Annotated in this window: 52 protein-coding genes and 1 other RNA gene (2 of these 53 running past the window's edge); 20 read left to right on the top strand and 33 right to left on the bottom strand. The window is 41.5% G+C overall.

All coding sequences use genetic code 11. The features are described 5' to 3' along the window. The 5 genes from ilvA to ilvC form a co-directional block, all read right to left on the bottom strand. Nucleotides 1-51: the beginning of a threonine ammonia-lyase, biosynthetic gene (gene ilvA, locus AAEY94_RS12880; protein WP_192116350.1), read on the bottom strand. 1,521 nt of this gene lie to the left of the window's left edge; the window shows 51 of its 1,572 coding nt (coding positions 1-51); its start codon is at nt 49-51; its stop codon lies beyond the left edge, outside the window. A 1-nt stretch (nt 52) separates the two neighbouring features. Then, the gene (ilvD, locus tag AAEY94_RS12875; protein WP_350979015.1) at nt 53-1,912 is read right to left on the bottom strand and encodes a dihydroxy-acid dehydratase; all 1,860 of its coding nucleotides are present in this window, start codon (nt 1,910-1,912) and stop codon (nt 53-55) included. 116 nt (nt 1,913-2,028) lie between these two features. Further along, complete coding sequence (gene ilvM / locus AAEY94_RS12870; protein WP_011635912.1) at nt 2,029-2,286, bottom strand: acetolactate synthase 2 small subunit; 258 nt, start codon at nt 2,284-2,286, stop codon at nt 2,029-2,031. Further along, nucleotides 2,283-3,968, bottom strand: coding sequence for an acetolactate synthase 2 catalytic subunit (gene ilvG, locus AAEY94_RS12865; protein WP_162022166.1), 1,686 nt, complete (start codon nt 3,966-3,968; stop codon nt 2,283-2,285). The genes ilvM and ilvG overlap by 4 nt, the downstream gene beginning before the upstream one ends. Before the next feature lie 567 nt (nt 3,969-4,535). Then, on the bottom strand, nt 4,536-6,017 hold the full coding sequence (ilvC, locus tag AAEY94_RS12860; RefSeq protein ID WP_192116352.1) for a ketol-acid reductoisomerase: 1,482 nt from the start codon (nt 6,015-6,017) through the stop codon (nt 4,536-4,538). A gap of 209 nt (nt 6,018-6,226) precedes the next feature. On the opposite strand from ilvC, the gene ilvY reads away from it, so the two are divergent. Then, on the top strand, nt 6,227-7,099 hold the full coding sequence (ilvY, locus tag AAEY94_RS12855) for an HTH-type transcriptional activator IlvY (RefSeq protein WP_101087268.1): 873 nt from the start codon (nt 6,227-6,229) through the stop codon (nt 7,097-7,099). Between the two features lie 32 nt (nt 7,100-7,131). On the opposite strand, the gene paeA is transcribed toward ilvY, so the two are convergent. Continuing rightward, nucleotides 7,132-8,439, bottom strand: a complete 1,308-nt coding sequence (gene paeA, locus AAEY94_RS12850; protein WP_101087269.1) for a polyamine export protein PaeA — start codon at nt 8,437-8,439, stop codon at nt 7,132-7,134. Nucleotides 8,440-8,805: 366 nt separating this feature from the next. Between paeA and AAEY94_RS12845 the strand changes: the two genes are divergently transcribed. From AAEY94_RS12845 to AAEY94_RS12830, 4 genes are all read left to right on the top strand, one after another. Further along, a complete protein-coding gene (locus AAEY94_RS12845; protein ID WP_350979014.1) occupies nt 8,806-10,329 on the top strand; it encodes a YifB family Mg chelatase-like AAA ATPase in 1,524 nt (507 codons plus the stop codon). A 79-nt stretch (nt 10,330-10,408) separates the two neighbouring features. After that, on the top strand, nt 10,409-11,305 hold the full coding sequence (gene yihG, locus AAEY94_RS12840) for a 1-acylglycerol-3-phosphate O-acyltransferase, YihG family (protein ID WP_335692665.1): 897 nt from the start codon (nt 10,409-10,411) through the stop codon (nt 11,303-11,305). 6 nt (nt 11,306-11,311) lie between these two features. Continuing rightward, nucleotides 11,312-12,217, top strand: coding sequence for a 1-acylglycerol-3-phosphate O-acyltransferase, YihG family (gene yihG, locus AAEY94_RS12835; protein WP_350979013.1), 906 nt, complete (start codon nt 11,312-11,314; stop codon nt 12,215-12,217). A gap of 286 nt (nt 12,218-12,503) precedes the next feature. Further along, nucleotides 12,504-16,964 carry an EAL domain-containing protein gene (locus tag AAEY94_RS12830; protein WP_350979012.1) on the top strand — a complete coding sequence of 1,487 codons (4,461 nt, stop codon included), beginning with the start codon at nt 12,504-12,506 and terminating at the stop codon, nt 16,962-16,964. 84 nt (nt 16,965-17,048) lie between these two features. Here AAEY94_RS12830 and AAEY94_RS12825 read toward each other — a convergent pair whose 3' ends face one another. Both AAEY94_RS12825 and AAEY94_RS12820 read right to left on the bottom strand, forming a co-directional pair. Further along, nucleotides 17,049-18,140, bottom strand: coding sequence for a branched-chain amino acid aminotransferase (locus AAEY94_RS12825; RefSeq protein ID WP_101087273.1), 1,092 nt, complete (start codon nt 18,138-18,140; stop codon nt 17,049-17,051). A gap of 237 nt (nt 18,141-18,377) precedes the next feature. Then, nucleotides 18,378-18,731 (bottom strand): RidA family protein, encoded by a 354-nt coding sequence (locus AAEY94_RS12820; RefSeq protein WP_162022163.1) that lies wholly within the window; start codon nt 18,729-18,731, stop codon nt 18,378-18,380. A gap of 172 nt (nt 18,732-18,903) precedes the next feature. Here AAEY94_RS12820 and AAEY94_RS12815 point away from each other — a divergent pair, with 172 nt between their 5' ends. Next, nucleotides 18,904-19,125, top strand: a complete 222-nt coding sequence (locus tag AAEY94_RS12815; RefSeq protein ID WP_011635901.1) for a cell division protein ZapB — start codon at nt 18,904-18,906, stop codon at nt 19,123-19,125. Here AAEY94_RS12815 and AAEY94_RS12810 read toward each other — a convergent pair. The 7 genes from AAEY94_RS12810 to AAEY94_RS12780 form a co-directional block, all read right to left on the bottom strand. After that, nucleotides 19,122-19,334, bottom strand: coding sequence for a DUF1107 domain-containing protein (locus AAEY94_RS12810; protein WP_101087275.1), 213 nt, complete (start codon nt 19,332-19,334; stop codon nt 19,122-19,124). The genes AAEY94_RS12815 and AAEY94_RS12810 overlap by 4 nt on opposite strands. A 502-nt stretch (nt 19,335-19,836) precedes the next feature. After that, nucleotides 19,837-20,454, bottom strand: coding sequence for a thiol:disulfide interchange protein DsbA/DsbL (locus AAEY94_RS12805; protein ID WP_101087276.1), 618 nt, complete (start codon nt 20,452-20,454; stop codon nt 19,837-19,839). 131 nt (nt 20,455-20,585) lie between these two features. After that, complete coding sequence (locus AAEY94_RS12800; RefSeq protein WP_350979011.1) at nt 20,586-21,587, bottom strand: serine/threonine protein kinase; 1,002 nt, start codon at nt 21,585-21,587, stop codon at nt 20,586-20,588. A 10-nt stretch (nt 21,588-21,597) separates the two neighbouring features. Continuing rightward, on the bottom strand, nt 21,598-21,900 hold the full coding sequence (locus AAEY94_RS12795) for a DUF3630 family protein (protein ID WP_101087278.1): 303 nt from the start codon (nt 21,898-21,900) through the stop codon (nt 21,598-21,600). 25 nt (nt 21,901-21,925) lie between these two features. Further along, complete coding sequence (locus AAEY94_RS12790; protein ID WP_192116357.1) at nt 21,926-23,407, bottom strand: protein adenylyltransferase SelO; 1,482 nt, start codon at nt 23,405-23,407, stop codon at nt 21,926-21,928. Further along, nucleotides 23,407-23,727, bottom strand: a complete 321-nt coding sequence (locus tag AAEY94_RS12785) for a hypothetical protein (protein ID WP_192116358.1) — start codon at nt 23,725-23,727, stop codon at nt 23,407-23,409. The genes AAEY94_RS12790 and AAEY94_RS12785 overlap by 1 nt, the downstream gene beginning before the upstream one ends. 107 nt (nt 23,728-23,834) lie before the next feature. Beyond that, nucleotides 23,835-24,812, bottom strand: coding sequence for a hypothetical protein (locus AAEY94_RS12780; RefSeq protein ID WP_350979010.1), 978 nt, complete (start codon nt 24,810-24,812; stop codon nt 23,835-23,837). Nucleotides 24,813-25,170: 358 nt separating this feature from the next. Here AAEY94_RS12780 and AAEY94_RS12775 point away from each other — a divergent pair, with 358 nt between their 5' ends. The 3 genes from AAEY94_RS12775 to AAEY94_RS12765 all read left to right on the top strand — a co-directional run bounded on the left by AAEY94_RS12775 (nt 25,171) and on the right by AAEY94_RS12765 (nt 27,312). Then, nucleotides 25,171-25,563: a nitrous oxide-stimulated promoter family protein gene (locus AAEY94_RS12775; RefSeq protein WP_101087282.1), complete on the top strand. Its 393-nt coding sequence runs from the start codon at nt 25,171-25,173 to the stop codon at nt 25,561-25,563. 64 nt (nt 25,564-25,627) lie between these two features. Continuing rightward, a complete protein-coding gene (locus AAEY94_RS12770) occupies nt 25,628-26,569 on the top strand; it encodes a hypothetical protein (protein WP_350979009.1) in 942 nt (313 codons plus the stop codon). A 161-nt stretch (nt 26,570-26,730) separates the two neighbouring features. Beyond that, complete coding sequence (locus AAEY94_RS12765) at nt 26,731-27,312, top strand: YSC84-related protein (RefSeq protein WP_101087284.1); 582 nt, start codon at nt 26,731-26,733, stop codon at nt 27,310-27,312. 280 nt (nt 27,313-27,592) lie between these two features. Here the strand turns inward: AAEY94_RS12765 and AAEY94_RS12760 are convergent, their stop codons facing one another. From AAEY94_RS12760 to AAEY94_RS12750, 3 genes are all read right to left on the bottom strand, one after another. Then, complete coding sequence (locus tag AAEY94_RS12760) at nt 27,593-28,195, bottom strand: hypothetical protein (RefSeq protein ID WP_350979008.1); 603 nt, start codon at nt 28,193-28,195, stop codon at nt 27,593-27,595. A gap of 200 nt (nt 28,196-28,395) precedes the next feature. Next, nucleotides 28,396-30,717 (bottom strand): YgiQ family radical SAM protein, encoded by a 2,322-nt coding sequence (locus AAEY94_RS12755; protein ID WP_350979007.1) that lies wholly within the window; start codon nt 30,715-30,717, stop codon nt 28,396-28,398. A gap of 202 nt (nt 30,718-30,919) precedes the next feature. Then, a complete protein-coding gene (locus AAEY94_RS12750) occupies nt 30,920-31,315 on the bottom strand; it encodes an MAPEG family protein (protein ID WP_101087288.1) in 396 nt (131 codons plus the stop codon). A gap of 163 nt (nt 31,316-31,478) precedes the next feature. On the opposite strand from AAEY94_RS12750, the gene AAEY94_RS12745 reads away from it, so the two are divergent. Both AAEY94_RS12745 and AAEY94_RS12740 read left to right on the top strand, forming a co-directional pair. After that, nucleotides 31,479-32,699, top strand: coding sequence for a threonine/serine exporter family protein (locus tag AAEY94_RS12745; RefSeq protein ID WP_011635884.1), 1,221 nt, complete (start codon nt 31,479-31,481; stop codon nt 32,697-32,699). A gap of 254 nt (nt 32,700-32,953) precedes the next feature. Then, a complete protein-coding gene (locus AAEY94_RS12740) occupies nt 32,954-34,633 on the top strand; it encodes a ShlB/FhaC/HecB family hemolysin secretion/activation protein (RefSeq protein WP_101087289.1) in 1,680 nt (559 codons plus the stop codon). A 306-nt stretch (nt 34,634-34,939) separates the two neighbouring features. Here the strand turns inward: AAEY94_RS12740 and AAEY94_RS12735 are convergent, their stop codons facing one another. Further along, on the bottom strand, nt 34,940-37,075 hold the full coding sequence (locus AAEY94_RS12735) for a TonB-dependent siderophore receptor (protein ID WP_101087290.1): 2,136 nt from the start codon (nt 37,073-37,075) through the stop codon (nt 34,940-34,942). Nucleotides 37,076-37,652: 577 nt separating this feature from the next. Here AAEY94_RS12735 and AAEY94_RS12730 point away from each other — a divergent pair. Then, a complete protein-coding gene (locus tag AAEY94_RS12730) occupies nt 37,653-38,420 on the top strand; it encodes a hypothetical protein (protein WP_342860965.1) in 768 nt (255 codons plus the stop codon). Nucleotides 38,421-38,654: 234 nt separating this feature from the next. Then, entirely contained in the window at nt 38,655-39,203 is a 549-nt protein-coding gene (locus AAEY94_RS12725; RefSeq protein ID WP_350979006.1) for a tyrosine-type recombinase/integrase, read from the top strand. Nucleotides 39,204-39,283: 80 nt separating this feature from the next. Here the strand turns inward: AAEY94_RS12725 and AAEY94_RS12720 are convergent, their stop codons facing one another. The 5 genes from AAEY94_RS12720 to rsmI all read right to left on the bottom strand — a co-directional run bounded on the left by AAEY94_RS12720 (nt 39,284) and on the right by rsmI (nt 43,550). Beyond that, nucleotides 39,284-39,736, bottom strand: a complete 453-nt coding sequence (locus AAEY94_RS12720) for a hypothetical protein (protein ID WP_342860963.1) — start codon at nt 39,734-39,736, stop codon at nt 39,284-39,286. 405 nt (nt 39,737-40,141) lie between these two features. Then, nucleotides 40,142-40,423 carry a hypothetical protein gene (locus AAEY94_RS12715; RefSeq protein ID WP_350979005.1) on the bottom strand — a complete coding sequence of 94 codons (282 nt, stop codon included), beginning with the start codon at nt 40,421-40,423 and terminating at the stop codon, nt 40,142-40,144. A gap of 79 nt (nt 40,424-40,502) precedes the next feature. Next, nucleotides 40,503-42,206, bottom strand: a complete 1,704-nt coding sequence (locus tag AAEY94_RS12710) for a tyrosine-type recombinase/integrase (RefSeq protein ID WP_350979004.1) — start codon at nt 42,204-42,206, stop codon at nt 40,503-40,505. Nucleotides 42,207-42,299: 93 nt separating this feature from the next. Then, an RNA gene (gene rnpB, locus AAEY94_RS12705) (RNase P RNA component class A) lies at nt 42,300-42,653 on the bottom strand. A 54-nt stretch (nt 42,654-42,707) separates the two neighbouring features. Then, nucleotides 42,708-43,550, bottom strand: a complete 843-nt coding sequence (gene rsmI / locus AAEY94_RS12700; protein ID WP_011635880.1) for a 16S rRNA (cytidine(1402)-2'-O)-methyltransferase — start codon at nt 43,548-43,550, stop codon at nt 42,708-42,710. 89 nt (nt 43,551-43,639) lie between these two features. Between rsmI and AAEY94_RS12695 the strand changes: the two genes are divergently transcribed. The 4 genes from AAEY94_RS12695 to AAEY94_RS12680 all read left to right on the top strand — a co-directional run bounded on the left by AAEY94_RS12695 (nt 43,640) and on the right by AAEY94_RS12680 (nt 47,075). Beyond that, nucleotides 43,640-45,463 carry a penicillin-binding protein activator gene (locus AAEY94_RS12695; RefSeq protein WP_101087296.1) on the top strand — a complete coding sequence of 608 codons (1,824 nt, stop codon included), beginning with the start codon at nt 43,640-43,642 and terminating at the stop codon, nt 45,461-45,463. Next, nucleotides 45,460-45,786, top strand: a complete 327-nt coding sequence (locus AAEY94_RS12690) for a YraN family protein (RefSeq protein ID WP_101087297.1) — start codon at nt 45,460-45,462, stop codon at nt 45,784-45,786. The genes AAEY94_RS12695 and AAEY94_RS12690 overlap by 4 nt, the downstream gene beginning before the upstream one ends. A gap of 129 nt (nt 45,787-45,915) precedes the next feature. Further along, entirely contained in the window at nt 45,916-46,509 is a 594-nt protein-coding gene (locus AAEY94_RS12685) for a phosphoheptose isomerase (protein ID WP_011635877.1), read from the top strand. Continuing rightward, on the top strand, nt 46,506-47,075 hold the full coding sequence (locus tag AAEY94_RS12680) for a BON domain-containing protein (RefSeq protein ID WP_101087298.1): 570 nt from the start codon (nt 46,506-46,508) through the stop codon (nt 47,073-47,075). Before AAEY94_RS12685 ends, AAEY94_RS12680 begins: the two co-directional genes overlap by 4 nt. Nucleotides 47,076-47,111: 36 nt before the next feature. On the opposite strand, the gene AAEY94_RS12675 is transcribed toward AAEY94_RS12680, so the two are convergent. Then, nucleotides 47,112-47,987: a DMT family transporter gene (locus AAEY94_RS12675; protein WP_101087316.1), complete on the bottom strand. Its 876-nt coding sequence runs from the start codon at nt 47,985-47,987 to the stop codon at nt 47,112-47,114. A 141-nt stretch (nt 47,988-48,128) separates the two neighbouring features. On the opposite strand from AAEY94_RS12675, the gene AAEY94_RS12670 reads away from it, so the two are divergent. Next, nucleotides 48,129-48,998, top strand: a complete 870-nt coding sequence (locus AAEY94_RS12670; RefSeq protein WP_101087299.1) for a LysR substrate-binding domain-containing protein — start codon at nt 48,129-48,131, stop codon at nt 48,996-48,998. A 45-nt stretch (nt 48,999-49,043) separates the two neighbouring features. On the opposite strand, the gene trpS is transcribed toward AAEY94_RS12670, so the two are convergent. The 3 genes from trpS to rpe are packed head-to-tail and all read right to left on the bottom strand — an operon-like array spanning nt 49,044 to nt 51,474. After that, complete coding sequence (gene trpS / locus AAEY94_RS12665; protein WP_101087300.1) at nt 49,044-50,042, bottom strand: tryptophan--tRNA ligase; 999 nt, start codon at nt 50,040-50,042, stop codon at nt 49,044-49,046. 40 nt (nt 50,043-50,082) lie between these two features. Beyond that, entirely contained in the window at nt 50,083-50,772 is a 690-nt protein-coding gene (locus tag AAEY94_RS12660; protein ID WP_350979003.1) for a phosphoglycolate phosphatase, read from the bottom strand. A 30-nt stretch (nt 50,773-50,802) separates the two neighbouring features. Beyond that, entirely contained in the window at nt 50,803-51,474 is a 672-nt protein-coding gene (gene rpe / locus AAEY94_RS12655; protein WP_101087302.1) for a ribulose-phosphate 3-epimerase, read from the bottom strand. A gap of 271 nt (nt 51,475-51,745) precedes the next feature. Between rpe and AAEY94_RS12650 the strand changes: the two genes are divergently transcribed. After that, nucleotides 51,746-52,123 (top strand): hypothetical protein, encoded by a 378-nt coding sequence (locus AAEY94_RS12650; protein ID WP_242445156.1) that lies wholly within the window; start codon nt 51,746-51,748, stop codon nt 52,121-52,123. After that, a complete protein-coding gene (locus AAEY94_RS12645) occupies nt 52,123-52,302 on the top strand; it encodes a DUF2970 domain-containing protein (RefSeq protein ID WP_101087304.1) in 180 nt (59 codons plus the stop codon). The genes AAEY94_RS12650 and AAEY94_RS12645 overlap by 1 nt, the downstream gene beginning before the upstream one ends. 32 nt (nt 52,303-52,334) lie before the next feature. Here the strand turns inward: AAEY94_RS12645 and AAEY94_RS12640 are convergent, their stop codons facing one another. From AAEY94_RS12640 to AAEY94_RS12620, 5 genes are all read right to left on the bottom strand, one after another. Next, nucleotides 52,335-53,171 (bottom strand): Dam family site-specific DNA-(adenine-N6)-methyltransferase, encoded by an 837-nt coding sequence (locus tag AAEY94_RS12640; RefSeq protein ID WP_101087305.1) that lies wholly within the window; start codon nt 53,169-53,171, stop codon nt 52,335-52,337. A gap of 132 nt (nt 53,172-53,303) precedes the next feature. After that, a complete protein-coding gene (locus AAEY94_RS12635; RefSeq protein ID WP_350979002.1) occupies nt 53,304-54,707 on the bottom strand; it encodes an ATP-binding protein in 1,404 nt (467 codons plus the stop codon). A 50-nt stretch (nt 54,708-54,757) separates the two neighbouring features. Further along, complete coding sequence (aroB, locus tag AAEY94_RS12630) at nt 54,758-55,834, bottom strand: 3-dehydroquinate synthase (RefSeq protein ID WP_350979001.1); 1,077 nt, start codon at nt 55,832-55,834, stop codon at nt 54,758-54,760. A gap of 8 nt (nt 55,835-55,842) precedes the next feature. Next, on the bottom strand, nt 55,843-56,358 hold the full coding sequence (gene aroK, locus AAEY94_RS12625; RefSeq protein WP_011635865.1) for a shikimate kinase AroK: 516 nt from the start codon (nt 56,356-56,358) through the stop codon (nt 55,843-55,845). 447 nt (nt 56,359-56,805) lie between these two features. Beyond that, nucleotides 56,806-57,671: the final stretch of a type IV pilus secretin PilQ gene (locus AAEY94_RS12620; protein ID WP_350979000.1), read on the bottom strand. The gene runs 1,183 nt beyond the window's last position; 866 of the gene's 2,049 nt are visible here — the last part of the coding sequence; the start codon falls outside the window, past its right edge — the gene reads right to left on this strand; the stop codon is at nt 56,806-56,808.

The raw sequence follows: 57,671 nt of genomic DNA, 5'->3' as shown, positions 1-57,671 counted from the left end.
TAAATAATAATGCGCTAAATCTAATTGAGTTTGAGACGCCAAAGCCAACATATTACCCCTCCAGCTTAGTGCGATCGCGTACAGCACCTTTATCAGCACTGGTTGCCAATAATGCATAAGCTTTAAGGGCTAATGACACATAACGCTCACGAGATACCGGCTTCCAACCTAACGGGCCTTTAGCATCCATCGCTGTGCGACGCTGAGTCAGCTCTGCTTCACTAACATTTAATTGAATGCTGCGCTTGGGAATATCGATCGCAATTTGATCGCCGTTTTCGATCAGTGCAATAGTGCCACCTGATGCTGCTTCTGGTGACACATGGCCAATAGACAAACCAGAAGTACCACCCGAAAAACGACCATCGGTAATTAACGCACATTTAGCGCCTAAACCACGCGATTTCAAATAGGTTGTTGGATACAGCATTTCTTGCATACCAGGGCCACCTTTTGGGCCTTCGTAGCGAATAACAACCACATCACCTTCAACCACTTCGCCGCCTAAAATACCGGCTACCGCATCATCTTGGCTTTCGTACACGCGAGCACTACCAACAAAAGTTAAATTAGACTCATCAACCCCTGCCGTTTTGACAATACAGCCATCAACGGCAACATTACCTGACAATACCGCTAAGCCACCTTCTTGACTAAAGGCAAACTCACGCGAACGAATACAACCATTTTCACGGTCGTCATCAACACTGTCCCAACGACAATTTTGGCTAAATGCTTTAGTGGTTGGAATACCCGCTGGGCCGGCGCTAAAAAAGCGGATCACAGCTGGGTCGTTAGTCTGTTTAATGTCGTATTTAGCTAATACTGATTTTAAATCGCCGCCATTATCTGCGGCCACATGCGGTACATCGTTATGGATTAAACCTGCTCTATCTAACTCGCCTAAAATACCCATCACCCCACCAGCCCGGTGAACATCTTCCATATGATATTTAGGCGTTGATGGTGCAACCTTACATAGATGAGGCACTAAGCGCGATATGCGATCAATATCGGCCATGGTAAAGTCAATTTCCGCCTCTTGCGCGGCAGCCACTAAATGCAACACTGTATTAGATGAACCGCCCATGGCAACATCAAGTACCATGGCATTTTCAAATGATTTAAATGACGCAATATTACGTGGCAATGCCGTTGCATCGTCATGCTTGTAATAACGTTCAGCCAACATCATCACGCGACGACCCGCTTCTAAAAATAATTCACGACGGTCTTCATGAGTTGCGAGCATGGAACCGTTACCCGGTAACGATAAGCCTAAGGCTTCGGTTAAACAGTTCATCGAATTAGCAGTAAACATGCCCGAGCATGAGCCACAAGTAGGGCAAGCACTGCGTTCGATTTGTTTACTGTCTTCATCACTGACATTAGAGTCTGCACCGGCGATCATGGCATCAACTAAATCAAGCTTAATAATTTGATCAGATAGCTTGGTTTTACCCGCTTCCATTGGTCCACCGGATACAAATACCACCGGAATATTTAACCGTAGCGCCGCCATTAACATGCCAGGAGTAATTTTGTCGCAGTTAGAAATACACACTAATGCATCTGCACAATGCGCATTGACCATGTATTCAACACTGTCTGCAATTAACTCGCGCGACGGTAAGCTATACAGCATGCCGCCATGGCCCATCGCAATACCGTCATCTACGGCAATGGTATTAAATTCTTTGGCAATGCCACCTGCTTCTTCAATGGCACCTGCAACCAATGATCCCATATTCTTTAAATGCACATGCCCAGGGACAAACTGAGTGAACGAATTGGCTATCGCGATGATAGGTTTACCAAAATCATTTTCTTTCACGCCAGTGGCACGCCATAGTGCGCGGGCGCCTGCCATGTTGCGGCCTTCGGTGCTGGTTGCTGAACGTAATTTTGGCATTGCTAATATCCTTGTTTAATGTGGATCGCGTTATCGGTTTATTCACCTTATAACGACTAAAATAATCTCTAAATAAATAGTCTCTAACTAAATCGTGCTGGATTTAATCGTAAACTTTAGCCGTTGGCGACTTGGTTTAATGGTGCCGCCGATAACACTTTACAGTGCGTGACATCAATTAATTTATCTAACTGGTTGCTGAGCAATTCAATGGCACGTTCGGCCTCAACCCATAAGTCGACCGCCATACTGGCGTCTTCATTAATGCGAACCTGCATTTGGGTGACTTTAAAACCACGATGGCGAGTAACACGTAGCACGCGTTCCAGTACTTCGGGACGTTGTTGAACGGTTATTTCTAATGCATGCATCATGTTTGCTTCTCCATTTGATCCATCATTTCACTATTACTCGCACCCGGTGGCACTAGAGGCCATACATTAAAAGCATCATCAATCGACACATGTAACATAAAAGGACCGCTACTGTTCAACATATCATCTAACCCTTGTTCGACTTGATCCGCTCGCGTTATCGTTCGACCTGGAATATCAAACGCCGATGCCATCAGGACAAAGTTAGGATTGTCAGATAAATCTGTTTCACTGTAACGCTCTTCAAAAAATAACTGTTGCCATTGCTTAACCATACCCAGTTTTTGATTATCAATCAGTAAGATTTTTACCGGTAATTTACGACGCTTAATGGTGGTCAATTCTTGAACATTCATCATAAACGAACCATCACCAGAGACCGTGACCACAGTAGCATCAGGTCGGGCAACTTGGGCACCAATAGCAGCAGGTAAGCCAAAACCCATAGTGCCTAAGCCAGCACTGGATAAATGATCCTCAGGACGGCGGAACCACATGTGCTGTGCAACCCACATTTGATGCTGGCCGACATCACAAGCAACAACACTGTCTTCTGGTAGTTTATTGGCTAAACGGCGTAACATCGCTGGCGCATAAATTAAATCACCTGGATGTTGGTAATTCCATTGGTGCTTACGGGATAACTCCTCAACATCGGCTTGCCATTGAGCAATATCCAGTTTGCCAGTAACGGCGGCCGTTAATGCAGGTAACACTATGCTAAGTTCAGCAGCTATCGCCACGTCAGCTTGACGTAACTTACCGATTTCGGCGGCATCGATGTCTAAATGCAATACTTTGGCATTACTGGCAAAACTCGCAAGCCGACCGGTAACGCGGTCATCAAAACGCGCGCCTACGACCATCAATAAATCACATTCTTGCACAGCAAGGTTTGCCCCTTTGCCACCATGCATACCCAACATGCCTAAATAACCTTTAGTGCCATGTGCAATACTGCCCAAACCCTTTAACGTTGCCACTGATGGAATGCCTGTGGTGTCGATAAACTGACGCAACTGCGCAACTGCGCCAGCCATACCCACACCACCACCAACATACAACATAGGCTTCTTAGCGTGCTTAATTAATTCCGCTGCCGCATCTAAGTCAGTCACCAGAGGCTGTAATTCATCATTAACACTTTGAAGGGGGGTTTTGTATTCTAATGCTGCAAGTTGAATGTCTTTGGGAATATCAACTAAAACCGGACCAGGACGTCCTTCTGCTGCAATTTCAAAAGCGCGATATAAGGTGGGAATAAGCTCATTGATGTCGGTGACCATAAAACTGTGTTTGGTGCATGACAACGACATACCTAATACATCTATCTCTTGGAATGCATCGGTACCGATAACACTAGTAGACACTTGGCCCGTTATGGCAACTAGTGGAACCGAGTCAAGTAAAGCGTCGGCAAGTGAGGTGATTAAATTAGTGGCCCCTGGGCCAGATGTTGCAAAGCACACCCCGGTTTTACCACTAGCACGGGCATATCCCACGGCAGCAAACGCGGCACCTTGTTCATGACGGCTAAGCAAGTGCTCTACAGGACCACCATAAAGGGCATCATAGATTGGCATAATCGCCCCACCAGGATAACCAAATACGGTTGTCACACCATGTGCTGCTAGCACTTTGATTACTGCATCCGCGCCGCGCATTTTCTGTCCTGCTTCCATATGTTGCTCTCTACTTCGTCAATGTATCTGCTGCTCTACTGTGTAATATTGGGTCTTTGGTTTTACTTAAGCCTAAAACTAAAAAACCCCCGGTCCTTTCGGAGCGGGGGTTTTTGCAATCTGTTTGACTCTTAGGTCAGTCTAGTTGCCAAAACGCCACCCCCGCTGTGACTTAATAATCACTACGGTAATAATGTCGAGAATGAGAATGGCTGTGTGGTTTAACATGTTTTAGACTGTATCCTAAGTTTCTAGTATTAATTCGTTTGGTTATGTTTAAATAACATTACGGTATAACTAACAAGTACCATAAAAGATTTATCCAGCACAACTAAAAAATTGCCATTATAAAAAAAATTCAGCTTCCCTGCCGAGACAATGCAAACAACAACAAAAACTTAACGCATGAGTTCAACGAATAAATAATTAGAACTCAATCTAACAATTTGTTTTTTCAGCGTCCTAATCAATAACATTAGGACGTTTCGATTGATGCCTGTCCGACAACGACAACATAAACATGTTGCAAAAAACACTGAACAGGTACTTCACCAGTGACCTTATACGTTAGCTCGCTTCAACAATACTTTTCATATCGGTCATGTAACCACGTAACTCAGCGCCGATATACTCAACCTCTGTATTACGAATTTGTTCATTGACGTCGATTAAGCGAAGGTTATCAACACCTGTTGCTTGATCTTTAAGTCCAGCACCTAAATACTCAGATGGCATAGCGTTAACATAATCACGTAACATAGGTACCGCTGCATGGTTGAATAAGTAACAACCGTATTCAGCCGTATCCGAAATAACCACGTTCATTTCATATAAACGCTTACGTGCAATTGTATTGGCAATCAACGGTGTTTCATGTAGCGATTCATAATAAGCCGACTCTTCAACAATGCCTGCTGCAACCATGGTATCAAATGCAAGTTCAACACCCGCTTTGATCATTGCCACTAAGAAAATACCTTTGTCGAAATAGGTTTGTTCATCGATATGTTCAGATGACACAGGCGCATTTTCAAATGCGGTTTCGTTGGTTTCAGCTCTCCAACGCAACAAGTTAGTGTCATCATTAGCCCAATCTTCCATCATAGTGCGAGAGAACTCACCGCTGATAATGTCGTCCATGTGCTTTTCAAATAATGGCTTAAGGATAACTTTCAACTCTTCAGCCATATCAAATGCTTTGATTTTAGCTGGGTTTGATAAGCGGTCCATCATGTTGGTAATGCCGCCGTGCTTAAGCGCTTCGGTAACAGTCTCCCAACCTTGCTGAATTAACTTGCCGGCATAACCAGGTTCAACACCATCAGCGACCATTTTCTCGTAACCTAAAATGGCACCCGTTTGTAACATGCCACACAAAATGGTCTGCTCGCCCATCAAATCTGACTTAACTTCAGCCACAAACGATGACATTAATACACCGGCACGGTCGCCACCAGTAGCACTTGCATAAGCTTTAGCAATCGCTAAGCCATCACCATTTGGATCATTTTCTGGATGCACTGCAATCAATGTTGGCACACCAAATCCACGCTTGTATTCTTCACGAACTTCCGTCGCTGGACATTTTGGTGCAACCATAACCACAGTAATATCAGGACGAACTTGCATGCCTTCTTCAACGATATTGAAACCGTGTGAGTAAGATAACGTAGCACCTTGCTTCATTAATGGCATAACCGCGTTTACAACATTAGTGTGTTGCTTGTCTGGTGTAAGGTTTAACACTAAATCAGCCGCAGGAATAAGCTCTTCAAAGGTGCCGACTTTAAAGCCGTTATCGGTGGCTTTTTGCCACGATGCACGCTTTTCAGCAATGGCTTGCGGACGTAAGGCAAAAGAAATATTTAGGCCTGAGTCACGCATGTTTAAACCTTGGTTAAGGCCTTGTGCGCCGCAACCTAAAATCACGATATTCCAATCTTTAATATATTGGCAACCGTCACTGAATTCAGTACGGTCCATAAAGCGGCATTGTGCTAGTTGAGCTAATTGTTGACGTAAATTCAGAGAGTTAAAATAGTTAGCCATCTGATACCACCTATAAAATTTAGTAATTTGGGACTCAACATCTTATAAGTCAGCGACCCTAAGCGTTGTGATTGAAGTCACTATAGCGCATGCATATGATTGCTTAAAATGATATATTCGGGACATGACGTTGCAATTACTGCAACATGGAATGCTTAACCTAATATTTAACTTAACTCTCAACTTAATACGTGCTTGAAGGTGCTGTGATGGATATCCGTTCACTTAAAATGTATTTACACTTATGCGATAGCCTGCATTTTGCCAAAACGGCAGAGCAATCGCATGTTAGTCCGTCAACCTTAAGCCGTGCGTTGCAGCGTTTAGAAGAGGAACTGGGCAGTAAATTATTTGACCGAGACAATCGAAGCGTCACGATTACCCACGCAGGCGTTGAATTTAAACGTTTTGCAGAGCAAACATTATCGGAATGGACCCAGCTGCGCAGTCGAATTGACCCAAGCCAACAGTTTTTACATGGCAATCTTAATTTGTACTGTTCAGTTACCGCAGCTTATAGCCATTTACCGGCACTGTTAGATCGGTTTAGACGTGAGCATCCCCATGTCGATATCAATCTCAACACGGGAGATCCAGCCAATGCGGTCAACCAAATTCAAAAAAATCGCGCCGATATCGCTATTATTGCATTACCGGAGGCGTTTCCTAGTAGCTTGCATTTTACTCCGATTGATAAAGTACCGATTTCCGTCATTGCGCCCACAATACAATGCCAAGTTCAGCAATGGGTAAACCAGCCAAAAATTGACTGGGCTAAACTGCCCTATATCGTACCGGACCATGGTCCCGGCAGAAAAAGGATTGATTTATGGTTTAAGCAAATGGGCATAAAACCTAATATTTATGCCCAAGTCTCTGGTCAGGAGGCAATAGTGTCTATGGTCGCACTCGGCTGTGGTGTTGGTATTAGTCCAGAAGCGGTGATCCACAATAGTCCGGTACGCGATCGCATCCAAACCTTAGCTTCGCCAATCCCGATCCCGCCATTTGAATTAGGCTGTTGCTGCAAAGAAAAACGCACCAATGATCCAATCATTAGTGCGTTCTTAGACATCATTTAATGGTGCCGTGTAGATTGTTTAAGCTAATTGACTTAAGGCAGTGGCGGCATCTCAATATCTAACCGAGTAACCAGTAGTTGGTCGACTTTGTATGAGTCAATATCGACTACCTCAAATTTGTAACCTGCATAATTGACAAAGTCAGTACGTTTGGGGATTTTGCGCAACATATACATCATAAAACCAGCAATGGTTTCGTAATTTTGATTATGCGGAAACACTTCAATATTAAATGCTCGCATGACATCAGTAATCGGTGTCACCCCATCGACTAACCAAGAGTTACCATCACGGGCAACAATTTGTTCTTCACTTTCATGTAATGACCACGCGCCCATAACGGCACTTTGTAAATCATTGGTGGTAACTATGCCAACAACCAAAGCATATTCGTTCATCACCACCGCAAAGTCGGAACGATTATTCTTAAAATATTCCATCGACTCAGACAAGGTTAACGTATCTGGAATGATGAGGCAGTTATGCACTAACGTACTGCCTTTTAAGGTGATGTTCTCGCCGTTAATTACCCTAATCAGTAACTCTTTTGCATCAACAAAACCTTTGATCATATCCAGTTGACCATCACAAACTAAAAATTTGTTATGCGGGTTTTTAGCAATTTTCTGTTTGATGTCTTCTTCGCTGTCTTGCAGTAAAAAATACACTAAACTTTCACGTGCTGTCATTGCAGAGGTCACCGACACCGACTGCATTTCAAACACGTTTTCCATCATTTGTTGTTCGCCTTTATCCATCACCCCAGCTTCAGTACCGGCTGTCATCATGGCGTAAATATCATCATGGGTGACTTGGTCGTTACGTGCTGTAGGCACTTGCAACAATTTAAAAATTGCATTGGCCAAACCATTAAAAATCCACACAAACGGCTTTAATACTTTAATGCACAAAATAATTGGCATTACAAAAGTGACCGCAACTTGCTCTGGGATCACCATAGCAATTCGTTTAGGCATCAAATCAGCAAATAAAATAAACAATGAAGTGACCGTCACAAATGAACAAACAAAACTCAGCTGTAAACCCCACTCATTGCCCAATAAAGGCAACAGTAATTGTTCAAAATGAGGTCTAAAGGCTGATTCACCCACAATACCGCCCATAATCGCGACCGCATTGAGTCCGATTTGTACCACGGTAAAAAAACTGCCTGGATGCGCCTGAAGTTTAAGCACTTTTGCGGCACGCAAATCGCCCTCATCAGCCATTAATTGCAAACGCATTTTTCGTGATGCCGCGAGGGCAATTTCAGACATAGAAAAAAAACAACTAATGCCGATCAGGCACAAGATGATCAATAAATTATCAGAGAGGCTCATAGTTTACCTTTACCTGAATACTAGCCAAAATATCAGGAATGTATGTACATATCTTTGTTGCAAAATGGGCAAATGCAAGACCTCAGCCATTTATTAACATTCAAATTAATAAGGCTAATGATTCAATACAGATAGAAATAACGAGTGATGGAATATCATTATAGTGTTTCACGACAACAGACCTATTTATAATCGGTCTCTGCGAACTATAAAGCGACGGTATTCTACTCAACATCAGTCATTTAAACTAGCTTACAAGCACAACTTTATCTCACTTATTTAGCCTTTATCACGCAAAAAAAAACATCACTGCTAAACTGTAACCACCTCTTCATTTGTATATTATTCAAACAAAAGGAATTGTTGATGGCGATAGCCTGTGTATTTACTCGAGCAAGTTGTGGTGTAGAAGCGCCAAGAGTCACTGTTGAAGTTCATTTAAGCAACGGTTTACCCGCATTTAATCTAGTCGGACTGCCAGAAACTTCTGTCAAAGAAGCCAAAGAGCGTGTCAGAAGTGCGTTGATTAATGCGGGATTTGAATTCCCTCAAAAAAGAATTACCGTCAACCTAGCCCCAGCAGATTTACCAAAACAAGGTGGCCGCTATGATTTGCCTATTGCAGTCGGTATTCTCGCCGCATCAAATCAAGTTCCAGCTAAAGCGTTACACCAATGCGAGTTTGTTGGTGAGCTGGCTCTTTCTGGGCAAATTCGACCTTGCAGTGGATTATTACCAGCCATTATTGCGGCACGTAATGATCAGCACCATTTTTTTATGCCCATCGAAAATAGACATGAAGCAGAGCTGGTTGGCTATAAGCACAGTTATTTTGTCGCTCACTTGCAAAACTTGGCGGCATTCCTACATGGCCAAGCACAATTGCCGTTACTCGATACCTTACCCGAGTGGATTGAAGAAGAACCTCTGGTGCAATCATCGCTATGCATGAGCGATGTTATTGGCCAATATCAGGCAAAACACGGGCTTGAAATCGCCGCAGCCGGAGGACATAACATGTTGTTTATTGGCCCCCCAGGGACGGGGAAAAGTATGTTAGCCAATCGTATTATTCCGTTATTGCCAAAACTCACTTACGATGAAGCCATTGAAGTGGCAGCGATTCATTCTGTCGCCGGATTACATGTACAACCGCAAAACTTCCTTAACCGCCCTTTTCGTTCGCCGCATCATACATCATCATCTATTGCACTTATTGGCGGCGGCAGCCATCCCAAACCAGGTGAGATATCATTGGCGCACCGTGGAATATTATTTCTTGATGAAATAGCAGAGTTTCCTCGAAAGGTACTAGATTGTCTTCGAGAACCTTTGGAAACGGGTCAAGTTGAGATTTCACGTGCGGCAGCAAAATTGACCTTCTTAAGTCGATTTCAACTCATTGCCGCAATGAACCCAAGCCCTTGTGGTGATACGGAGCGCGCACGTTCGACCCCGGATCAAATTCAGCGTTACTTATCACGTTTATCTGGGCCGTTTTTAGACCGCTTCGATTTAACCGTAGATGTTCCTAAACTTCCTGCTGGCACCTTAACCCAACAACACCAACCCAGTGAGTCCAGCGTTGAAATAGCTAAACGGGTCAAACAAGCACGCGATCTACAACTCAGCCGCTCTGGGGTATTAAACAGTGAATTAACCCCAAAACAACTCAAACAAGATGGCGCTATAACTCAACCAGATCTCGCTTTTTTGGAACAAAGTGTCGTGAGCTTAGGATTGTCTGTACGTAGTTTTCATCGGATTCAACGGGTATCTCGTACCATTGCCGACTTACAGCAATCCCCTACAACTGAGCGCAGTCACATAGCTCAAGCCCTTGGCTATAGGGCCATGGATCGATTACTGGCAAAATTGAATCAGCAATAAACGTAATTTAACCTATCGTATAGATTGAGCAAAACTGCGACTACGAGTAACATAGCCCTCCGTTTAATAGGAGAGAAAAATGTCGCTGCTTTCGAAAATCAAAGGTTCAATTGCATTCTTATGCTATTTATTTAATACCATTTTTTGGACCATCCCTATCTTGGCGTTCAGTATTGTAAAATTGATCCCGATTGGCATTTGTCAAAAAATATGTAGTTATATTCTCGACAATTGCGCTACTGCATGGATCGGTGTCAATACGATAGTAGAATCAATTTTTCATCCAATGCGTATCAATGTCACTGGCGACCAATCTTTTTCTGAACAAGAATGGTACATGGTTATTGCTAACCATCAATCGTGGGTCGACATCCTCATTTTACAGCGAGTATTTAACCGCAAAATTCCCTTTTTAAAGTTTTTCCTCAAACAAGAACTGATTTTTGTCCCGGTACTTGGCCTCGCTTGGTGGGCATTAGACTTTCCATTTATGCGCCGTTACAGCACATCACAGTTGCGAAAAAATCCTAAATTGAAAGGTAAAGATATCGAGATTACTCGTAAAGCCTGTGAAAAATTTAAAACGAAACCTGTGAGTATTATGAACTTTGTTGAAGGTACTCGTTTTACGGCAGCTAAACATGATAAACAAGGCTCACCTTTTCAGCACCTTCTAAAACCTAAGGCTGGAGGAATGGCATTCGCATTATCCGCTATGGGAGAGCACATTAATAAACTGGTTAATGTCACCATATATTATCCAGATACCGTACCGACTTATTGGCACTATATTTGTGGTGGATTATCAGAGGTAAGAGTGGACATTAAAATCACTGATATTCCTCAGCGTATGCGTGGTGATTACCTAAAAGATCGCGAATTTAAAATTGAATTTCAAGAGCAGCTCAATCAACTTTGGCTAGATAAAGACCTGCAGTTACAAAATTTTGCGTCACAAGCAAAACAAGAGGGTTAACAAAATATGCTGGCTTTTTTACCTGGTCCAATACTGTTTATTATCAGTCTGACGCTATTGATCATCAATACCATTGTATGGAGCTCATTATTAACCATTGGCGGTGTGGCTAAATTATTACTGCCGTTCTTGCCTGCTCGCCGATTATTAACGCGAATAATGAACCGTTTTATGTGGTCATGGGCCACATGCAATGGCGGTATTTTATATTTGATATCCAACATTGAATGGGATGTAAAAGGGTTAGAGAAACTCGACCCAAACGGTTGGTATTTACTGATCAGTAACCATGTCAGTGGCTTTGATATTGCAGCCCAAACGTATTTATTGCGTAACCATATTCCAATGTTGAAGTTCTTTTTAAAAAAAGAACTATTATATGTACCAATAATGGGCTTAGGTTGCTGGGCGCTCGACATGCCGTTTATGGATCGTACGAGTGCAGCAAAACTGAAAAAAAATCCTAAATTGAAAGGCAAAGATCTGCAAACAACCCGCAAAGCTTGCGAGCGTTTTAAGGACATGCCTACATCGATTATTAATTATGTTGAAGGCAGTCGGTTTACCGAAGAAAAACGACTACGTCAGAATTCACCTTATCGCCATTTATTACGTCCTAAAGCCAGTGGGATAGCTTTTACACTCTCAGCAATGGGCGAACAGTTTACCGGCCTGCTAAATATCACCTTGGTTTATCCTGAAACCTCGGAAAAAGTATTGGCGAATGTAATGCACGGACGCACTAAAAAAGTGGTGATCCGTATTGAAACTCTGCCCGTACCCAAAGTGGACTCAGAAGTCTACTTTTCAAGCCCAGAAACTCGTGTCGAATTTCAGCGGTTGTTAAATCAGCTTTGGCTTGAAAAAGATCAGCAAATAGATGACATAATAAAAGCTTACCAACAGCAGTAACTGCATTGAAGAGGTTAAACTGTCATAAAACCGACAAATGACGATTTTCTGTTGCGTTAAAGGTGTAAAACTGTCAGTTTTATAAGGAAAAAGAGTTTATCGATAACTCAATTGATAAAATTAATTAACAATTGAATGTGTAAGACTTAATGTCGGATTTTATTGTTAATATAATTGAAAGTTGTCACAGCCTTTCCAATAAATTTTTTATAGGTGAAATTTGAATTTTCGTGCATTCACGCTTTTAACACACTGGCTAATTTTAGTCATAACATTGAGTTTTTCAGTGTCTGTTTCAGCGCAAAAAAATGATCCTTATGACAGCTTAACCGAAGTAAAATTTGACCATTTCAGTACCGAAGGGGACCTTAATCAAAACTCGATTACTCGTCTGTTTATGGACAGCTCAGGAATGCTTTGGATAGGGACTCAAGACGGTCTACACAGCTATAATGGTGTTGAGTTTGATTTATACTTAAAACAGCCAAAAAATACCAACTCTATCTCAGGCAATTTAATTACTGATATTTTGCAGTCACCTGACGGCGATTTATGGATAGGCACCTTCAACAATGGACTCAATCGATTTAACCTTACTACAGGGGAGTTTACTGCGTTTAAACAACCCCAAGGCTTAACTGAACTTCAGGTAACCCATCTTGCCGTGATTGGCGATACCTTATGGGTAGGTACTCGTTCGGGTTTGTACATACTATCTTTAAAAACCGAAAAAATTATTCTCGTCAGTTTAGGCAATAATATCACGCCCAATATTACCAGCATTGCCAATATTGACGATAAATACATTGTCGTTGGCACTCAATCACATGGCACATTTGCCATTGATAGTAATACTATTATTCGGCTTGATATCCCGCTCAATATGACGGTAAACCAAATCAAATCCAGCTCTGTTTATTCCGTCTGGCTGGCCATCGACAACCAAATTTGGCGCTACAATCTCGATACCCATAAAAAAGAACTGATATGGTCGCATGATGATAGTTTTGGCGATAACCGTAAGATAATTGATTTTATCGTGGTTAATGCCAATCAAATTTTTGCTATCGGCAACAATACCGGTTTATTCAAACTCGATTTTATGGGTGGCAAGTGGCACAGCACACTTTATAAACATGATCCGCAAAAACTCAATTCCATCAGTGCTAATACACTACAAAACCTAATGCTAGATCAAAACGGCACCCTATGGATTGGTACAGGTTATTCGGGCATCGATAAACTAAATCTCAGCCATCAATATTTTAGCCACTTTTACGACTACCAAACCAATGCTCCGGGCATGGCAAACATGATCCGCGTCATTTTCAGGGACACACAGCAACGCCTGTGGATAGGCACCGATGGTGCTGGACTTAAGTATTTGGCCCCCGATGATAACCAATATCATTACATCAATGATTTATTTGCAAAAACATTAGCGATACCTACAGAACAGTTATCCTTGATAGTGCATGACATTAAACAAGATAAACAAGGTTTACTATGGTTTGCCACCAACGTAGGGCTGTTTACCTTAGATAAGAGCAATACCCTGCAGCAAATTAAACCGGCAAACGCACAATTTTATGCCGATACCCAAATCCGCAGTTTAGCCTTTGATGACAAAGACCGTTTATGGATAGCCAGCTCACAAGGTTTGTATTTTATCTCTGAGTATACAAATCGCATGATGGCTTATAACTTCGGTTTTCAAACTGATTTTTCGCCATTCAAATACCAAATTATTAAGCTTTATTTTAGCCAAGGTTATTTATGGCTAGGCACTATGGGCGGAGTGGTAAGGCTTTCAGCTGAAGCACAAAAACTAGACTTTTTGAGCCATGATTCAGAAAACCCTTACAGTCTAAGTGACAATCGTGTCAGAGACTTTTTGTTAGCAGAAAATGGCGACTTTTGGGTGGCTACTCATGGTGGTATAGACAAGCTAACAATAGAATACGGCACGTTTAAATTTGAAAGAATGGACGTCAACGCAGACAAAAGCAGTAATACAGTTTATGCGATTTTAGAAGACGAAAAACACGATTTATGGCTAAGTACTAACTCGGGTATTTCACGTTTTACTCCGAGTAATAAAAGCTTTATTTCTTATAATAAATTCGAAGGTTTGCAAGCCAATGAATTTAATGGTTCAGCTAAGTTTAAAGAGCTTAACGGTACCTTATGGTTTGGTGGTATTCGAGGCCTTAACCAATTTAACCCAAGCACTATTCCAAGCCAAAGGTCCGAGAACAAACTGGCGCTGACAAAATACACGATTGGTGAAACCCAACACCCTATTCGCGACTTAAGCCATGCTCCGCGCATTATCATGCCTTATGAACAACAACTCATCAGCTTTGAAGTCGGCTCGCTCAATTTCAGTTACCCAGGATTAAGCCGTTTTAGCTACTTTTTAGACGGTTATGACAACGATTGGCGCGAATTATCCCATGGCAACGAAATCACCTATACCAACTTACCACCTGGTGAATACAAGTTAGTGGTTCGTCATGCGCTAGGGACGAATAGATACAGCCAATACACACTTAATGTGAACGTGTCAGTAGTGCCACCAATGTATATGAGCAACACAGCTTATATTCTGTATATTACGGTCGGATTATTAATTATTGTTTGGTTTTTTTATGCGCGAAAGAAAAAACAGGCCAAGCAACGTGAATTTGACAACAGTATTCGCGCCTCTGAAGAGCGCTTAAAACTGGCACTTTGGGCTTCTGGCGATGGTATGTGGGATTGGAACATTAAAGACGATAAAGTCTATCGAACTAACATGATCGAGCCGATGAGTTTTTCGTTAAAAGATCAGTTATTGAATAAAAACATTGATCCAGAAGACCGACCACGAGTGCAAAAACTGCTTAACGATCACCTTAACGGTGAAAGTGAGTTCTTTGAAGCAGAGTATCGCGTTGAAACTAAACCTGGAGAATGGGCTTGGGTGTTAGATCGTGGTCAAATTGTTGAACGTGATGGGAATAATATTCCAGTGCGAATGGCTGGAACTCATAAAGACATTACTAGCCGAAAAATCACAGAAAACGAACTCAAGCTATCATCGCAAGTCTTGTTTAGTATGAACGAAGCCGTTGTCGTTGGTGAACTAGACTATCAAATACGCTCAATCAATCCAGCTTTTAGTCGCATTACTGGCTTTAAACATCGTGATGTTGTCGGTAAGCATTTCTTGTTTTTAACCATGGGAAAGCAGTCGCGCGAGTTTTATAACTCAGTTGAAACCCAGCTATTAAGACACAAACATTGGGCCGGTGAAATTCACATTAGAACCCGCAACCGTCGCGGTATTCTTGCATGGCTAGAAATTAACCAAGTTATCGATAATAAAGGTGAAACGAGCCACTTTGTGGCGGTGTTCACCGATATTACTGCCCGTAAAAAAGCCGAAGAAGATTTACGAGTATTGGCTAACTTTGATCCACTGACCGGACTGCCTAACCGCACTTTATTCCAGGACAGGCTCAACCAAGCCGTGACGAAAGCACACCGTGCCAATAGCATCGTAGCATTGTTATTTTTAGATCTTGACCGATTTAAACATATCAATGACTCAATGGGCCACCACATCGGTGATTTACTGCTTAAAGCCGTCGCGCATCGCCTGCAAAATGCTGTACGAGATGGCGATACCGTTGCACGCTTAGGCGGAGATGAATTTACCATTATTTTAGAAGGTGTTGCCAAAACGAAAGCCGCCACCATTATTGCCGAAAAAGTGTTACACGCTTTTCAAACACCTTTTTTACTTGACGATAAAATACTGACTATATCACCGTCGATTGGTATCAGTTTGTACCCAGAAGATGCAGATGATACCACCTCATTGATTAAGTATGCTGATACCGCCATGTATCACGCAAAATCACTGGGGCGCAATAATTTCCAATTCTATACCGAGCAATTAAACCAATATGCTACACGTCATGTTCAGTTAGAGGCCGGACTTAAAAAAGCGATTCAAGACAATGAGCTATATTTGGTTTATCAACCTAAATACGATGTAAAAACTGAAAAAATTATCGGACTGGAAGCGTTAATGCGCTGGGAAAGCCCAGAACTTGGCTTTATTTCACCGGTTGAGTTTATTCCGCTGGCGGAAGAAACAGGCATCATCAATCAGATTGGTCAATGGGCTATTCAACAAGCCTGTAACCAACTGGCGCAATGGCATCAACAAGGTTTTGAGCATATATCTGTCGCCGTTAACCTTTCAGCCAGACAATTGAAAGCCGATATCATTTCGACCATAGAAGTCGCATTAGCGGTATCTGGATTACCGGCAAGCGCCTTAGAACTCGAATTAACCGAGTCGATGATTATGGGTAACCCACAGGATTCCGTTGCCGTGCTATCGCAACTCAAAGCATTAGGCTTAACCATTGCGATTGATGACTTTGGTACCGGATACTCAAGCTTAAGCTATTTGAAACGCTTCCCAATTGATACCTTGAAGATTGATCGTGAATTTGTACGTGATATAACTGAAGATCCTGACGATGCTGCCATCACTAGCGCCATTATAACCTTGGCACACAGTTTAGAGCTTAACGTTGTGGCTGAAGGTGTTGAAACCCAAGCGCAATTGAATTTCTTACGTGAGGGGGGTTGTGATCAAGTACAGGGCTTCTTGCTCAGTAAACCACTGAGTGCGGTTAATTGCCTTGCATTATTAACGCAAGACAAAGTTAAGATTAGTCATTCATAAGGCAAAATAAAAGCTCCATTTAGGAGCTTTTATGTGTATTTTACTGATTGAATAAACTATAAACTATAAACTGTAAGCTATAAACTACGGTGCAACACGTTCAACGCGTTTTACCCAGCCTTGCGGTGCAGTAACGTTGCCTTTTTGTAGCTCAGTAAACAGCTTATAAATACGCTGAATATTAGGACCTACCTTACCGTCGCCAACGGTCAAAACCCGACCATCTTCGAAGATATATGAACTGACAGGCGATACCACCGCAGCAGTACCAAATCCACCCGCTTCAATAATTTCACCCGCTTCAATATCAGCAATGAATTTATCTAACATCACCGTTTCTTGTCTCACTTCACAACCCAGCATATCCCCAAGTTCCATAATGGACTGAGAGGTAATGGATTTTAAAATGGTGTCTGTGAATGTCGGAATAATCACAGTGCCATCTTTTAGAATGTGAAAGTGATTCATCGCGCCAGCTTCTTCAATTTGAGTATTAGTTGAATCTAAATACAATACCTGCGATGCGCCATATTCTACAGCGGCTTTACCTGCACGCAGTGAAGCAGCATAGTTACCAGCAGCTTTTGAAGCACCAGTACCACCAGATACTGCACGGTGGTACTTAGTACTGATTAACAAGCGAATACCATTATTAACCCCAGAGGCATAATACGCTCCAGATGGGCTTAGCATGACGCAGAATGTATATTGCTGACTAGGGCTAACAGACAAACGATCTTCTGTTGCAAAAATAAAAGGTCGAATGTATAAACACGCACCTTGTTGCTGTGGGAACCACAAACGGTCAACATCAATAAGGGCATTAATTGCCTTTACTTGCATACTTTCATCGATATTCGGAATACACACGATATCGGCAGAACGGTTCATGCGCTCAGCGTTTTTATTTAAGCGGAAGGTGTAAATCTCGCCATCTTCGTGCATAAAGGCTTTAGCGCCTTCAAAAATTGATTGGCCATAATGCAATGACATTGCACCGGGTGCCATTTCAAACGGGCCGTAAGGAACTATGCGCGGATCGCACCATTGACCATCACGATAATCCATCAAAAACATGTGATCAGTACGAAGCTTACCGAAACCCACATCGCCTTCAGGCTTAAATGGCTCTGTGCGGCGCTCTGACGCTGATTTTAAATTATATTTTATGTCCATTGCATACCACCTTAAAAACTGAGCTTGCAGACTATGGAGGCTAGAGAATAATGTCAAGTCGCAGCCCTAGATCCTAAATCAAAATACGTCAATTGAACGTAACAAGCATCAATATATTTATTCATACTGCAACAGACAAACTGTCAGTGCATATCTCATTCTGTCACTAGCCTAATCACAACGCATCAATCAAGATTAATCAAAGTTATGTCACCAAGAATGATTATCCATTTATGGCTAACTTGCCACTGCTGCAATCACCGAAATTTCAACCAAGTATTCAGGTTCGGCAATCGCTGCTTGTACACAAGCTCTTGCTGGGGCATGCCCTTTGGGTAACCAGTTGTCCCACACTTGATTCATTGCATCGTAATCAGCCATATCTTTAAGGTAAATAGTGGCTGATAAAATATGATCGCGTCGACTACCAGATTGTACGAGCAAGCTTTCGACCTCTTCAAGCATGGTAATAGTTTGGGTATTAATATCGGTGAACTTATCTTTAGCCACCTGGCCACACAGATAAACGGTATTGTTGTGGATCACAATACTGCTCATGCGAGTGTTAACATCGAGTCGGGTAATTGTCATAAAAAGGTCTTTTACTGTCTTGGTTAGCAGATGAAAATAGCGCGATCTGAGATAAAGCACAATATAGTACGATTTATTGAATATATTTTAGCCACTTAGTTTTAAAGGCTATTCCTATAGGCCTTGTCACTGCTAGAATCGGGTTTCCATCCAGAAACGTATAGGACTCCCCATGAGCCTTGAATTATTGTCCCAACTGGAAACCAAAATCCAGGCAACTCTCGAAAATATTGAGCTACTAAAAATGGAGCTTGATGAAGAGAAGCAAAAGAACGAAGCGTTGCTTTCACAGCAACAAGAATTGACACAAAAAAACCAACAATTGCAGCAAGACCTAAACTCTTGGAGTGATAAGGTCAACGGCCTTGTTGGTTTATTGAATAACGAAATCTAAATGGATTGATACTGCTTTGATTGTATTTCAATCAAGGCATTTAATTCACTGATAGCCTGCTTAACTTTCGGCAGGCTTTTTTTCGTCTGTAAAAAGCGCCCTTTATCAAACTCGAGTAACCCTAAGTCTTTTACCCAAATCACGCCACTCAAAAAGATCCTAGCATGCTTAACTATCAATTTAGGTGCATAAACAGGGAACATTCTCATACGACTTCCTCCAAGAAAATACATGCACAAGGTGCAATGAAATAACGACGATAAGCCATGTATAAGTCGGAAATGTAAATGTTCAAAGCAGATATAAACCACTATTCACTTTCTTGTTAAGCACAACTTCAATGTCATCAAGTTTGACCACATGATGCCGAAAGAGTTTCATTAACATGCTATTTTTTATTGTTCTGATAAATCCCATAAATCTCAAGTGACACTTTAATGCCGCTTGCCAATATTTTGACGCCATGTTAAGATCTTTGATGTTACTCAGGGTAAAAAAGAGTCATTTGACTCATCTCCGTATCGTCTTTTATAGACATACGGTTTTTTTTTGCCTGCGATAAACTTCGACTCCGCGCAATCAACATCCCGCCTAAACCACAGCATCAGCCTCTTGTTTAAAAATATGAGTATTGTTTGATAACCTTTGCTGAAATTTAGACAACAAAAAAGGAGCCGAAGCTCCTTATTTAACAAACATAAGTTGTGTAGATTACTTTTTGTTCATTGATGTTAAGTAAAATGCGATATCAATTAATTCATCATAAGATTTAATCGAGCTGGTTTCGACGCGATATTTGCCGTTAACTACTAATGTTGGTACACCAGAAATTTTAGCATTTTCAGTATCACGCTTCATTTTCGACATCTGAGCGTTCACCATAAATGAACTTGCCGCTGCATCGTAAGCTTTACCATCTACGCCGTTAGCTATAAATACTGCTCTGATATCGTCTGCGCGAGTAAATTGCTGACGCTTGTCGTGGATAGCGCTAAATAAAGCTGCGTCCATTTTTTTCTCGACATTTAACTGCTGAGCAACCGCAAAAGCACGTGACATTTCTACGCCCATTTCACGACCGATAAACTCAACGTGAGACTGATTAAATGTGACACCTTCAGGTAAGTTCGCTTCAATTTTAGGCACTACTGTTTTAGAAAAATTAAAACAATGTGGACAATAGAATGAGAAAAACTCAGTAATTTCTGGCTTGGCAGTTTCAGGGCCATCATTAATAACCGTGTAATGTACACCTTCTTTATAATCGGCAGCCATCGCAGCCATAGGCGCTAGCAGGAGTGCAGCAGCCATCAGTAATGCTTTTTTCATTTTACTTCCTTCTAAATAGGCAAAAATATAAATACGCTGGCTCTATCATAGTCTAGCGTTAGCCTGTAACTCAATCGCTAGTCAATTGTATTTGTAACTAAATACTATTAGGTAGTGATTATGAAATATTGTTAATTAAAACTAGGTAAACTCAATGGTGGCTCATTAAGCGCAGATAACTGCTCCTTAAACGCCAGAGTTTGTTGTTCCCAATACTTAATATCGCCAAACCATGGAAAATTCATCGGGAATGCAGGGTCATCCCAGCGCTTGGCTAACCACGCATTATAATGCACCATCCGGAAAGCCCTTAACGGATCAATGAGTGCCAACTGTCTCGCATCAAAATCACAAAACTCTTGATATCCCTCTAATAAAATATCAATTTGTAATAATTGCTGCTGACGATCTCCGGTCAACATCATCCATAAATCTTGTACTGCTGGCCCTTGCCTGGCATCGTCTAAATCAACAAATCCAGGTCCATCTGGTGTCCATAAAATATTACTAGGGTGTAAATCTCCGTGCAAGCGTATAGAGGTAAAATTGTGCTGCTGCCATATCTGCTTGGCTTTCTCTAAAACTTGCTCTACTACGGTGAAAAAAGCTGTCTGCATCGAACTGGCAACAATACCACTTTCGCGTAAATAGCGATAAGACTCATCGCCCAAAATGGCAGGGGTCAGCGATTCACGGTATTTAAAAGGCTGCATTGCGCCATATTGATGAATTCGGCCAATAAAGCGGCCAACCGATTCAAGTTGTTCAAGATTGTCTACTTCAAATGCCCGCCCGCCAATAGACGGAAAAAGACCAAAACGATAACCTTGATACTCAAATAAGGTTTTACCTTCAATAACGACAGGAACGGCAATAGGAATATCTTCTGCCGCCAATGCCAAGGCATAATCGTGCTCTTCTTGAATTTGTTCATTGCTCCAACGATGCGGCCGATAAAACTTCACCACATAACGAATGCCTTGATCGCAGCGGAATTGGTACACCCTATTTTCGTAACTGTTTAATGCTAATAGCCCCGTCTCAGGGAAGACGCCGATGCTTTCGATGGCATCTAAAATGAGATCGGGTCTCAATGCCTGAAAATGAAACTCTGCGCCTGTACCGTTGTCCATGTATACCTTCTTAAGCAGTTTGAATATGTGGGGCAAGTAGCGTTAATAAAAACGCTAATACGTCTAACTCATTTGCGCTATCGGTGGAAATCCAACAAATATCACCATAAAACTCATAATGTAACCATAAAGGGCTGCCTTCAAAGTTCAGTAACCATTGATGACGATCTGCGCCCCATTGGCGCTCTCGAATATCACAATCAAGTGCAGCCGCTAGCGGTTCTGCAAATCGTTCAAATTGCTCAAAATCCACTTCAGCTTGAATAACAATACTCAATGCTGCGGGATCTAATTTGGCTGATAATAATTTCATAATCGACTCAGATAAAATACATCAATTAACTGCTACAAGACATTATTAAGCCTTGTCCCCATTTAGGTGGGCGTTTGGCAAAATCTTCCATCTCGGGTTGTTCGTCAAAAGGACGTTGTAAAAGTTGTTGAAGTTGCAATAACTTGCTGTTGTCGCCATTTTCTTCAATCTCGATAATAGCTTCCTGGGCAAGGTAATTGCGCAAAATATATTTAGGGTTGGCACTATTACGCTCACATTGCCATGCATTCACATCCGCCAGTTCACCTACTCGGTTTTGATAAGCTTGATGCCAAGTATCAAAGCCAGCAAGGTCGACCATATCGTCTCGTAAACTAGAATGCACACTACTCGGGTCTAGTTGGCCAAAACGGCGTAAACTATTGGTATAATCAAGTTGGTTAGTTTCGAGTAATCCGGTTAATTGCCCCACAAGCTGCAAATCTTTGTTATCGAATTCGGCCTGTTCCTCTGCATTAACAACATTTGGGTTAATATTGGATTGAGAAAGGCCTAACTTAGCGCGCATGAGTAATAAATACTGCTGAACTAATTCAAATTGATACGTATTTAGCGCTGCGATTAAATCATCCGACTCGATAATAGGCGTTAATGTTTGCGCCAAACGCTTGAGGTTCCATAATCCAATTCCTGGTTGCTGGCCAAAGGCATAACGACCTTCGTGATCGGAGTGATTACAGATAAAGTCTTCTTTAAAGGTGTCTAAGAAAGCAAATGGGCCAAAATCGAAGGTATCACCAAGTATCGACATATTGTCGGTATTCATCACCCCGTGAGCAAAACCAACAGACTGCCAATGAGCAATCATTTTAGCGGTAGACTGCACCACCTCATAAAACCATTTTTTGTAACCTGCTGCATCGGTTGATAAATGTGGAGAATGCTGCTGAATCGTAAAATTAACTAATTGAGTCAGTTTGGCTGCATCGCCTTGCTCGCTATGAAAGAAATATTCAAAATGGCCGAACCGAATGTGACTTTTTGCCAAACGTACCGTTATTGCGGCCGTTTCTTGGCTTTCGCGCCATACGGGTAAATCGGAACCAATAACTGCTAACGCACGGCTGGTAGGTACATTTAGCGCAGCAAGCGCTTCGGATACTAAAAACTCTCGTACTGCTGAGCGCATTACCGCCCGACCATCACCTTGGCGAGAATACGGTGTTGGACCGCCGCCTTTTAACGCGACATCCCAAGCCCCATTTGGACCAATAGCTTCACCTAATATAATTGAACGACCATCGCCCAATCTTGGTGTATAGCCACCAAATTGATGGCCACTATAAACTTGAGCGTAATAACTGGCACCAGGAGCTGCATAGTTGGCCGATAATTGCATCAACAGTTCAGTATTGGGTTTGTCTAAACCAATTAATTGAGCCGCGTCATCACTCCAACCCAGCCAATGAGGATTACTGATGGGTAAAGGATAAACTTGCGAATAAAAGCCTTCTAGTTGCTCAAAAAAATCTTGCTTAAACTGCATTATTTTGTACCCACGACCTGATTTTCACACTGCAATTGTTGCTTTTCATCTATCTGACACAACTCGCCACATGCAAACGCTTGCTCTGCAGGCACTGACGAGGCTTGCAAGCGTAACATTCCAGCACCTTTAGCTTGGCATTGCTCCAATGAATCGTAAAAACCGGCAATGTGGTCTTGCAGTACTATTTGGGTCGGTATAGGTGTTCGATCTGCAACATAAAATAAGGTCCATTCAGGTGTACGAATACAACCGGCAAGTAAAACTACTGTGGCAGTAAACAGCAATGTTTTTGTTAATGTACGAGTCATTAATGTCATTTTAAACCTTGAAAGCATTGGATTTGAAGCAACAAAAAAGCGAACCAAGGTCCGCTTTCCTTTTGAATATCATACCTGATATCCATCCAACAGTATTGATTAGCCTATTAGCTCGCTTTGGTTTTGGCCTTTTCTATCCGCTTTATGCGTCCTTCAAAGCCAGTGACAGTGCCGTCGGTTAGCTGGTATTCAAGCGCTTGCTCGCACACCTTAATCGCCTCATCAAACTGACCAACATCATTTAACAATGTCGATAACTGCATAAACGCTGGCGATTTGATTTCATCAGTGCTTTTTTGAGAGACATATTGTTGATGTAATGAGCGATATAACCCTACATAGGTTAATTGTAACGCCGCACCATATTGACAATAATCGCTCTGTTTACGCATTTTATAGCAATGATTAATCACACTGGCTAAGCCATTATGCTGGCTTTGAAGATCGTTAGCGTTATTGGCAGCATCAACCTGTTGCAGAAAACTTTCGCTGGCCCAATCGCCTTCAACACGGTTTAGACTCAAGGACAAGCCTTGATCACTTGGTGCATCAACCTCTGCAGTAGCAGATACTTTAGGCTCGGCATCTGCATTGCTCACGTTAGCTTTGTTCTCGCTAGCATTGTTCTCGCTAGCTTTGTTCTCGTTTGCAGCAGCAACATCCTTAGGGGCAACTTCAGGCGCAGAAACCACCTCAGTGACTATACTTTCGGATTTAGGAGTTTTGGGCTTAGTCGGTTCCGGAGCAATTTCGACAACATCAACAGCTTCACCAACGTGCTCCACTGGCGCTGTTGGCTTTTCGCTGAACTCGTCAACAGGATCAACATCAACTGAAATAAGTTCATCGGTCTTCACTGTAACCTCAGTTAATACCTCATCTGCTGCCGACTTATCCATAACGACATGCTCAGACTCTGCCATAGTCGTATCGTCTGCTGCCGTTAAAGGTTGAGCAACCTCACTGGATGAATGCGATGTGGCATTACGATCGGTTTTATCACGTTCTTGTTTTGCCACCGCTTGAGTACGTCTGTACAAATACAGAGCAATTGCAATCAATATGACAGTTAAAATTACCTTCATTAGGCTTCCACCTTGCTGATTATGTGCCAGAGCACATTGTTTTAACTCACTCACAACAGCATTCATTGTGAGGCAATGTAATGGTTTAATGATACTGCGCTGTTTTTTTAAGCACTAGCCATTATTATTTCAATGTACACTATAAAATCAAGTATTTATCTATTTTAATCTGTAACAAGTCGTAGACCACTCGCCATTTCGCATCAGTTTTAATCATTTTTGCGATCTCAACCTCAAAAAAAGGACATTTTGAGCCAAAGATCAAAGTTAAATAAGCGGAGTTTGTCAGCTACTATTGCCAAGTTTACACTACTAATATCCGACTGTTTTACTAAGGTATTTAATAAGAGATAACACTATGGATGATACAGAACTATTAAGCGGTAAATTACTCTACGAATTTCGAACCATGCAAGCTATGGTCGAAATCTACTGTAAAGCGCACCATCCTCTTAAACCCTCCCAGGGTGTATGCCTGCAATGTAGTGAGTTTTTAAGCTATGCCAATACTCGACTCGATCGGTGCCCCTACGGCCAAGACAAGCCCACTTGCAATAAATGCCCGGTGCATTGTTACAAACCTCATATGAAACAAAGAGCACGTGAAATCATGATGTATGCAGGGCCAAGAATGCTGTTACCTCATCCAATTTTTGCCATTAAGCATTTATTGGCAGAACGCAAACCGGCACCAGGCCTGCCGCCAGAAAGAGTTTCAAACAGACATTTACGTAAAGTAAAGCAAAGTTAATAACCGAGAACTACTCGGTTTACACAAAGTAGGTTAGTATTCACTATCGTCAAAGAGAGTGAAAATGAACCAATTTAACGATTTATTCATTCAAACATACTGGTGGCTCTCCTTGCTAGGAGGCATTCATTGTCTTGGAGTAGGCTTGTATGTTCATTATATTTACCAAAGTGCCACCCGCAGCCATAGCCTGTTGGCTGGGATCTTTTTACTTATCGGCTGTTATTTTTTAACCGGTTTACTTACCCCAGAAACCACCCCTATCCCGATACATTTAACCCTTACACTGTTTATCCCTATCTATTTTTTACTAATGCCAATGCTGTATTTATATTGTAAAAGCAGCCTAACAGCACAAGATTACCAACCACTGTTAATCAAACATTTTGGCTTTGCCATTATCATCGCCTTAGTGACCAGTTCAACCATATTATTTCATATTGGTATCGATCCAAAAAATTCCAATAACACCATTGGAACTCTGGGTGAAATAAACAGTATTAATCTATTAGCCGTGGTTTTACCCATCCTATTAATGCTACAAACCTTTGGCTATTTTGGGGCTATTTATCGTTTATTATCCCACTATCGCCCACAATATTTGGCCAATAGGCAGCCTAACTTACAAGTAATACGATTTCGCTGGCTAAGTGTATTAACCATCGGCATTCTCATTAATTGGATACTGCGTATCGTGTTGGTCTATTTACCGTTTTACTTAGGCGACTCCGTTTTATTATTAACCCAAGCGGTAACACGTTTAAGCCTATTATTAACCGTATATGTGTTGGCGTTATATGGCATCCAGCAAGTCACCCGATCGGCCTATTTACGCGGGTCGCTCAATGCTTCCAACCAAGCTACGCCATCAACCAAAGAGCCGCACACTGATCCACTGCTGGACGAGGAAGAAATAACTTACTTACATCATTTAATGGTCGATGAGGATGGGCGCGACCCAAACGATAATTCAGCTGTAGAGAGAGATAAAAAAAAGGATAAGTAAGACAGAAAACTGACTGATTTCCCCGTACACATCACCCTAAAAAAATGTTCCACCGTTTACCGATGCTCGCCGAGTATAAATGTTTATTAACTCGCACCCATTAGGGGTTATGCTACTCTATGGCGAGTTTTACCATGACAATTTAGTCACTGAGGTTATTTATGAAACGTTCTATTAGCTTAGTTTTTTCCAGTTTACTCGTGTTATTAAGCTTCGCGTTTTCAGCTCCTAGTTTTGCAAACGAAGATGCTTATAACGATGCCATCACTAATTTTAAAAAGGCCAATGAAAGCCGACATTTATTTAATACGGCTTATGGTTATGCAGTCTTCCCAACCGTAGCCAAAGGCGGTATCGGAATTGGTGCCGCATATGGAAATGGTCGTGTATACCAAAGCGATGCTTATATGGGGGATTCCACATTAACCCAACTATCCATTGGTTTTCAGTTAGGCGGACAAGCCTATAGTGAAATTATCTTCTTTAAAGATGCCAAAGCTTATAATGAGTTCACCAGCGGTAGCTTTGAATTTAGCGCGCAAGCGTCAGCAGTGGCCATTAACGTTGGTGCCAATGCGCAAGTTGGTACTACAGGCAATTCAGCAGGCGCAGGACAAGCAGGCAGTAATCATGCCGCAGCCGCAGCCTATATCAATGGTATGGCGATATTTACCGCCGCTAAAGGTGGGTTAATGTTTGAAGCCGCTCTCGCAGGTCAGTCGTTTACCTTTGATGGTAAGTAACCACTGCTAGTCTTAACACTCGTTAAGTACATAACATTCAGGCTGCCATTGGCAGCCTGAATTATTTGGAATAAGTGGTTTATTATCGCAGAGTCCAAACAATGGCATTAGCATATACACAGCGGTCAAATTAACCTTGCTGATATATTTGTGGACAACCTACTACCTTACCTAGTATTGACGAAACGCTACGACGTTAATGGCCGCAGGCCATACACTCAGACTACAAATGACCGCAGACTACATCTAAAAATCACAATGGATAATATTATCAAAAAAGCTATTTATATCCCCAAGGCGCTGGCGGTAATGCCACTGGTTGAGATAAATCAAACTCAACTTTAAAATCGCGATTCTCTCTGGTTAAACGATAAGTAAAAGTATGTGCTTCAATCATCATCTGCCACTCGTTAGTGACCGACTGTGTTAAGCCATGTTGCTTGAAGTTGGCAATAGACTCATCGTCCACTGGAAACGTTTGTAAGTTGGCAGTGCCAGTATCGCGGGTCTCTCCACCATACATTGTCACTTTGTCATCGCTGCCATCTTTATGACGATGATCATGCTTTAAGCGCAATCCGGTATCGGTTTGAGTTATCACCCAAGTGCGAGAGTGATCATCGCCAACATGAAATGGAATACGTAACTGATGATCGGTGCAATCTCTTACATGCATAACTAATGGTTTGCCACTAAAACCATCTCCTTCACTGCCACCAGCAGTGATCTTACCGGCAAAAGCTTTGCCACACAGAGCGCTAATCGCTTCAAAAAATTGCTGTTGCTGTACCGAGTTTGCGGCATAAGCAGGATTAACCAACAAAGCGCTACCACACAGTAATGCACCACTGAGATATGCGCTAAGCCTAATTAACGTTGGCATAATGATCGTTCCTTGTTTATCAAACCATTGGGTAATTTAATCAATAAGTACAGTAGTATAACAAAACGACTACTGAGCAGACTAAATTAAAAGACGTAAGTATCGAAGCAGATTACCTTGTTATTGAATCTATTGCTGCTAGAAAAACAAAACCCGCAACGTTAATGCGGGTTTTTATGACAATAAGTTAACGTGTTAGCTTACTTGGCGTATTTAGACTTAGTCGCCCAAGTGGTCGCTTTAGCTGGACGCTTAGCGCCTTGGCTTTTAGGCGCTTGCCCTTTTGCCACTTGGCCCGAAGCCTTAGCTGGAGACTTGGTTTTTTGCCCTACAGGCTTAGCACTGCCTTTATCTGCTTTAGCGTTACCTTTACGGTCTTCAAACTGATCGGCAGAAAAACGAGTCATGGCTTTTTGGCCGCTTTGTTCTTTCGCTTTAGCCGATGGCTTTTGGCCCCACTTCACTTTAGTTTGCTCGTTACGCGTTTCGGGTGGTACCAAATGATTTGGACCATTACCAATTAACGACTCTTTACCCATAGCAACTAAGGCTTCACGGATCATCGGCCAGCCCATTGGGTCGTGGTAACGCAACAAGAATTTATGCAATTTACGCTGACGACCTTTTTTAGGCACTGTCACTTGTTCACTATCATGCTTAATGTTTTTCAGTGAGTTAAGTTCGGTATGATAAATCGTGGTCGCATTTGCCATCGGAGATGGATAAAAGTTTTGCACCTGGTCGAGCTTAAATTTCTGCCCTTTTAACCATAATGCCAAATTAACCATGTCTTCATCGGTAGTACCAGGATGCGCCGAAATAAAGTACGGAATTAAAAACTGTTCTTTACCCGCTTCTTTAGAAAACTTATCAAACAGTTCTTTAAACTTGTCATAGGTTCCCATACCTGGCTTCATCATTTTACTGAGCGGGCCTTCTTCGGTATGTTCAGGAGCAATTTTTAAATAACCACCCACATGATGTTTAGCTAACTCTCTAATATATTCAGGGTTTTCGATCGCCAAATCGTAACGAACACCCGAAGCAATTAACACCTTTTTAATACCAGGTACTTCACGCGCCGCTTTGTATAAGTCGATGGTGTGTTTATGGTCGGTGCCTAAATGGCCGCAAATAGACGGGAACACACATGATAAACGTCGACAGGTTTTCTCCGCTTTCTCACTGGTACAACCTAAACGGTACATGTTCGCCGTTGGGCCACCCAAGTCAGAAATAACGCCGGTAAAGCCTGGCACTTTTTCTTGAATATCTTTAATTTCTTTGATGATCGACTCTTTCGAGCGACTTTGAATAATGCGTCCTTCATGCTCGGTAATCGAACAGAATGAACAACCACCAAAACAACCACGCATGATATTGATTGACGTCTTAATCATGTCGTAGGCAGGAATTTTTTCTTTGCCGTACACAGGGTGCGGGATACGTTGATAAGGTAAATCGAATACGGCATCCATTTCGTCGGTGTTTAATGGCCACGCAGGTGGATTTACCCATACACCACGGTTGGCATCATGTGGCTGAAACAGCGCACGAGCACAGCCAGGGTTTTGCTCTTGGTGCAAAATACGCGAGGCATGGGCATACAAATACTTGTCTTCGCTGACCTTGTTATAGGCAGGAAGCAGTACATAGGTTTTTTCCCATGGCTTTGGACGAGGCGGTTGAACGCTAATGGCTTTAGGTGCCTCGTTATCAAAAATCTTTTCGTCTGTTGGACCTGACAAATTACTGCAACCAACATCATCTGCACCATATGGGCTAGGTAATGGCTCAATTTTATGTAATTGGTCAATTTTGCGTGAATCCATGCCACGCCAACCGGGCATAGGTTCTTTACGCATTGTTGCGGTACCACGAACATCGTCGATATCGCCAATGGCCTCACCCGCAGCAATACGGCGTGCAACTTCCATTAATGGTCGTTCAGCATTGCCGTAAATTAAAATATCGGCTTTGGCGTCAAAAATTACACTGCGACGCACTTTATCTGACCAATAATCATAATGGGCAATACGGCGTAGGCTGGCTTCAATGCCACCGATAACAACGGGTACGTCTTTAAAGGCTTCTTTACAACGCTGGGTATACACGGTCACGGCACGATCGGGGCGTTTGCCGCCAATATCACCAGCAGTGTAAGCATCATCATGACGTAACTTACGGTCAGCGGTGTAACGGTTAATCATCGAATCCATGTTGCCAGCGGTTACCCCAAAAAATAGATTTGGGCGACCTAGCTGCATAAAGTCTTCTTTGTTTGACCAATCAGGCTGCGAAATAATACCCACACGGTAACCTTGGGCTTCTAACATTCGCCCAATCACCGCCATACCAAAACTTGGGTGATCAACATACGCGTCGCCAGTCACGATAATAATATCGCAACTATCCCAACCTAAAATATCCATTTCTTTACGAGACATGGGTAAAAAAGGTGCTGTTCCGTAGCATTCAGCCCAAAACTTTGGATAATTAAATAACGTTGACTCAACTTGCATGTATATGACCTACATAAATGGGGAAAACCAGCCTAGCTGATCCGATGACAACATCAGCCTACAGCTGAATTTAACGGACGCGGAGTATAGCAGTAGAGCGACACTAAGTGTGACTAAAAAAACACCAAAAGTGAAATATTTTTATCCTTTTATAACCTTGTAAAACACGTGGGAATATTGCTATTCCCTTATGCTTTCAATGTTATAACCCAATAAAGAAGCCAATATTAGCAACCGCTAAGATTAATAGTACTATCCAAGTCGTTAATACACCCCAAAAACGGCCGAAGTGATGGCCGCCTTGACCTTGGTTTAATCCAATAGCATGTAATAAACGCGCCACAATCCAAGCTGTGCCCAAACAGTGTATCAAGTAAACCGGCATGCCATTCAATTCAGCCAGTGCTAACAAAATGAGTACTATGGGTGCATTTTCAATTAAATTGCCATGAGCTCTGATCGCAATGGATAATCCTTGATGGCCACCATCACCGATACCTATTTTATTCACTCGACGAAATTTAACCACTTTGTAAGATAATGCTAAAACCAACAACGCTGTTAGGCCCGCATATAAACCCGATATCATCAATGTCATGTGTTATTCCTTAAGTCGTCTATATTATTGTTATTATACTAATCTTTGATTTGTTGATGTTATCACTACATTTTGAATCAGTTTGGCTGTAAACACACGCCTTAATCGGTTAATATTCGCGCCAAAATAAGCTCAATACCTTAACAAGAGTGACTACTGCCCAGTGGATAATCAGGATTTTTTAGAAAAACGTAGATTTATCATTAAACTAGGTAAGTACCTGCATAAATTTGGTACTCCTGCGTATCGCTTAGAATCCCACTTGCAAACGGTATGTAATACCCTTGGTATTGAAGGATATTTTTTAATATCGCCCACATCGATGACATTTGTACTCCAACATGACACTGAGCAAGAATACAATCACGTTGCACGCGTTAAACCTGGCGACTTAGATTTAGGCTCGTTAGCACGTACCTTTGAATTGGTTGAAGAGCTCAGTTCTGGGCAGCGAACCTTGCAAGAAGCATTAGAACGCTTAGAAGAAATCGCCAATAAACCCAATCCTTATGGCCATAAACTGACGCTGTTAGCTTTTGGATCCAGTGCGGGGGCTTTCGCCATGTTAATGGGTACCGGTTGGCATGACGTTTTTTGGTCAGCTATTTTTGGTTTACTGGTATACAGCTTAGTTTTTTGGGCTGAACGCTCAAAACGTATCGCAGAGATGCTCGAACCCATGGCGGCGGTAGTTTGCGCTATCTTAGCGTCAGGGATTGCGCAATTAGACCCGAGTATCAATTTACCCGTAACCATTTTATCGGGGATTATTATTTTTGTTCCCGGTCTTGCACTCACTCTCGGCTTAGCGGAACTTGCCGCCCGCGATTTAATCTCCGGTACGGCACGTATCATGGATGCTGTGATGCAGTTATTTAAACTGTATTTTGGTGCTGTGCTTGGCATGACCATTGGTAAAGCCATCTTTGGTGAAACTATCTATGTAGAACCTATACCGTTGCCTCGTTGGGCGATTTGGTCTGCGGTGCCGTTATTGTCGATGTCGTTGGTTATTATCTTTAAAGCACGCTTAAAAGATTCCCCTTGGGGCATATTTGCCGGCATTGTGGCATTTTTCTCTGCCATGTTAGGCGGGATTTATTTAGGTGAGTCTATTGGTATTTTTGTCGGTGCACTAGCCGTGGGCATCTATTCAAATCTGTATGCGCGCTGGATGAAGGCGCCAGTGTCGATTGCGTTACTGCAAGGCATCGTTATTCTGGTCCCTGGTAGCAAAACCTATATTGGTCTCAATGCATTAATTTCGGGCGAAACCATGCTCAATCAAGCCCATTTAGGCTCACAAATATTCTTAATTTTTATGTCCTTAATCGCTGGGCTTATTTTTGCTAACGTTATCGTGCCCCCTCGCCGTTCGTTATAAATCTTACAAGTTAACATTACCTTCCTATCGGTATTAAAGGGCAGCTATAAATGCTGCCCTTATTTTTTAGCAACCCAAATACCCACATGATTTAAATGGATTAATGAAATATTTATTCAAGCTAAATGCTTGACTATTATGTTATTCAGGTATGATATGAAACAAAGAGGCAACATAAAAAGTTCATATTGAAAACAATAGTTCTATTCTTACTGGCCTCTCAAAAACATAACAATAAAAATAAGGACGAAGCTATGCCAATCATATTTATGGCAGTATTTTTTTTCGTCATCCTGCTTTCTTCGTCTGCTGTTCAAGCAACTATTGCTGACAGTGAAGCACAGTTAAAAGCCAACGATGACTCTGTCACCACGCCCTCTAGTCCGTCGACAACGAATAAACATGATGTCGAAAAAGTCGCCAACATTGTAGTCGTTAGTCATCCTATTTTTGATGAGTCAGCTCCGGATGCTATTTTCCTTCATCGTTGGGCAAACTATCTGCATATCAATACCAAAGAGTCGACTATTCTCAATAGCTTAAGCTTTGAAAAAGGTGAAAAAATTACTCAGAAAGATCTTCAAGAAGCGCAGCGATTATTGCGCTACGAACCTTACATTCGTGATGCTGATATCAACATTGCCAGAAAAGATCCACTCGCCGACGACAACGTTGAAGACGTGGTATTAGTCGAAACGTGGGATAACTGGTCATTACTGCCAACGGTCAGTTTGAGTAAAAATGGCGGCGACACTAAATACTCGTTTGGCATGAAGGAAGATAACTTACTGGGATTAGGGGTTAAAACTAAAATAAAATACCAGTCAAGTGCCGACCGCACCGGGTATAAGTTTGCCTTTGATGCTCCAGTAAGATGGATTAAACACGGTAATGTGTCGGTCGATTTTTACGACAACAGTGACGGCCAAGCGTCTGCTATCGCCTTTAATAAGCCCTTTTATACTCTTGATACTCAGAACATGTACGCCCTGTCATGGTTAACGGATACCCGCATCGACACCATAAGACAAAATGGCCAAGACATTAACGAATTTGAACATGTTATCGATTATGCTAACGTCGGATTTGGTTGGTTAGTCGATAAAACGCCAGATCAATTGCACCGTATTAGCCTAGGGATAACCCAAGACCAACATCAATTCAATAACATAGACGATTACCCCATTTCACCGTTACCTTTTGATCGTGAGTTTGTTTACCCTTGGATCAGCTACGAATACCTGCAAGACCAATACACAGTGCTGAACAATATCCACCTGATTAATAATAACGAAGACTTTAACTTAGGTTGGCACCACACTGTAAGTTTAGGATTGGAAACCAATGACGTTGCCGACAATGCTGCTGTGGGTTATCACGTAACGGCTTCAAGCAGTCGCGGTTGGCAGGAAGACAATCAATTATTGCTAATGACCGTTAATGCTCGAACGGATATTCAAACCGGCCAACAAGACTTTTATAATGTCGGTTTAGCCGCTGAATTCTTCCACCAAATCAGCCCTAAGTGGACGGCCTACTCCAAGGCGCGTATCGCAACCTCACACAATAACTATCTTGATCAAACGTTTGCCCTTGGCGACGAAACAGGTGTACGGGGATATCCCAACGACTACCAACATGGTGACAATCAATGGTTGCTCACGAGTGAAATCCGATACTATCCAAACATCAATTTATATCAATTGGCCGAGTTAGGTTGGGCTGTATTTGCCGATATAGGTCAAGCAAGCGGTGGTCCAGACGAGCAAAACGAAGTTGATGGCCCTATTGGTAGTATTGGTATTGGCGCACGGATTTACTCTTCTAAATCCAGTTACGGTAACGTAGCCCATGTTGATATTGCCGTCCCGATCACTACGGGCAACGACATCAACGCTTGGGAGTTCAGATTTCAGGTAAAAGACCATTTTTAATTAGGCAGACTGTTTGGTTACGATATACATTCGCAAGGCCGTCAGCACTAAATGCTTGAGGTTTTGCCATGTAGACTTGGTAACATCTTTACTGATTGAAGTTGTTAGTGATTTTAGCATTAGCGGAATTGACAATATTGGCATTCATTCTATCTAACTTGGTGACCGATAATAGTCTCAACTGATGGCCACAAAGCCAGCTTTTAACCCTCGGTCAAATAGCAAAAAAGGGCGTAAACAATAAATTGTTTACGCCCTTTTTTTAATTCAGCAAGACGTTAATACAACCCCACTAATAATTCGACATTAAAAGTGATGCGATACCTGCAACACCACCTCTCTCGGTGCGCCGGGGAAATGACCATTACGCTCAGAGAATCCGCTCACAGCATATTCTTTATCAAACAGGTTTTTCACATTTAGCTGAAACTGGGTATCTTGCCACGTAGTTGTCCAGCTCATATCAAAAACGGTATAGGGTTTAACACGCTGCGCATCTGCACTCATTTGCTCACTGACATAATCTGCACCCAGTGCAATAGCAGAATTCAAACTGTCAATATCATAACGCGTCCACAAACCCGCTTGATGACGCGGCGCATTAACAAACTTGCTGCCATCGGCATAGGTATCGCCAATATCGCCTTGAGTAACACGAGTATCGTTATAGGCGTAATTAGCCATGACAGTCCAATTAGGTGTTATATCTCCCACCAACGTAAACTCAAGTCCTTTACTTTCAACTTCACCTAAGCTTACTAACGCAGGGATTCCGTCATCATTGCCCGTGTCAGCAGGATTATTCATGGCGACATCTTTTTTATTAATTTGATACACAGCTAACGTGGTCATCATGCTGCCATTAAACCACTGATTTTTTATCCCTAGTTCAACTTGTTCACCCATTTCAGGTTCTAAGCTACTGTCTTCACTCGCCGTTTCTTGATCGCCAAGCGAGGTCGGATTAAAACTTTCTGCATAATTAACATAAAATGATGTATCGGTGGAGTATTTATAAACAATACCACCACGCGGTGATACATGATTATCACTAAACTCAAATCCAGTTTCTTTATCAAAATCGTTAAAATGATCGTAACGTAGCCCCACCAATAACAACCATTTCTCGCTTAAACTGATTTGATCTTGAACATATAAACCCGCGCGTTCGGTTTTAGTGCCATCACGATCTTGATCTTGTAAGTTATAAGTCGAAGGATCAGTTTCACCGTAATTAAGATCAAAAATGTTTAGATTAGCGACACCATCAGCCTCATAACGGGCACGCCAATAATCATAATCGCTGTTTACGTGATGGTAATCTGCTCCAAATAATAAGGTTTGCTCAATACCAGTATCTAATCGATATACAAAATCTGAAGTCACACTGACTTCTTGGTTAGCGCGATACTGTTTACGATATTCGCGTTTAATGGTTTTATCATCAATATTGGCTTCGCCATCACCATTAACGTCAACCCAACTTTGTGATTCGTGATATCCCTGAACACGCTCGTTATCAAGGTAACGCACTGTGGTATTAACACTTAACTCATCGCTAAAATGATGCTGTAAGTCAGCTTGTAATATTGTTGCTTCAAGGTTTTGATAGTCGGATTTTTCATTAGCGTTATAGCTTGGATCAACCAAAAAGTTACCATCATCGTCAACGGGAACGCCACGCAAACGATTACCACCTAAGTCTTGTTTGATATAATCAATCGTTGTTGTGAGTGTAGTGTCATCGTCAAGTTGAAATAATAATCCACCTGTTAACTCGGTATTTTCAGAGTCGGCATTATTTCGAAAACTGTCTTTTTGCTCATAAAAACCGCCTAAACGATAAGCAATTGAATCCGTTAAACCACCTTTAGAATCAATTGACCCGCCCATACGGTCGTTATCGCCTGTGGTTAATGTCACTTCAGTATCTTGGACAAAACTCGGCTTTTTGCTGACATAATTAATCATGCCGCCAGGCTCACCACCACCGTATATCGCAGCTGCTGGACCTTTTAACACTTCAACTCGTTCAATATTAAATAACTGTGGTACACCGAAACCAGAAAAAGGGTCGCCTCTTACACCGTCATAAAACACATTACTGTCATCACGAAAGCCACGAAAGGTCACCCCTGAATAACTATAAGTGCTCACACCCGCAATAGAGCGGTATAAATCGGTGATTTCGCGTGCTGCTTGGTCAACTATTAACTGTTCATTCAACACCTGCACCGATTGCGGTAAATCCATAATATCGGTTTCAACTTTGGCACCCACAGACGTAGAAGATTCACGATAAAAGGTTTGTGCCCGGCCCATTACGGTAATTTTCTCAATCAACTCTGTCGAGTCTAGGTCGGTCGTGTTCTCGTTCGCACTGACACTCAGTACAGGTAGCAGTAGACTTAACATCCCAATATTAATGACGTTCAAATGCATAACAGCTTACTCATCGGCAACAGTAAAATTTGGCCGCAATATAGCACCAAACACTAATGAAAACTATTCTCATCTGATAATTTTACATTTGTGCTTGTTTGTTAACGATAAAGTCAGTTTATGTTTAAAGGTTTTGTTGTTGAATGAGTATTTATTATCGACTAGATCAGGAAGAGCGAGGTGCACAGCTAACAATAGAGTAGAACACTCGTGTTAATAAATCATCCATTTGTAAATACTTAGCGTTCCGACGACGTTTACTGAACGGATGTAGTCAACTCCAACAGTAGATCGTCTGTCGCAAGTATTGGATAGTACTGAAGCTAAAACATAAAGAAACAATAACCAACATCAACTCGGGTTGACTATTATAGGTTACGACACCAATATTTTCGTACTAACGATAAAAAAAGGCCTCGCATTGCTGCGAGGCCTTTTTTATAAAGAGGTGAGTTGGCCGATAAGCCCTGTGTAACACTAATTTATGATATAACTCTTTGAATCATGAGATTAGCACTCATAATTGTGTGACACAATGTGTGACACCTAATCGACAAAACTACTGGCAGAGACATTCATGAAAAATGCATTACCATTAATAGTTGAGTTACCAAAAATTATTTCTACAGTAGGATGGAAATGGGAAACTTTCAGTCCACACGATCAAGATTTAAAAGAGTTTTGGATTGGAACTGATTTAAATGGAAATCGCTGGCTTACAAAGCTTAGAGGCTCTTTCTATGCTTACCGAGAAATCGTTTTTGCTCACATAGCTCAATCAATGGGAATATCCTGCCAGTCCTCCACATATATGGTTCTAGACTCTGAAAGCGCAACCCTTCTTGATGGGCAAGCTGGTGATGTACATAGTGCTCATTGGTTTATAGAGGAACATTCGATTGAACCATGTAGTGATAGCTGCCCTTATCATCAATTGATGGTAACCCCAATATGCACCATAGAGGATTTATATCTCATTAATATCCCGAATATTTTAGATTGGCCTAAGAGCGAATTTCTCGCGTACATCTTAGGTGCCAATGAAATATCTGACAGGTTATTCACAAAAAACCATGAATTAGTAATCATCGATTCTGAACAAATGTTTTCAACAAATCACCATGATTTTAACACTCTAAAGTGGTGGTTCAATCATGATAAAACTCCATCTTCAACTGGGAAAAATATGGTTAAAGAAATTTGCGCTAAGTTTGCATCTTTAGATATCACTGATATAAAAAAAGCGCTAACCGTTCCAGCTGGAATAACCATTCCAAAACATAAACTTAAGCGTGTTTCATCAATTATATGGGATAGCTATGAGTATGCAAAGAAGTACTCATAAAACCGTATATACTTAACGAGTCGTAGTTAAAGGCTCGTGATATCAGCATCACTTAACAATTATCGTATTAGTAGCGACTAAAAAGCCCCAAATTTCAAAATATCTAAGTTACACAATAACATTATGTAACTTAGGAACCCCTCACCAGATATAGAAAGTCGCTTTACTTACAAAGTATACTCAACTAGTATGAATTGTGTAACTTAGCAAGCCCAGTAAATTAAGGGATTTATCATGAATGAAGTGAGTGCAATAAAATCTAAAGCAGACCTTGAACGGGTTGAGACTTTCATCACTAAACACTATTCAGAAGTGATAAGCGATGCTTGGCGGTTTGGTTTGCAAGTTTCGTTGAGGGTATCTGATTTACTGGCGATTGAGTTTAGCGACATTAAAAATGACATGCTGACCGTTAAGGCACAGAAAACCAATAAATCAATTCAAATCAGATTAAATGGTAAAGCACTAGATATTGTTAAACGTAGAAAGACCTACGGAAATAAATACCTATTTCAATCCACCAGCAACAGAGCTAAATCGACTAACAAGCCCATAACACGGCAAACTTTGAGTAAGGCATTGCAAGATGCTTCAAGTATCATTGATACCGTAATAAACACTCATTCTATGCGTAAAACATGGGGTTATTTTCAATATCGTAATACTAATAATATCGCCCTAGTTCAAAAAGCCTTACAACATAGCTCAACAGCACACACACTAAGGTATATCGGTATTGACCAAGATGAGTTAGACAATGCCTTTACGTGCCTTGAACTGTAATTTAAAGCCGTCTCAGAGCAATTTTAAACATTTACACACCAATGGGTGGGGGAGGCGGTTTGTTAAGCTTAAACACACTCCTATTGCGTAATAGGTGGCTTATTAGTAATGGCAAAACGTCTGATTTTTTCCTTGCCATATATAGAAGGCAAATTATGCAACTTTTGATTCTTTATAGCTGAACACCAACGAATTCTAAGTCCATCTGACCAAGACCTTTGCCTGAAAGATAATTCAATTTTTATTTCGATTTTATTAATTGCGTTATTTAGCTTTACCTTGTCTAGCTTATCTGTTGAAAACAATTGAAACATTGGAACAATCTGACCGCCGTATAACTTCACTCTTATCCACCAAATTAAAGTTATTTGAGGAAATTGAGCACTAACTTTCTTACGTATTTTTTGGAATGTCTCTAGCACATGTTCAGGTTCCTCATCATCGAATACAAATGTAGTTTGATATGTTGGCTGATATACCTCCATCGCCTTTATTATATTGCGTTTAGTCCTATCGACTGATGACTCACTCACAGATTAATCCCCTATACTAATAGTTAATGTTCAGACTACGTCTAACCTTCATATCTCTTTCCTAACTGCATCACGCATTAACAATTAAACACTAATAATTTGACAACAAAAAACAGGTCTCTACCCCATAATACATAAAGGAATGACGCACCAAAATCCAACACAAAAATGACTTAACTACCGCGCAATAAATCGGATAGTGTAACGGCATGGAATCATAGTAAAGCATGTGTTATTTATATAACGTTGACCACCTCCCAATGTGTTTTTACGCACTAATTTTAATACATCTTTGATAACTATCTTGAATGACCCTCACCGCTTAAAATCTTCGTAAGAGCATCCGCAGAAAACATACTAAAGCTCGCATGGTAAAACCCTCCCTGTAGCATTTATCCATACTAGTTATATTGATTTAATAGTGTTTGACTGTTTGCAATAATATACGGCTGTGACATCATTACTATTCATAACAAATTGATTATAAAATTTACCTGAACTAGTGTATTTTTCTTTTATGACTTCACTAACAGACAACGCTGCATTTAATACATCTAATACTTCTTTTTCGTTCGTACAATGTTGCGTTAAATGTTGCCAGCCCAAATACAATTTATTAACCTTATCCAGCTCGACTTTTACATTTTCTTTATGTAAATCATCAAGAATTTTTGATATAAACCCCATACTAATTAGTCCTTAAATTAATAATTTAATATCTACACAGTGACTTCCCAACTAATCAACTAATCAACTAATCAACTAATCAATACTGAATTACTTCAACCGCCAGCTTCAATGATGATATGTCGATATCGTGGGTATATCGATCCGTTATAGTACTTTGCTTAGCATGTCCTACAAGCTGTTGTGTTGTGGATGAATTCACCCCTTTTGACTGCAAGGTAGTAATAACTCTATGACGTATTGAATATAGGGAAAGCACATCACTATTTTCATCTATATCAGGAAGTTGTAATACTTTTTTAAATCTTTGATAATAGCTCGTTAGCGCCCTTGCCCCTTGTTCAAACAATCTCTCATTTGAATGCATTACAAACGCTAAAAATCCTTGTTCAATCAACTTGGAGTGGATTGGGATAGTACGAATTGCAGCTTTTGTTTTGACGGCACCAGCATCTGGGGTGATATGAAAATAGTGAAAATTGCTTGCTGTATCATGTTTTATATCTTGCTTACGTAACTGCATGACTTCACCGTTACGCATCCCAGTATAAGCCATTATCAATAAAGGCCATTTTTTATAGCCTTCTGATTGCGTTAAAGCATACTGAACAATAGACTGCATTTGAGCATGACTAAATGCCCCACGCCTTGTATTGCTGGATAAGTTAATTAACATTCCCTCAGTGGGTGATTTATCAATCTCTCTTTTGATTTTTAGAAACGTATAAAGCCCTTGTAATAGCTTTTTAAGCTCCTTAACTGTTTTAACTGTTACTATGTCATCTTCATCAAGATCACCTGTCTGAGCAAGCTCTATGCACTCTGACAAGCTTAAGCGTGAGTAGGGGTTCTTGTTTCGTTTGGGCATCTGCAAGGCAATGTTAAATGCCACATCTAAAACATGAGAATTAATGTCTTTAATTGGCATATCACCAATTAACGCTATCAATGTATCAGCATTGCGTTTATTGGCATCTAGTTGCTTTTCAGCCCAACGTCCTTTGCCAGTTGTCTTAGATTCAATAAATTGATTAAAAGCTTCTTTAAGCGACAAAGAAGTCACTGTTTTAGCTTCCTCTATTAGACTTAAGCTTTGAGGCTGAGCTACATTAGAGGGATATTCAGTCTCACACCCAATTAACTTATCGACATAAGCATCTAAACTTTCTAATTTTGCATTCGCATTAACATAATCCAAAGCCTCGATATCAGCAGCTATTTTTTCTTGAATTTTAAATATATAGCTAAACACAAAAAGGGCATTATGATAGCCGTAATCTGTAGGCTTCATTACCACGTTTATGATATCTTTCGCTCGTTGCTCGGGTGTCTTATCTGGTGAGGATAACAATGCTAATGCATGTTTTGTTGGCTGGTTATAACATTCTGACTCAAGATAATTGCTAAACTCGTGTTCTTCATACAAATGAGCATCTTCTTGTTCAATGTCCGCTATTTGATCATTCCATTCGTCTAAGTAACGTATACCTGCATTTGACGTCGGATACATAGCTCCATTCGCTATTTCACGTGCGCGATTAACTACAAGGCGCATTGACTGATTAAATGACTTTATCTTAAGAATATCTGATTCTTCGTTTGTCAATTCCATTTGATTTTTGATTTTTATAATAGATGGCAACATCTTACTGACTAAAATCTTTGCCTGTCTAGCACTATCAGTCAAAAGTGACTGGCGAATGAACTTTTTACCGTTTAATCGAAAATTAAGATAGTAGATGCCATTTCTGACAATAGTATGAGGGATTTTTTGATAGTTCATGTGTGACACCTTGTGTTACAGCGTCACACTGATTATCTGGATAACTATTGAAGTATTGAGTTAGCCCCTTGAATTACAAGGGGCTTTCCCAATTTGACGAGTTGGCCGATAAGCCGGGTCCTGTCGTGGACAGTTATTCATCTAGGCCTGCAATCGCTCACAGGCTCAAGCAACCTACCCGGTTCCAACGCGAGCAGCGCCATGCGGAACCCTATTTGGTCTTGCTTCGGGTAGAGTTTACCTTGCTACGGACTATTGCTAGCCGCACGGTGCGCTCTTACCGCACCCTTTCACCCTTACCATCTTAGCCGAAGCCAAAATGGCGGTTTCCTCTCTGTTGCACTTGTCGTCGGTTCACACCGCCCAGGCGTTACCTGGTACCCCGCTCTTTGAAGCCCGGACTTTCCTCCCCGTACTTGCGTACGCGGCAACTGTCTGGCCAACTCGGCGCGGATTATAGCCTAAGCAGCGCAACAAACCAATGCCAAAGCGAGCGGCTTTTTATAAATCCAGTTCTAAACCGTATTTATATAGGGCATTTTTCTTTAAACCATGAATTTGCCCTGCTATAGCGGCGGCTTTTTTAAGCGGCAACTCTTCACAAAGTAACTTTAGGGTAGCAACGGCAACCGCTGGAATACCTTCTTCATCAGATAATGTAAAGCCATGGCACATAATGACCATTTCGCCTTTTTGCTGATTATCATCAGCTTCAACCAGCGCTAATACCTCTGCAGCGGTGCCAGATAAGAAGGTTTCGAAGGTTTTAGTGACTTCACGTGCCATTACCACTTGCCTATCGGCGCCTAAAACGTCAACAATAGCGGCGAGGCTATAAAGAATACGGTGAGGAGATTCGTAAAATATCAAAGTACGAGGATCTTCTTTAAGAAATTCAAGTTTATCGATACGGGCTTTTTCTTTTGACGGTAAAAAACCTTCAAAACTAAAGCGATCAGACGGTAAGCCTGATGCACTTAAGGCTGTTATCGCTGCACATGCCCCAGGCAAAGGTACGACTCGATGGCCAGCTTGACGAACATGGTTAACTAAATGGTAGCCGGGGTCAGAAATTAACGGCGTCCCAGCGTCAGAAATGAGCGCGATTGATTTGCCTTCATTTAATTGTTCAACTATCCATTGTGCTCGGTCACGTTCATTGTGATCATGTAATGCCGTTTTACGGGTTTCAATACCAAAGTGACTTAGCAGCCTTCCGCTGTGGCGAGTGTCTTCACAGGCGATTAAATCAACCTGTTGCAGCACCTCTATTGCCCGAGCGCTGATGTCGCCAAAATTACCAATTGGGGTGGGAACAATATACAGCGCGACCATTTGGTCCATAATTACCTCGATAATGAATCTACCTGATACTTTCGCCAAGCGTAAGAGCAGGTTAAACTAGTGACAGCATCTTACCAGAGTGAAGCCAAGTGTTAATAAGACTGAATACTACAAAATTCGTGTGCGCGTTGATTTTCTCTGTATTGGTGGTCGGTTGTGCCACCAAAAAACAGCAGGATAATGTTGACGCTAGCGCATCGCTCGTTGCCGCTGAACATCCAGCTAAAATTTATTTGGCTGAGGCAACGAATAGCAGTTTACCAGAAAAGCGTGATCGTTATTTATTACTCGCCGCTCATGCTTATATCAATGATGGTAACTTTAATTCTGCCGCTAATGTATTAACGTCAATGCAGAAGTCGATGGTGAACGTTCCCTCGCTTCAAGCGGAGCATATTTACTTGCGCGCTCGCATTGTCGAAAAAACCAATAGCAGCCAAGCCGCATTAGATATTTTACAGTATCCACCACATTGGCAACTACCACGCTGGCAAATGGCAAGTTATCACCAATTTAAAGCCAAGCTGTACAAAAATACTCAACAGCCAATTGATCAGGTTAAGCAGTTAAGTCTATTAAGCAACTACTTACCAAAATCTGAAACCACAGCGATCAATAATGTTATTTGGAAGTTACTACAACCTTTATCCGAAGAAACTGTGCAGTCGTTTATGCGCGATCAATCGAATCCGATTTTTGCTGGTTGGTTACAATTAACCTTTATCGCTAAACATTACGCGGTTGAGCCGACGCAATTGGTGCGTTATTTAGGTGAGTGGCAGCGTAATAATCCGTATCATCCAGGCGCGGTTAAGTTACCTGCTGATTTAGAAAAAGCGCTTAATGCCAAACCGTTTAGACCGCAAAATATAGCGGTATTATTACCGTTAAGTGGCCCACGCGCTGTGGTTGCTGAACCTATTCGTCAAGGTCTTTTATCGAGCTATTTATCTGATTTTGATAGCAATGTCTCACTTAACTTTTATGATACTCAGCAAGGGGTTGCGGCCGCTTATCAACAAGCTGTAGCCAAAGGCGCAGAATTTGTCATTGGGCCATTGTTACCCAATGAAGTTGAAGAACTACAGAAAATTAACGATAAACAAAAGACCACAGTGCCACAGCTGTATTTGAACCAAACAGATACGTTTACGCCACAACCAAACCTGTTTTACTTTTCGTTGTCTCCAGCACAAGAAGCCAGTGACGCTGCACATAAGCTGTATAGCGATGGGGTAAAGTTGCCACTATTATTGGCCAGTAACGATCCGATTGGCAAACGTATGGCAGACAGCTTTAAGCAAACTTGGCAAACCTTAACCAGCAATGATGCCGAAGTGTATTTCTATGATGCTGGCGACCAAATGAAGGTAACAGTTCAAGAAGCATTAGGTGTGAAAGATAGCCAAGCGCGTATTAGCAGAATGCGTGATTTATTGGGTAGCCGCTTAGAATCAGATTTTCGTTCTCGCCAAGATATTGATGCGATTTACATGATTTCGGGTTCACAAGATTTAGCCCTGCTAAAACCCTTTTTAGACGTTAACTTTAGTGTGTTCTCTGAACCCGTAACCTTATATACCACTAGCCGTAGCCGTCTTGAAAGCGAGTCAGCGCAGTCGGCACAAGAGTTAAATAACTTGATCATTAGCGATGTACCTTGGCTAATGCAACCTAGCAGCGAAACACAGCTGGTTTCTGAGCTTTGGAGTGGTTGGAATAACAGCCAAAAACGCCTATATGCAATGGGTTTTGATGCCCTTGAATTGGTTAATCGTTTAGCGCAAATGCGCGCTTTCCCGGGATACCAATTTATTGGCCGCAGTGGTGCATTATCAGTGAAACCTAATGGAGTGATAGATCGTCAACTTTCTTGGGGAAAATATAGCCAAGGACAATTAACACCACTATGAACAGTGGACAATTAGCTGAGCAACGTGCGCGAACTTACCTTGAACAACAAGGTCTAACGTTTGTAGATGCTAATGTTCGATACCCATTTGGTGAAATAGATTTAATTATGCGCCAGCTAGATGTCTGGGTGTTTGTTGAAGTAAAATTTAGGTCGTCAAATCAGTTTGGTGGCGCCTTAAATGCGTTAACAAGTAAGCAAATCACCCGGATAAGATTAGCCGCTGAGCATTATTTACAACGACAAAAATTAAATCCACCTTGTCGCTTTGATGTCATTGCGATGAATATTGATGAAATAAACTGGCTACAAGGCTGTTTTTAAGCGGCAATTGATTACCATAACCTTGATTTATGGCATCATATAGTCAAATTACCGAGTCTAACTGATGAGCGACGATAAAAAAGCTGATCAGAGACATACGTAGACATAATTTAGCGTAAGGATTGTTGCATGTTAGAACGTATTAGAGATAGTTTCACCGAATCGATTCAGACTAAAATTGATGCTGCTGAAGCATTACCTGAGTCTATTGAAAAAGCTGCAGAGATGATGGTGCAATGTCTACTTGGCGGTAATAAAATTCTGTCATGTGGTAATGGCGGCAGTGCTGGCGATGCTCAACACTTCTCTGCTGAATTATTAAACCGTTATGAAATTGAACGTCCACCGCTGCCTGCTATTGCATTAAGCTGTGACACTTCAACGATTACTGCTATCGCCAACGATTATAGCTACGATGAAATCTTCTCGAAGCAGATTTTTGCACTGGGTCAACCAGGCGACATTTTATTGGCTATTTCAACCAGTGGTAACTCTGGCAACATTATTAAAGCCATGGAAGCAGCGTTAAGCCGCGACATGACTATTGTTGCACTAACCGGTAAAGATGGCGGCGCAATGGCGGGCTTGATGAGCGCAGGAGATGTCGAAATCCGCGTACCGTCAAATGTTACTGCACGTATTCAAGAAGTTCACTTACTGGTTATTCACTGTTTATGCGATAACATCGACCGCACCTTGTTCCCACAGGATGAACAAGCATGATAAAAAGGTTACTCATCATCTCAGTCCTGGCGATGCTGCAGGGGTGTGCTGGTGCAGTCATGGTTGGTGCCGTTAGCGGTGCCAAGATGGTTAATGATGAGCGCAGCATGGGCACTCAAATCAGCGATACTAATGCAGACTTTGTTATTGCTAGCGCGCTATCAAAACATGATGACCTTAATAATCAAACCAATATCGCCGCGGTTGTGATGAACAACAATGTATTGATGATAGGTCAAGCACCTAACTCAATGCTGCGTGATAAAGCGATTAAAGTGGTGCAAGATTTACAAATTGGCGGCAAAATACATAATCAAATTCGTATTGGCACGCCAACGTCATTTACCACTCGCAGCAACGACACTTGGGTAACAACCAAAGTCAAAGGCCGCATGTTAAATGAAAAATCGCTCGATATTACTCGAGTGAAAGTGATTACCGAAAACGGCGAAGTCTTCTTACTTGGGTTAATTGACCGCAAGCAAGCTGATTTGGCCGTTGATATCGCGCGAAATACTGCAGGCGTTCGCAAAGTGATTAAGGTTTTTGAATACACTGAATCTTAATCCTGCAGTACATTTTTATTATCGCGATTTAGAAATTCATCCTGCATTTTGCTCGATGAATTTTTTTTGGGATCTTTTGGCTTGTATCCACGGGATAATCAGCGACGGCAACACAATAAACCCAGCCCCAACCCAACTTAAACCATCAAGCCATTCATCAAAAAACAACCAACCAAAAAAGACACAAAATAATAGTCCTGTGTATTCAGCCACCACAATTTGACTGGCTTGTGCTTGGCGATAAGCCAACGCGCAAAACCACTGATACGCCAATAAAAACACATTACTCGACACCGCAATAGCCACTAAAGACCCACTGATTGCCTCTATGCCTTGCACCAATGCCATGACCAACACCAAAGGAATACTGAGTAAGTTATATAGCATTAACGTTACAACTGGGCTTTCTGTACTGGGGAGTTTGCGCAATGCCAACTGGTTTATCGCAAACATAAATGCAGAGATGAGTACTGCAATTCCAAACCAGTTAATTTCACTTGGTCGTAGCAAAATAATGATGCCCAGAAATCCCAAAATAGCTGCCAGCCAATGTGCAGCGGTGACGCTCTCTTTTAAAAATAGAAATCCCATTAATACAATCATTAATGGCGCCGAATAAAACAACGAGCTTACAGTGGCGATAGGTAGCGCAATTAACCCCATAATTAAGCATACAGCTCCAATAGCGCCAGTATTAGCTCGCACTAAGTGCACCTTTATATGGCGACTGATTGGTTTTTTAGCTGCAAACCACAATGGCAGTAACATTAATACTGATGTTAACTGCCTGATTAACAGAAATGTTGCAGCGCTACTGCCCTCTGGAAGCCATTTTATAGACACATCATACATAGCACTAAAAAGGTTACCGACAACTAATAACATCATGCCAATCGCTATTGTGGATTTCATTACACTTACAACCTTAGGACCAATAATTGGCTGCATCATATAGTTATCAATTAATAACGAATAATGATGTTTTTAATCCATTCATGAGTTAAATTCATACCTCATAAATTTCAATAAAATAAATTCATATTTGAGGTGTATATGCGCAAACTGCCGCCATTGCGGGCACTACAAATTTTTGAAGCGGCCGCAAGGCATGCTCACTTTTCTCGGGCGGCAACTGAACTGTGCATTACTCAAAGTGCGGTATCGCACCAAGTAAGACTGCTTGAAGCGCATTTTGGCGAACGATTATTTATCCGCGAAGGTAGGCAGCTCTGCTTAACCAGTAAAGGCAATGTGCTTTACCATGAACTGGAGCGAATATTTAATGAGTTGAATGATTTAAGCATGCAAATCACTGGCGATTGTAATGATCAGCTCCGCTTAGCGGTATACAGTTCATTTGCCATTAAGTGGCTGATTCCTCGCTTAAGCGATTTCCATCGCTTACATCCACAGATTAAAATTCGCCTGGATATGATCACCGATGACCCGCTGATGAGTGATAGTGTTGCTGATATGTTTATTACTGGTCAAAGTGGACAACCGGGTTATGTGCATCGCATGTTACACCAAGAGAGACTGATCCCAGTGATCTGCCCGGGGCTATTAAATACCGACCACTCGGCGCTGAGTGTATTACGGCAACATGCATTACTCACTGTAGATGAAGGGCCAATTGGCTTTGATTGGGAGCGTTGGTTAAAGGTTAACAGCATCAGCATAGCGGCTACGCAACAACAGCATGTATTTAGCCATGTGTTGTTAGCTATTGAAGCGGCAATTGCAGGTCAGGGGATCGCGCTGGCATCAGATTTTATGGTAGAACGGGATATTAGTAAGGGAGCATTAGTCGCACTTGATTTACCCGCTATGTTGACTGGATTTGAATTCAATTTTAGTTGTAAACAGCGACGTTTAAAGGAGCCCGCTATCGCTGCATTCGTGCAATGGTTAACCAAAAAATAAGCCAGCACGTTGCTGGCTTATAGATAACATTAGCTGAAATAATACTTACACAATAAGACCAATTTTTTCGTACACTTTTTTAATGGTGACTTCTGCACGAGCTTGAGCTTTTTCAGCACCTTCCGCCATCACTTGGCTTAGATATGCATTATCGGCGCGGTACTCTTTAAAGCGAGCTTGTAATGGCTCAAGCATTCCTACGACAGCTTCACCAGTAGCCACTTTTAAATGACCGTACATTTTGCCTTCAAACTCTGCTTCTAAAGACGCAATCGACTGACCAGTACAACCTGACATTAAGCTGAGTAGATTCGACACACCTGGCTTTTGTTCCATATCAAAACGCACTACTGGTGGCTCTTCGCTGTCGGTCATGGCTTTTTTCACTTTCTTTAAAATCGCTTTAGGATCTTCAAGTAAACCAATGACGTTATTACGATTATCGTCAGACTTAGACATTTTCTTAAGCGGGTCCTGCAATGACATGACCTTAGCGCCGTGTTCAGGAATAAACGGTTCTGGGATAGTAAACGTGTCGCCGTAAGCATTGTTAAAACGAGTTGCGATATCGCGGGTGAGTTCTAAATGTTGCTTTTGGTCTTGCCCAACAGGGATCTCATTGGCTTGATAAAGCAAAATATCTGCAGCCATTAGAACAGGATAACCGTATAAGCCAACGTTAATGTTATTGGCATGCTTTAACGATTTATCTTTAAACTGGGTCATGCGGTTTAACTCACCCATTTGGGTGTAACAGTTTAATACCCATCCGAGTTGAGTATGCTGCGGTACTTGCGACTGAATAAACACGGTGCTTTTTTTAGGGTCAACACCGCAAGCAAGGTATAACGCTAGCGTATCTAAACACGCTTCACGCAGTGCTTTAGGATCTTGGCGCACGGTAATGGCATGTAAATCAACAACACAATATAGGCAATCATGGCTATCTTGCATGGCAACCCATTGACGAAGTGCGCCCATATAATTACCTATGGTTAATTCGCCTGATGGCTGCGCACCGCTAAGAACTATGGGTTTGGTCATGTGTTTATTGCTCCAGATTATCTATATAAAATTCAAATTATTATGAAAGTAAGTATTGCTCTATATCAGCAAAGTTTTCGCATATTGCATGCGGGCTGCTAAGACCGATATCTTCGCCGTAGTTGTATCCGTAGGTCAAGCCAATAGACATAACATTCGCAGCTTTAGCCGCTAAAATATCATTCTTTGAATCACCTATCATCAGTAATTGCGATTCATCCAACTGCCATTGTTTAAGCAAATGTTGTAATGGCATTGGGTCTGGCTTCATTTTGGCCAATGAATCACCACCGAGAACTTCAGAAAATAGGTCATCAAGACCAAAAGCTGTTAGTAACGGCACTGTAAAACGATATGGTTTATTGGTAACGATAGCCAGTTTAAAACCTGCTTGTTTTAACTGCTGTAACGTGTCGACAACTCCCGGATATAAACGACTATGTTTTTGTAAGTGTTCACCATAATGATGCATAAATTGCGGCATAATTTGCTCAAGTATTACCTGCAGACCAGGAGCATCTTCTGGCATAGCAGACACATAACTTAACGCACGTTGCATTAATACTTGAGCACCATTACCTACCCAGCTGCGAACCAATGCTTCAGTCACTGGTTGGTATTGGTTCTGTGCTAATGTGGCGTTTGTGGCCGCTGCCAAATCAGGCACACTGTCGATTAACGTACCATCTAAATCAAAAGCGATTGCGCGAATATTTGACCATTGCATCATGTAAAGTCCCACTGGATATGGATAAAGAAATTATGATATCGAAGCGAGTTCGGCACGCATTTGATCAATCACCACTTTATAATCAGGTTGATTGAAAATTGCCGAACCAGCTACAAACATATCTGCACCCGCGGCCGCTATTTCAGCAATATTATCGACCTTAACGCCACCATCCACTTGTAAGCGAATATCAAAACCACTGGCATCAATAAGCGCGCGAACTTGGCGAAGCTTTTCTAGCGTATGTGGAATAAATGACTGACCACCAAAACCAGGATTAACTGACATCAATAAAATAACATCGAGCTTGTCCATTACATGATCTAAATAATGCAGTGGTGTGCCAGGATTAAAGACTAATCCAGCCTTACAGCCAGATTCTTTAATCAACTGCAGTGTGCGATCAACATGTTCTGAAGCTTCTGGATGAAAAGTGATAATTGAAGCACCGGCTTTGGCAAAATCAGGAATAATGCGATCAACGGGTTTAACCATTAAATGTACATCAATATCAGCGGTGATCCCGTAATTACGCAACGCCGTGCATACCATTGGGCCTATTGTTAAATTTGGTACATAGTGATTGTCCATAACGTCGAAATGAACAACATCTGAACCCGCATCTAATACGGCTTTAACATCGTCACCTAAACGGGCGAAATCAGCAGACAAAATCGATGGTGCAATTAAAAATGGGCGCATAATCTTCTCTATTGGCAGATCAAAGTGACGACATTTTACCCTTTGCAGCCGCAAGCCTCTAGTCTAACAAGGGAAATAACCACTATCCTCAATAGAATTTAGTTAAAAACTAGACCATAAGTCGGATTTACTATTTTTTATACAGAAACCAGTGTTCAATAACTAAGCTATTTTGCTATAATGTAAAAAGTTGTTATCTTAGTGGTCCAACTGAATATTTAATACCTGTTGTAGCATCAATCGAGTTTACACCATGGATAGGGCACCCTTTATGGTAAAGCAATTATTACGCAAGTTTTCTGGTCGTGATGGCAAATTATTGTCAGCACCGGTTTTTGCTGTATTTGCTACGTCTGCATTGGCGTTATTGTTAAGCCAAGTATTGATGGCCAACGAAAGTAATTCGGCCAATAGTAAGGCCTGCGTCTGCAACAGCACCACCAACTACAATGCAAGTTTACCCAGTAGTCACCCTACAAATCGTTGTGCAGAGCAGTCGAATGATGTCAGTTGGGGTAATTGGATTACGGGTAATAGCCGTTCAAGCCAGTTTCACTTTATTGATTTACTTGAGTTAATCCACGGTCACAAAGACAAACCTTTGAATGACATGCCAACCTCAGGCAACCCAACTCAGATATCGCGTTAATGTCTATTTGGCGGGTATTTAGCAGCACTGTAGCGGCCTTTTTTGGCGTGCAGACAGAAAAAAATCGCCAAAAAGATTTTCAAAATCAATCCCCATTACCGTTTATCATTATGGGCATTATCTTAGCCATTGCCTTAGTCATTTCCTTAATACTCATCGTAAACCAAGTATTAAGTTAACGGATAGCTTTCGTTATCCGCTCTTTGCAGCATTACTCTTCTTCACGATAATGATGATCATATAGCGCCATAATTTCATCCACTTTATTGCGTGAACCGCCTTTAGGGCTAATATTACGCTGTACCGAAATCGTTGAACAAGATGCACCACGATATAATTCTCGCGTTAACGGAATATCATGATTACTGATCAATACCGGAATATTTCTCTCATGGGCAATAAGCCGTGAATGACGAGCAAGTAATGCTTGATCATCTAAGCTAAAACCCGGACCTGCATAAGTGGTGAAACTGGCTGTAGTTGATAACGGCGCATAAGGCGGATCACAATAAATAACGTCACCGCTGTTCGCCATATCAAAGGCTTGTTCGTAACTGATACATTTAAAGGTCGCTTTTTGCGCTTTTAATGAAAAATAACGAATTTCAGTTTCTGGAAAATAAGGCTTTTTGTACGAACCAAACGGCACGTTAAAACCACCTTTGCGATTATATCGACATAAGCCATTAAAACCATGGCGATTCATGTACAAAAAATATACCGAACGAATGAAAGGATCGCTACAGAGATTAAATTCAGCACGAATACGGTAATAAGCATCTTTGTCATTCATATGATCGACAAACATGGCCTTTGCCGCTTGAATATATTTATCTGGCTGTTGCTGAACAATTTGGTATAAATTGATTAGGTCTTGGTTGATGTCACACAATAAATAGTCATCAAACTGTGTATTGAGGAATACCGAACCTGCCCCAACGAAAGGCTCAATCAGTCTATTTCCAGCTGGAAGGTGTTTTGCTAGCTCATCAACGAGCTTATATTTACCGCCTGCCCACTTTAGAAAGGCTCTATGCTTTTTTATCATGAATAGGAATTATGCCAGCAAAATTAAAGCTGATGATTGTACTCTGTTTAACGACAATTATCATCGGATAAAGCAGATTTATTCGTTGATTTTTCATCCTATTGACTTGGATGCTGCAGAATATGAAGATTGTTAATCTTGTCGCTTATAATCACTTAAGTCGGCCCACTTTCTTACCCAGGGAGCCGCTAATCCATATTGTTTCTGAAGGCTTTTAGCTTTTGCGGAGGCTGCCGATGCGGTTTCAAAATCACCCAGCAATATAACGTGGCGTTGTTTGTAACTCATTATGTAAACTTGCGGCTCTTTTGCCAGTTTAACTAAAATCGGTGTAAGTGAATCTTTGTCATTCACGCTGGCAAGTTGCAGCGTAAAACCTTTCACTTTTAAATTCGGGGTATTATCTCGCTCAACAATATCATTCGGCTTACTTACCGTATTAACTTGCGCTTTGGGTAACTTACCTTGGAAAGATAAGCCTTTTAATGATGAATTAACCACTACGTCAGTATGATTATCTGCAGGAGTATTTTCTATGAGGTTAGTCTCACCTTCCTCTACTAGCGAGCTGTCAGCAATGATTTGCTGCTCTATGATTAAGTGCGCTTGTTCATTGGCTCTCGACTTAGTTAAGGCCAATTGCCTATGGGCAAAATAAGCGCTTAATGAACTGTCGGCATAACCAATGACATATTGAGCTGCTTTAACACGCACAGCGGATTGTTCTGCTGTTAATACTGGCGACAATGATGCCGAAATAGGAGGAGGTAATTGTGTACTTATGCCCCACCAAAGCGACACACCAGCCAATATTGTGATAAAAGCTATCATCATTTTAACTGACAGAGACCAAGATGATTGCTCTGTTTGTGGCTCTTCTAATGCTAACGCTAATAATTGAACCACTTCAGCTGGCGTCCCCTGCTGCTTCTCTAATTGCTTATGGATAATTTCACGTGGAATAAACGGTGTTTGCCGACTCCGCAATAATAAACTTTGATAGAGGCCATCGCGCTCGGGTACCGATAAAGGTTCAATAGTCACAGGCAGTAATCTAGCACGAATATCATCAGTTAATTCAGCTACTAAGGTATGCCAAAAACTGGGGGTAACGGTCACTGTAACTGCAACAGGTTTACCTGCACAATGAATTTGGCTCAGCAGAATACACTCAGCCCAAATATCTTTAGGCAATAAATCGGCATCATCGATGATGATATGTAATGGTTTTTTTAAACTAGATTGGATTCTCAGTACGGTGTCCATCAAAGGACGTTCATCATCAAAAATTGGCGCGGAGATTAATTGAACCAGAATTTTTCGACGAATTTCAGCGCTATCAGCGTGTTGAGGACAAATGATCAATGCTGAATTGTAGTCATCTAGCTCACTGGCTAATGCGGCCGTCAGTGTCGACTTACCTGAACCGTTATCACCACAAATAACCAACAACTGTTCGCTATAACTAGCAATATGCTGTAAACGCTGAATGAGCGCTTCTTGGGTAGGGAGTAACAATAGTCCTGGAGTCGTCAATGATTCACCACACTATAATTTATAGCTAGCATAGTTATATGCGGAATAATTTATACGCAGCTAATAACCCGTTTCAATAAGTCTTCACTCACATCACTAAAGACATCAGCTTTGCCTATTTCTGTAGGTAATACTAAGCGGATTTTACCACCTAACACTTTTTTATCTCGACGCATATGCTTGATAAACTGTTCAAAACCCATCGACTCTGGAGCCGTTATAGGTAAATCAAACGCTTGCATCAATCGGCAAATACGCTCGACAGTTTGCTCATCTAATAGATTGAGCTTACATGCTGTTTGAGCCGCTAAAACGGTACCAGCAGAGACAGCTTCGCCATGTAACCAAACACCGTAGCCCATTTCAGCTTCGATAGCATGCCCGAAGGTATGCCCAAGGTTTAATAACGCTCTTACACCTTGTTCAGTTTCATCTTGTGCGACAACATCTGCTTTAATCTGACAACATTTAGCGATGGCATAATTTAACGCGTCAGTTTGAAGCGATTTTAACGCATCTACATTTGCTTCAAGCCACTGGAAAAAGTCAGCATCCCAAATAATACCGTACTTAATCACTTCAGCCATACCTGCAGCAAACTCATTTGCGGGTAATGTCTGTAAGCAAAGCGTATCGATAATCACTGATTTAGGCTGATAAAATGCACCAATCATATTTTTCCCAAGAGGATGATTAACAGCCGTTTTACCACCAACTGAAGAATCAACTTGGGACAGTAATGTAGTTGGCACTTGAATAAACTCAATTCCACGCTGATAACACGCAGCCGCGAAACCAGTCATATCACCAACAACACCACCACCTAGTGCGACTAATACCGAGTCTCGGGCAAAGTTATGCTCAAGTAATGCGGTAAAAATATAATCTAGATGTTGTAAATCTTTAAATTTTTCGCCATCCGGCAAAATAACCGTTTCAATGCGCGCGCAGGCGCTCATCGCTTGTTGTATCTGTTGAAGATACAACGGAGCAATGGTGTCATTTGAAACAATTAAGGCTTTTTTGTTTGTTAGGTAGCGAGCAAATAGCCCGCTATCATTCATCAAATCCTGGCCAATATAAATGGGGTAACTTCTATCACCTAATTGAACCTGAATCTGTTGCATGTTGTTACCTAAAAGCCAAGTTGCTCGATAATTTGGTTTGCGACGATTTTCGCGCTTTGCTCATCAGTCTTAACGATAACATCCGCAATTTCCTCATATAGAGGGTTGCGAATTTCCGCTAAGCTTTCAAGCACTTCACGTGGATCATCTACTTGTAACAACGGGCGACGCTTATCACGCTGCGTGCGCGCGACTTGCTTGTCGATAGTTGTTTCTAAGTAAACCACTATACCTCGAGCAGAAAGATAGTTGCGGATATCTTTACTCTGAACAGAACCACCACCTGTCGCGAGAACGATACCTTGCCTTTCTGAAAGATCACCGATGACTTGAGCTTCACGTCTACGGAAGCCTTCCTCACCTTCGACGTCAAACACCCAGGCAATATCTGCACCGGTACGTTGTTCAATCTCATGATCTGAATCGTGGAAATCTAAATGCAGCATTTGCGCCAGATGGCGACCAATTGTGCTTTTACCTGCGCCCATAGGGCCTACCAGAAAAATATTGCGTTTTTCAGCCATTTCGTATACGTCTGAATCTTATATGAAAGAATGCCTTATCGACTTAAACTCAAGCCGACCTATAATTTAACCTTGCTCTAATGAGACTTGACGGAGGATTATCTCAGTTAAGGGCTACCGCTTGCAAGTCATCACAGCTATTTATCATGATTTTATTATGTCACTGATGTTTAAAACCTCAAATAAAAGGTAATGTTTTCGATTAAGTCTTTGTTAATACAAAGACTATAGGCCGATTAGCACTGCACTATCTAATTAAAGTTAATACCTTAAAACTTTAAGGAAGTTGCCATGATTACCACTAAAACGATAATTTTTTCGATTGGAGTAACGTTTAGTGATGCGCTATTTAACGCATTTAGCCATTACTCCCCCATAAATCACTGTCATAAAAAAGCCAGCAATTAAGTAGCTGGCTTTTTATTATTGCTATAGCGTGTAAAAAAATTAACGTTTGTCAGCAACAATCTTAGGGGTTACAAAAATTAATAGCTCTTGGCGCTCATTTGTGTCGGTTGAATTTCTAAATAAGAAGCCAACTAACGGAATATCACCCAGAACCGGAACTTTGCTTACTCGGCTAATGAGGTTTTGCTGGTAAATACCACCTAACACAATCGTTTCGCCATTATCTACGAGTACCTGAGTACCAATACGCTGAGTATCAATCGCAACCGCTTCACCCGTTGCTGTAGCAACCGTTTTTCCTTGAGAATCTTGGGTAATTTCAAGATCTAGGATAACCCGGTCATCTGGAGTTATTTGTGGAGTCACACGTAGCGATAACACCGCCTTCTTAAAGGTCACTGTTGTTGCGCCGCTTGATGCTGACTCAACGTATGGGATTTCAACACCTTGCTCAATGTATGCCGACTTCTGGTTAGATGTGGTAATACGTGGGCTGGCAATGATCTCACCTTTGTTTTCTTGCTCTAATGCACTTAATTCTAAATCGAGTACTGTACCGTCTGCCAATTTAGCCACATGGAAAGCGATACTGGTCGCCGAGCTTGCTGCTGCCGGTAAATTAACATTGAGGCGATCGTCAATGCTTGGAATAGTACCGTTAGCAATACTCGTTGCTCCTCCAATGGTGCCAGATGTGCCCTTAGAACCTTGTTGATCGGTTATGCCCCAGCGAATCCCGAGATCTTCAGATACGTCGTCTTTCACTGTCACCATACGCGCTTCGATTAGCACTTGTTTAATAGGAATGTCTAATACTTCTATTAAGCGGTGTACGTTTTCTAAAATCTCAGCCGTATCTTTTACCAGTAACGTATTTGTACGTTCATCAACAGCAACACTACCAC

It is taken from the genome of Shewanella sp. AC34-MNA-CIBAN-0136 (assembly GCF_040309945.1).
GTDB lineage: Bacteria > Pseudomonadota > Gammaproteobacteria > Enterobacterales > Shewanellaceae > Shewanella.
Note: the sequence above shows the minus strand (reverse complement) of the source record. Positions and strands in the feature narration are given on the sequence as shown.

Coding starts and splice junctions, on each gene's coding strand:
- ilvD (WP_350979015.1), bottom strand. CDS start 1,912: ATGCCAAAATTACGTTCAGCAACCAGCACCGAAGGCCGCAACATGGCA.
- ilvM (WP_011635912.1), bottom strand. CDS start 2,286: ATGATGCATGCATTAGAAATAACCGTTCAACAACGTCCCGAAGTACTG.
- ilvG (WP_162022166.1), bottom strand. CDS start 3,968: ATGGAAGCAGGACAGAAAATGCGCGGCGCGGATGCAGTAATCAAAGTG.
- ilvC (WP_192116352.1), bottom strand. CDS start 6,017: ATGGCTAACTATTTTAACTCTCTGAATTTACGTCAACAATTAGCTCAA.
- ilvY (WP_101087268.1), top strand. CDS start 6,227: ATGGATATCCGTTCACTTAAAATGTATTTACACTTATGCGATAGCCTG.
- paeA (WP_101087269.1), bottom strand. CDS start 8,439: ATGAGCCTCTCTGATAATTTATTGATCATCTTGTGCCTGATCGGCATT.
- AAEY94_RS12845 (WP_350979014.1), top strand. CDS start 8,806: ATGGCGATAGCCTGTGTATTTACTCGAGCAAGTTGTGGTGTAGAAGCG.
- yihG (WP_335692665.1), top strand. CDS start 10,409: ATGTCGCTGCTTTCGAAAATCAAAGGTTCAATTGCATTCTTATGCTAT.
- yihG (WP_350979013.1), top strand. CDS start 11,312: ATGCTGGCTTTTTTACCTGGTCCAATACTGTTTATTATCAGTCTGACG.
- AAEY94_RS12825 (WP_101087273.1), bottom strand. CDS start 18,140: ATGGACATAAAATATAATTTAAAATCAGCGTCAGAGCGCCGCACAGAG.
- AAEY94_RS12820 (WP_162022163.1), bottom strand. CDS start 18,731: ATGACAATTACCCGACTCGATGTTAACACTCGCATGAGCAGTATTGTG.
- AAEY94_RS12815 (WP_011635901.1), top strand. CDS start 18,904: ATGAGCCTTGAATTATTGTCCCAACTGGAAACCAAAATCCAGGCAACT.
- AAEY94_RS12810 (WP_101087275.1), bottom strand. CDS start 19,334: ATGAGAATGTTCCCTGTTTATGCACCTAAATTGATAGTTAAGCATGCT.
- AAEY94_RS12805 (WP_101087276.1), bottom strand. CDS start 20,454: ATGAAAAAAGCATTACTGATGGCTGCTGCACTCCTGCTAGCGCCTATG.
- AAEY94_RS12800 (WP_350979011.1), bottom strand. CDS start 21,587: ATGGACAACGGTACAGGCGCAGAGTTTCATTTTCAGGCATTGAGACCC.
- AAEY94_RS12795 (WP_101087278.1), bottom strand. CDS start 21,900: ATGAAATTATTATCAGCCAAATTAGATCCCGCAGCATTGAGTATTGTT.
- AAEY94_RS12790 (WP_192116357.1), bottom strand. CDS start 23,407: ATGCAGTTTAAGCAAGATTTTTTTGAGCAACTAGAAGGCTTTTATTCG.
- AAEY94_RS12785 (WP_192116358.1), bottom strand. CDS start 23,727: ATGACATTAATGACTCGTACATTAACAAAAACATTGCTGTTTACTGCC.
- AAEY94_RS12780 (WP_350979010.1), bottom strand. CDS start 24,812: ATGAAGGTAATTTTAACTGTCATATTGATTGCAATTGCTCTGTATTTG.
- AAEY94_RS12775 (WP_101087282.1), top strand. CDS start 25,171: ATGGATGATACAGAACTATTAAGCGGTAAATTACTCTACGAATTTCGA.
- AAEY94_RS12770 (WP_350979009.1), top strand. CDS start 25,628: ATGAACCAATTTAACGATTTATTCATTCAAACATACTGGTGGCTCTCC.
- AAEY94_RS12765 (WP_101087284.1), top strand. CDS start 26,731: ATGAAACGTTCTATTAGCTTAGTTTTTTCCAGTTTACTCGTGTTATTA.
- AAEY94_RS12760 (WP_350979008.1), bottom strand. CDS start 28,195: ATGCCAACGTTAATTAGGCTTAGCGCATATCTCAGTGGTGCATTACTG.
- AAEY94_RS12755 (WP_350979007.1), bottom strand. CDS start 30,717: ATGCAAGTTGAGTCAACGTTATTTAATTATCCAAAGTTTTGGGCTGAA.
- AAEY94_RS12750 (WP_101087288.1), bottom strand. CDS start 31,315: ATGACATTGATGATATCGGGTTTATATGCGGGCCTAACAGCGTTGTTG.
- AAEY94_RS12740 (WP_101087289.1), top strand. CDS start 32,954: ATGCCAATCATATTTATGGCAGTATTTTTTTTCGTCATCCTGCTTTCT.
- AAEY94_RS12735 (WP_101087290.1), bottom strand. CDS start 37,075: ATGCATTTGAACGTCATTAATATTGGGATGTTAAGTCTACTGCTACCT.
- AAEY94_RS12730 (WP_342860965.1), top strand. CDS start 37,653: ATGAAAAATGCATTACCATTAATAGTTGAGTTACCAAAAATTATTTCT.
- AAEY94_RS12725 (WP_350979006.1), top strand. CDS start 38,655: ATGAATGAAGTGAGTGCAATAAAATCTAAAGCAGACCTTGAACGGGTT.
- AAEY94_RS12715 (WP_350979005.1), bottom strand. CDS start 40,423: ATGGGGTTTATATCAAAAATTCTTGATGATTTACATAAAGAAAATGTA.
- AAEY94_RS12710 (WP_350979004.1), bottom strand. CDS start 42,206: ATGAACTATCAAAAAATCCCTCATACTATTGTCAGAAATGGCATCTAC.
- rsmI (WP_011635880.1), bottom strand. CDS start 43,550: ATGGACCAAATGGTCGCGCTGTATATTGTTCCCACCCCAATTGGTAAT.
- AAEY94_RS12690 (WP_101087297.1), top strand. CDS start 45,460: ATGAACAGTGGACAATTAGCTGAGCAACGTGCGCGAACTTACCTTGAA.
- AAEY94_RS12685 (WP_011635877.1), top strand. CDS start 45,916: ATGTTAGAACGTATTAGAGATAGTTTCACCGAATCGATTCAGACTAAA.
- AAEY94_RS12680 (WP_101087298.1), top strand. CDS start 46,506: ATGATAAAAAGGTTACTCATCATCTCAGTCCTGGCGATGCTGCAGGGG.
- AAEY94_RS12675 (WP_101087316.1), bottom strand. CDS start 47,987: ATGAAATCCACAATAGCGATTGGCATGATGTTATTAGTTGTCGGTAAC.
- AAEY94_RS12670 (WP_101087299.1), top strand. CDS start 48,129: ATGCGCAAACTGCCGCCATTGCGGGCACTACAAATTTTTGAAGCGGCC.
- trpS (WP_101087300.1), bottom strand. CDS start 50,042: ATGACCAAACCCATAGTTCTTAGCGGTGCGCAGCCATCAGGCGAATTA.
- AAEY94_RS12660 (WP_350979003.1), bottom strand. CDS start 50,772: ATGATGCAATGGTCAAATATTCGCGCAATCGCTTTTGATTTAGATGGT.
- rpe (WP_101087302.1), bottom strand. CDS start 51,474: ATGCGCCCATTTTTAATTGCACCATCGATTTTGTCTGCTGATTTCGCC.
- AAEY94_RS12650 (WP_242445156.1), top strand. CDS start 51,746: ATGGTAAAGCAATTATTACGCAAGTTTTCTGGTCGTGATGGCAAATTA.
- AAEY94_RS12645 (WP_101087304.1), top strand. CDS start 52,123: ATGTCTATTTGGCGGGTATTTAGCAGCACTGTAGCGGCCTTTTTTGGC.
- AAEY94_RS12640 (WP_101087305.1), bottom strand. CDS start 53,171: ATGATAAAAAAGCATAGAGCCTTTCTAAAGTGGGCAGGCGGTAAATAT.
- aroB (WP_350979001.1), bottom strand. CDS start 55,834: ATGCAACAGATTCAGGTTCAATTAGGTGATAGAAGTTACCCCATTTAT.
- aroK (WP_011635865.1), bottom strand. CDS start 56,358: ATGGCTGAAAAACGCAATATTTTTCTGGTAGGCCCTATGGGCGCAGGT.